The organism is Rheinheimera sp. KL1 (assembly GCF_001275035.1).
Taxonomy (GTDB): Bacteria; Pseudomonadota; Gammaproteobacteria; order Enterobacterales; family Alteromonadaceae; genus Pararheinheimera; species Pararheinheimera tangshanensis.
The window spans coordinates 1-57,671 of sequence record NZ_LAMX01000014.1 but is presented as its reverse complement, the minus strand read 5'-3'; the positions used below and the strand labels follow the sequence as shown (position 1 = coordinate 57,671).

The window sequence follows — 57,671 nt, the reverse complement described above, 5'->3', positions numbered from 1 at the left end:
ACAAAATAGCTTTGGGTAAACTTTCTAACCCGGTCAGTACTGTAGCCCCAGTGGTGGTTAAGCCAGAAAAAGACTCAAACATACTGGCGGCCAGATTCATGTCAGGTTGTTCCGCCAGCCAGAATGGTAAAGCCCCTACGGCACCTAATACAGTCCAGAACAATACGACAATTAAAAAGCCTTCCCGCACTTTGAGTTCAGACTTTTCATAACGATTCGGGTACCAGACAACAAACCCAATCAATAAGGACAGGAAAAAGGACAAGATAAAAGGCACACCAGCACCGTCCTGATACCAATAGGCAATAAAAGCCGGAGGAACCATGGTGATACTGAAGATTGCGATCAGCAGACCTAAAATCCGTATAATGGAACGGTATTGCATCAGGAGTCCTGCTCTGACGGGTTATGCCAAATCAAGGTGGCTTGAGGTTCTTTTAGTCTGAGTATGGTCTGCATAAACTGCTGTTCAAATTCCTGTTGGTCGCTTTGAGCTATACGTACAATTAACCGCACTTGCTGCTCAAACTCTTGCTGGTCTATCAGCCAGCGATGTTGCCATTGACGTTGTATGGCTTCAAAAACTGCATAAGGCACAGACAAACTGGCCCGCTGCCGTATGGGTATAAATTCGCGCTCTGCCAGCGTTAGCGCTTGCCGCACCGCATCACTATAAGCGCGAACCAATCCGCCAGTACCTAGCTGAATGCCACCATAATAGCGCACCACAGTAGCACAAAGCCCTACCATGCCAGAACCTTGCAACACCGCCAACATAGGTTTGCCAGCGGTACCTGAAGGCTCCCCATCATCACTGAAGGCTTGTGGCTGCCCCGTTGCTCTGGCTGGCAACAGCATAGCACTGCAGACATGAGCTGCTTGTGGATGTTGTTGTTTTTGCTGGCGAATAATCTGCTGGCCTTCAGCCAGACTCTGTATAGGCCATAAAGTACATAAAAAACGGCTGCGTTTGATTTCTTGTTCAAACAAAGCCGTTTTAGCCAATACCCAACAACCGGACATCAAAATACCTTAAGCCAGTTTCAGCTCTCGGGTCATATTTTCATTGCGGTCTTTGTGCACTATGACGTTATCTTCAATACGAATACCACCGTATTTACGGAATTCAGCGACTTTATCCCAGTTTACAGCTTTACCATAGGCAGTCGCTTTTAAATCCGCCAATAAGGAGTCAATAAAATACAAACCAGGTTCTATGGTAAAGACCATATTGGCTTCAACCAGACGCGTTGTGCGCAGGAATGGATGATCGGTTGGCGCTGCGACATGGGTGCCGCGTTCATCCGCCATAAAACCACCAACATCATGCACCTGCAACCCTAAGTGATGGCCTAAACCATGCGGGAAGAAAGTACGGCTGATACCGTTTTCAACTATGCCTTCAGCCGACATGTGCACAAAATTAAAGTCAGCGAGAATTTTCGCTATATGCTGATGAGCTTCGATATGTAAATCCGGGTATTTGATACCAGGTTTTAAGCCATCCACTAACTTCAGCTCAATATCCGTCATCGCATTGATCAGAACTGCGAATTCGTCATCTAAAAAGCTATAAGTGCGGGTAATATCAGCAGCATAACCATGGAAACTGGCACCAGCATCTATTAAAAACGAGTGGAATTGGTCTGGCTTTTTACGCTCTAACGCAGTGTAATGCAAAATAGCCGCATTTTGATTCAGTGCGATGATATTGCCATAAGGTACTTCGTTTTCGCCCTGACCCACTGCAGCCAGATACGCCAGCTGAATATCAAACTCTGAACCACCCGCCATAAAAGTGGCTTTGGCAGCATTGTGCCCTGCGACTGCAAGACTATTCGCCTGACGCATACAAGCAAGCTCATAGTCAGTTTTATAGGCGCGATGGTAATGCAGATAACTGATCACGCCCTCAGGGTTAATTTCGCTAAAACCTAAAGCAGTTGCGACTTCAATATGCTCACCCAGATAGGCCATGCGGCCTTTGTCATAAGGCAAAATACGTTCAACCTGATTGGCTTTTTCCAGAATCTGAATATCAAAAAAACCAGACCAGAATGAATCAGGAGCATCAGGTACTTTATGCCAAAAGTCTTTCGGCAGATAAAAAGCTAGTTTAGGTTTATTCACACCATCGACAATCAGCCAGCAATTCGGGTTGTCTACCACGGGGATCCAGGCTTTAAACAGCGGATTGACTTTAAAAGGGTAATCCATGTCATCGAGAAACTGACGCTTGGCCTGACCTGAGTGGATCACTAAAGCATCCAGATTCTCACGGGCCAACACGGCTTTAGTACGTTGCTGCAGAGTAAACAAATGAGCGGCGTAAAGTTCTTGATAAGCTGGACGCATAAATTCGGACCCCAATAAACAGTTATAAATTCAAACCAATAGTACCATGAGAACCTTAGCCCTCTATCCCCACCCGCATGTCTGCCAGAGGCTCGAAAACATGCTGATTCTGCTGCATTTTTAAACTGTAGATCTGGTAGTACATCATGACGTTTTTGACATAGTCACGGGTTTCTTTAAAAGGAATAGTTTCTACCCAGATATCCAGCGGCACTGAACCATCTTTCGGGATCCAGGACTTCACCCTACTAAAACCAGCATTGTAAGACGCCGTGGCGAACACCACATTATTGCCGGTATTTTTCATCAGATAATTCAGATAGTAAGTACCGTAGTTAATATTGGTGACCGGATTATACAACTGCTCAACCGGTACACGACGGCCGGTAATATGTTTAGCTGTTGCCGGCATAATTTGCATCAGGCCATGAGCGCCAACAGGAGACTTGGCCGTTGGAATAAAAGTACTTTCACGCCGTGCTATCGCCATAGCCCAGGCTGGATCGACCTTAGCTTTTTTAGAATAAGTCTGAATTTCTTTGTTAAAGGCCATAGGGAAACGTAAGTCGACATCATCCCAATAACCAGCTTTGGCCAGTGCCACTATAGCGTTGTCGTACCAACCCCACTCATACGCCAACTTAGCGGCACTGTATTTTTGTAAATCAGTCCCATATTGCTGCAAATGTGTCAGTTCACGTTTAGCCGCGTTAGGTCTTTTGATGGCTTGCCATTCTTTCATCCTGCGCACTGGTGCACTACTTTTAAAAGCTAAAAAATCAGTAGCCGATACTGGCACTGGTTTATGCGCCAGGCTGGGTGGCTGACCTAAATGAGCTGCTGCCAGATAACCGTAATAACTGCGCAGCTTGGCCAACTGCTGATAAATATGCACTGAAGATTCTTTTAAGTTTACCTGCTGATAAGCACGGGCTAGCCAGTACTGACTGGCGTCTTCTTTTGCCAATTTTTCAGGTAATGCTTTTACTGCTTCAATCACGCCATACCAGTCTTTTTTCCGCAGCAGACTGGCTAATTGCCATTGCACAAACAAGGTGTCTTTATATTGATTCGGCACTATGGCAATAAATTTATCAGCACGAGGGTCGTTTTTACTGGCTAAAGCTATAGCGATTTGACGAGCAGTCACAGCCCGGTTTTCATTACTGAAGGCCGGGTCGTGGGCAAATCTGTTCCAGACTTCAATGGCTTGATCTGGCTTTTTCCAGACCAGCTTTTGTATGCCATAAGCGGCTAAATCACGCTCCAGCGGGCTGCGTAATGAAAGAAAATTTTTGCGATACACCAGTGCAGGATTATCCATTACCTGAACCCACTTTTCGGCCAGATACTGTTGATTCTTCGGTAACAAGCTACGCAAATAAGGCAACATACGCTGATTATCAGCTTTTACTGCCGCTAATAATCTTTGCCAAACGGCTTCAGGCGTGCGCTGACCGGCTTTACGCCAACGATCAAACAGAGGGTCACATTCATCAGGACGGGTTTTACCAACAGCCCATAAGTCACGCACAGCAGGCCATACAGCAGCAGGCTTTTCCAGCACCAGCCGCATTTCCAGTGCCTTACAATCCAAGCTCACATCCGAGCCATATTGATAGTTTTTCAAAAAGAGCTGAGCTTGTTTGCGATCAGCCAGATAAATCAACCAGCGTTTGCGTAAAGTACGCTCCAATGGCGTGCCCTGATGCTCCTGCATAAAACGCACGACCGCATTGGTGTCATCCAGCGATTTACTGAGCCACTCCAGCTCCAGATAAGGCTGCAATGGATAAGCCGCCATCTCTTTTAATACTTTTTTCGCCTGAGCATCGGTCAGTTTATGAATATTTTTTTCAGCCAGCTCAAAACGCTTACGCATGCCCTCATTGATGGCATGAGCCGGGAACACAACGGATAAGGCGGCGGTTGTCAGCAACCAAAGCGATGGACGGAAAATAGAGGAGAAACGCCACATACAAATATTTACCACCTATAGTTACAGAGACATCTATCGCAAATTCAAACAAGTGTTTAAATAACGGTTGAAATTTTTACTGAACCGCGACACACTGAGTCTGCAATAGACTCATCTTACCAGTTGCAAATAAAAGCAACAGTCCACCCTATCGGACGAAGGAGAACATTCATGATCTACCAGAGTAACAGCATCACCGTCGCCTATCTGGCAGATGGTATTGCCGAGTTTACCTTTAATGCTGCCGGTTCAGTTAATAAATTTGACCAACAAACCTTAGCAGATTGTCGCGCCGCTTTGAATCTGCTGCATGCAGATAAAAGCCTCAAAGGCGTGATTTACACCTCAGGAAAAGACGCTTTTATCGTAGGCGCCGATATTACTGAGTTTTTAGGTACATTCCAGCAGCCTGAAGCTGAACTTATCCCCTGGATCAAATCTGCCTCTGACGTCTTTGACCTGGCGGAAGATTTACCAGTTCCAACCATTGCTGCTATTCGCGGTTTTGCCTTAGGTGGCGGTTTCGAATGGACCTTAACAGCAGACTACCGTGTGGCCGATACCACAGCCAAAGTAGGTTTACCTGAAGTGAAACTGGGCTTAATGCCAGGTTTCGGCGGTTCAGTGCGTTTACCTCGCATTATTGGTGCTGACGGTGGTATGGAATGGATCACTACAGGCAAAGAACGTGGCGCTGACGCTGCGTTAAAAGAAGGCGCTATTGACGCCGTAGTTGCACCGGAAAAATTAAAAGATGCTGCGCTTTCCATGCTCAAGGATGCCATAGCAGGCAAACTGAACTGGCAGAAAAAACGCGCCGCCAAATTACAGCCACTGAAGCTGAATAAAATTGAAGCCATGATGAGCTTCAACACCGCCAAAGGTATGGTATTTGCCAATGCAGGTAAACATTACCCAGCTCCTATGGTGGCAGTAGAAACTATTGAAGCCGCAGCCCGTTTAGACCGTGCTGGTGCTGTAGCTTTAGAAAACGCTGCTTTTGCCAAACTGGCAAAAACTACAGCAGCTGCTGCCCAAATTGGGTTATTCCTCAATGACCAGTTGATTAAAGGCAAAGCGAAAAAAGCCGCCAAAACAGCGACCAAAGAGATTAAAAAAGCAGCCGTTTTGGGCGCAGGCATTATGGGTGGCGGTATCGCTTACCAGTCTGCACTCAAAGGTGTGCCAGTGGTCATGAAAGACATAGCCGACAAAGCTTTAGAGCTGGGTATGGGCGAAGCCACTAAACTACTGAACAAACAGGTTGAACGCAAAAAGTTAGATGCTGTTGGCATGGCAAAAGTGATTGCCAGCATCCAGCCTACTCTGAGCATGGAACCGGTAAAAAGCGTTGATATAGTGGTTGAAGCTGTTGTTGAAAACCCAAAAATCAAAGGCGCTGTATTAAAAGAAGTGGAAGAGCTGGTAGCGGCCGACGCCATTATTACTTCCAATACTTCAACCATCTCTATTGATTCTTTAGCGTCCAACTTAAAAGACCCAAGCCGCTTCTGTGGCATGCACTTCTTTAACCCTGTGCACCAAATGCCATTGGTTGAAGTCATTCGTGGTAAAGACACCAGCGAAGAAACAGTAGCTGCAGTAGTGGCTTACGCCGCACGTATGGGTAAATCCCCTATTGTGGTCAACGACTGCCCTGGTTTTTATGTAAACCGCGTGTTGTTCCCGTACTTTGCAGGGTTTAGCAAACTGGTATTAGACGGTGCTGACTTTGCCAAAGTAGACAAAGTGATGGAAAAAACCTTCGGCTGGCCTATGGGTCCGGCCTATTTGCTGGACGTAGTAGGTTTAGATACCGCTTTCCACTGCACAGACGTGATGGCTGCTGGTTTCCCAAGCCGTATGGGTAAAGTAGAAAATGACCCTGTTGCTCTGATGTATCAGGCGCAGCGTTATGGTCAGAAAAACGGTGTGGGTTTTTATGCCTACAGCAAAGACGCGAAGGGCAAGCCGAAAAAAGACTCTGATGCCGTTGCTTATGAATTGCTGGCTAAAGCTGGTAGCACTGCTGTGGAATTCAGCGCGGACGACATTATTGCCCGTTGTATGGTGCCAATGATTAACGAAGTGATCCGCTGCTTAGAAGAAGGCATTGTCGCTACAGCTGCCGAAGCAGACATGGGCTTAATTTACGGTTTAGGTTTCCCTCCATTCCGTGGTGGTCCGCTGCGTTATGCCGACACCATTGGTCTGGCGAACTTTGTGGCTTTAGCCGACAAATACGCCCATTTAGGTGAAATCTATCAGGTAACAGACAAAACCCGCGCCATGGCAGCTTCTGGTGCCGTGTTCTACCCGGTTTAAGGCGGAGAGAAACAAATGAAACAAGCAGTGATCGTTGATTGTATCCGTACCCCTATGGGTCGCTCTAAAGCAGGTATCTTCCGCAACGTGCGTGCCGAAGAGTTATCCGCTTATGTAATGGCCGCTTTGGTTGAACGTAATCCGGCTTTAGATCCAGCCGAAATTGACGACGTGATCTGGGGTTGCGTGCAACAAACTCTGGAACAAGGTTTTAATGTCGCCCGTAATGCCGCTTTATTAGCAGGTATTCCGCATTCAGTACCGGCTGTGACGGTCAACCGCCTTTGTGGTTCATCTATGCAAGCCTTGCACGACGCAGTACGTGCCATTCAAACTGGTATGGGCGATGTGTATTTAATTGGCGGCGTGGAGCATATGGGCCATGTGCCTATGACGCACGGTGTGGATTTCCACCCTGGTTTAGGCAAAAACATCGCCAAAGCCTCAGGCATGATGGGCTTAACAGCTGAACTCTTAGGTAAACTGCATGGCATCAGCCGTCAGCAACAAGATGAGTTTGGCGCCCGCTCGCACCGTTTAGCCTATGAAGCCACGCTACAGGGTCGTTTCAAAAACGAAATTATCCCGGTGCAAGGCCATGACGCTGATGGCGTACTCAAAGTATTTGATACTGACGAAGTGATACGTCCGGAAACCACAGTAGAGGCTTTAGCCGCTTTACGTCCGGTGTTTGATCCGGCCAATGGTACTGTGACTGCTGGTACTTCTTCAGCTTTATCAGACGGTGCTTCTGGCATGCTGGTAATGAGCGAAGAAAAAGCCAAAGCTTTAGGCTTAAAAATCCGCGCCAAAGTCATTGGCATGGGCGTGGCTGGTTGCGACCCGTCTATTATGGGTTACGGCCCGGTTCCTGCCAGTAAAAAAGCCTTAAAAGCTGCTGGTATCACTATTGCTGATATCGACTACGCCGAGTTAAACGAAGCTTTCGCTGCTCAGGCTCTGCCTGTGATGAAAGACTTAGGTTTACTGGAAGTAATGGACACCAAAGTCAACTTAAACGGTGGCGCTATAGCCCTCGGTCACCCATTGGGCTGCTCAGGTTCACGCATCAGCACAACGCTGATTAACGTACTGGAAGACAAAGGCGGCAAATACGGCTTAGCCACTATGTGTATCGGTTTAGGCCAGGGTATAGCGACAGTGTTTGAGCGTGTAGAGTAATATCGTTTTTAGATGTTCGCTATTGAATAAGAGGGTTGGCTTCGGCCAGCCCTTTTTATTATATTCAGCCTAAGTTAGCATATGCGCCATTTCTCACGTGGAACCTGAACTATGTCGAACCCTGAACAGTTATTCGCAGCAGCCGATCAACAGCTGGATACTTTAGGTTTACGTTGCCCTGAGCCTGTGATGCTAACCCGCTTGGCGATTCGCAAAATGACGGCTGGCCAGACGCTACTCATTACCGCAGATGACCCAGCCACAACCCGTGATATTCCAGCTTTTTGCCGTTTTATGGAGCATGAACTGGTGGCAAGCGATACCAGTAGCGAGCCTTTCCGCTATTTAGTGAAAAAATCCGGCTAAACATTCAAAGCACCGCAAACACTTTTAACGACCTTTTTCCGCCCTTTATTGACCACTTTCTGCCCTTTATCGGTTCGCACTGTAAGGGCCAATGCCGCTACGCCACACTGCCTGCATCAAAACATTTAACCACTGATAAACAAGGTGAAACACGATGCAACAGACTCACAAAATTTTTAACCAGACCAACTTAAACCTGCTGCTCATCACAGCGCTGACGGCTTTAACCATTAAAACCCAATGGCTGCCCAGCGATAGCTCCACAGTACGCGAACTGAATGTGCAGCGTATTAATGTGATGGAGCCCAGTGGTCACCCACGTTTGGTGATAGCCAATACAGGCCATTCGCCTAAAGCCATTAAAGATGGCAAAGAGTTTTTTGATCCGGGTCCACGCCCAGGCATGATTTTTTACAATGACGAAGGCTCAGAAAACGGTGGTTTTGTATTCCGTGGTTTTGAAAAAGACGGCAAAGTCGAACATGGCCTGCATTTATCTTTTGATCGTTACAATCAGGATCAAAGCCTGGCACTGCAACACGTGGAACAGGACGGTATGCTGATCACAGGCCTGAACGTAATAGACAGACCTCAATACCCTGTAGACGATTATATGCAGCTTATGTTCGCCGCAGAAAAAGGTGATGCGGAGGCTGCAGCCAAAATCAAAGAATTGGAACAACTCCACCCAGATATTCATGGTAACAGACGAGCTTTTTATGGCACATTAAACAAAAAGGCGATGCTGCAACTGAATGATCCACAAGGAAATAAACGAATTGAAATGGCCGTGGGTACAGATGGTAAACCTCAACTGGTGTTTTATGCTGAAGATGGCAGCGAGCTGCTGCGTTTACCAGAAGCAGTGCAGGTGAGCCAATGAAACAGCTAAAAACCTTTGTACTGTTATTGGCCTTTTCCTATGGCTTGATGTTGTACCTGGCGCTGCTGCAAACCATGCCTGGGCAACCGCTGCAGTTCCATGCCGATGCCCCGCTGTGGCTTACCTTGCAGGCCGCTTTATCACTCTGGTTAAGCCGTAAGTTAGATACTGTGCTTTGGGCTAAACGTGCTGCGGCTTCACTGCTGCAGCGTTACATTCAAAGCTTTGGCCTGAGTTTACTGATTTTTGTTGGCCTGATGACCGGTATTCAGCTTTTGATAGATACCGCCACTAGTCAGCCCTTTTTGCTGCAGCAATATCTGCGGGTTGGCCTGATGTATCTGCTGGTGCATAGCTTAATAGCGGGTGCAGATTTGTTATGGCAGGCCTTAAAGCGCCAGCAACAACAGCAACTGGAGCTGATGCAAGCACAGCAGCATAACCAGCAGTCCAAGCTGCAATTACTACAACAACAGCTGGACCCACACTTTTTATTTAATAATTTGAATGTGTTATCGGTACTTATTCATAAAAACCCGGATCAGGCCGAGCAGTTTCTTGACCAGTTTGCCGATATTTACCGCTACCAGTTGCAACAAGGCAGTAAAAATCTGGTGTCTTTGGCTGACGAACTGACTTTTGCACAACAGTATATGACGCTATTGGCACAACGTTTTCCAGCCAGTTTTCAGCTACAGATCTCTGTAGAGCAAGAACAACAAAGCAATTATCAATTAGTGCCCTGCAGCTTGCAGTTACTGCTGGAAAACGCGGTAAAACATAACAGCGCATCAGCTGAACAACCTTTGGTTATTCAACTGGAACTGCAACAAAGTCAGTTAATAGTACGTCACCCACTACGGCCCAAGGCCTTTGCTCAGGCAGGTACAGGCACTGGTTTAACTAACTTATCAGACGTTGTTTGGCCTTGCTGGGTAAGCCGATAGAAATCATTCAAAACGACGAATTTATAGTGAAAGTGCCGCTGCAGCATGGCGCTTGAATTAGCAGCACAAGCAAGGATTCGCCATGAAAGTACTGATTATTGAAGACGAGCAATTAGCGGCAGAAAAACTAATGGGTTATCTGAAGCGGTATCAGCCCGACGCCGAAGTGGTCGCTCAGCTTAGCTCTGTAGCCCAGGTACTGGAGTTTTTCGGAGCAGATCCAAAAGCTTCACAGCTGGATTTAATTCTCTCTGATGTGGAGCTGATCGATGGTCAAGTATTTACTGCGTTAGAGCAGCTGGATTTGCCTTGCCCAGTGCTATTTACCACGGCTTACGATCAATACTGGATGCAGGTGTTTCAGTACCAGGCAGTGGATTATTTACTCAAACCCTTCTCCTACCCCAGATTCGCCGAAGCTATGCTGAACTTTGCCCAACTTAAACATAAGTTGCAGCAGCCTGCTCTTGCGACTATTGCAGCTCCGGTTTACAAAAAGCGGTTTTTATTACGCAAAGGTCAAAGCTTAGCTATTTTACCAGTCGCTGATATTCTGCTGATCCGCGCCGCCAATGGTGTATTACTGGCTACAGATAAACACAATAGCGTGCATATACTGACGGAAGCCAATTTAGGCGATATAGAAAACCAGCTCGACCCAGCCGAATTTTTCCGGCTAAACCGCAGCGATATCCTGCATATCAGTAGCATCTTGCAGGTAGAGCCATACAACAAAGAGTCAGTTGCTGTAGTGCTTAGCTGTGATAAAGAGCCTGCTATCAGCAGCAAAACCAGAACGGCGCTGTTTAGGAAGTGGTTAAATCAGTGATTAAAAATTTTCTATGGTAAACATATGAATTACGAAAATAAGGCAAGAAGAATTAGAGCCGATCTTTCAAAGTACACAACTGCTTCAGTAGTAAACGAACTGTTAAATTCTTTACACGATAAAACGCCGATTGAACATGAAGGCATGAGACGGGCATGGCTTTTGTGTTTAGCATTAGACTGGACTCTGGAATTACAGCCAACATAAGGAGCCATTAAGATAGATCGTGCTTCTATGGACAAGATATTAAACAAGATATGGAATCTTCAGTCTTACGCTTCCGATATATCAGCTGAATCTTACGAGTTGCCGTTAAGAGCGATGATGATCCAACAGCTAGAGTTTCAAAGACCTAAGAGTGAACATCTTCTTTTCATGTTTCGTCTACATAACATTCTATTTAGATCTGGTAAGACAGAAACCCTAGTACAAGATTTTGAGTCGATCACTGGGCTTAAACTTATCGATTACTTCGCACTTGCTATTTGGACTCACCATATTTTTATAAATAAGCAAACAAGTGTAATACCTTATGAAAGTATCATTGAAGAGCTTTATCCTGGGTATAGCATTGATCAATTATCTAAATTTTTTTTAGAACCTTGGCGGAACACTACCTGAGCTTAAGAGACTATATGAGAAACCGAGCGATAGAAAATTGTTTAAATACGAATACTTTTGCGAGCCGGCAAGCCTACAACGTCCTTTTTTATTTTTACCTAAAGGTCTATCTACGCCGCACTCTTACGTCCTGTCAAAGGGTGTATGTGAATTCGTTCTGAGGCGTTTAAAATCTTCGGATCCAGAAAGGTTTAAGAACAAATTTACCGTAGCTTTTGAAGAATACGTTAGTGACATACTAAAGAATCTAAATCCTTCGATGCTGAGAGAAACTGAAATTCAGGCAATCTATGCTTCAAAAAACGTCTCAGGAAAATGCGTTGACTTTCTACTTCACGAAGGTAATAACATCTTTCTGATAGATGCTAAGTGCGCTGAGCCACAACCCAATGTTCTTTCAAGTGATAATCCATTACACATAGCAGATCGTATAAAAGAAAATATGCTCAAAGGCGTTCAGCAAGTTGGTGAAACTATTAAAAACTTGGAAAAATTGGATTACGCCAACCTTCCTGATATTGACCATCGTTACTCTGTCATCGTTACTCATCAAGACTTCTACATTCGAAATCTAAGCAAACTCACAGCTTACTTAGGCGAAGATAAATCAAGGAAATACAATGACAGTACTTCTGGCTCTATCAAGCAAGAAAAGTTAATGTTCATCAGTATCGACCACTTTGAAGCCGTCGCAATAATCTGCAAAGCAGCGAATCGCAGTATTTCTGATTTTATTTCGTTTGTTGTCGATGCAGAAAAGAGTCATATAACTGAGTGTTTTGCAATGATTCAATACATTGAAAAATATGCTAAAAGTGTTGGAGTGAAGCGTTCTTTTCGTGAATCATCACATTTGCGGTCTAGCCTTGAATCAGGGCGAGAAAATCTTGGCCATGCCTTAAACACAAGTAAAAACTATTGGCGAAACAAAAATAGTGACGAAGGAATAAGAGCCTTCATAAGGGCGTATCACGAACTAAAGTCTGAGCTATTAAAGGCACAGCCAAATTTATTGGTTTAGTACCATTTTAAAGATAAGGCCAGCGTAAACCCTGGCCTTATCTGTCTTCTTAGTAAAAAATCACTGCAATACAGAAATATCCGCTACACGCAGGAATAACTCACGTAATTGCTGTAACAAGGCCTGACGGTTTAAGCGTACTGCGGCATCGTCGGCGTTGACCATCACTTTGTCGAAGAACTGGTCTACTACATCGCGCATGGCGGCCAGATGGCTTAAACCCTCGGCATAGCTGCTTGCCGTTGCCTGATAGGCTTGTTCAGCCACTATAGCCTTATACAGAGCTTGTTCGGCCTCTTCGCTTAGCAGAGCGCTATTGATGCTCTGTGGAATAGCTTCTGTCACTTTGGCCAGAATATTCGCAACCCTCTTATTGGCAGCAGCTAAAGCTAAAGCAGCGTCCAGTTTGCGGAATTCAGCAACAGCTTTGACACGGCGGTCGAAGTCGGCCGGATTGGTTGGACGGCGGGCTAATACAGCCTGAATCACGTCCACACCAAAACCTTCGCCTTCGTACCAGGCACGGAAACGGCCCAGCATAAAGTCCAGCACTTCATCTGACACAGTGGCTTGAGTTAACTTGTCGCCAAAAGTAGTTTTGCTGAATTCAATCAGTTCGATTAAATCCAGTGGTAACTGTTTTTCCACCATAATACGCAGCGCACCAATGGCAGCGCGGCGTAAGGCGAACGGGTCTTTATCGCCTTTTGGCGCCTGACCTATACCAAAGATACCCACCAGCGAATCCATTTTATCGGCAATGGCCACAGCACAAGCTTCGAGCTGGCTTGGCAGGCTGTCACCGGCAAAACGGGGTTTGTATTGCTCGTTCAGCGCTATAGCCACAGCTTCAGGCTCACCGTCCAGACGGGCATAATGCATACCCATCACGCCCTGCACTTCCGGGAACTCACCCACCATATTGGTCATTAAGTCAGTTTTGGATAACAAACCAGCACGTTCAGCGTGTTGGACATCTGCGCCTATTTTGCCCGCAATAAAAGCGGCTACTTTGGCGATTCGCTCTGATTTCTCTAATAAAGTACCCAGCTTTTGCTGGAACAATACAGTGCTTAATGCAGGCAGACGATCAACCAGTTTGGTTTTTGCGTCTGTAACAAAAAAGAACTGAGCGTCAGATAAACGTGGGCGTACCACTTTTTCGTTACCAGAGATAATCTGGCTTGGGTCTTTGCTATCAATATTAGCCACAAAGATGAATTTATTCAGTAACTTGCCATTGTTATCAACCAGCGGGAAATACTTCTGGTTGTCTTTCATGGTGGAAATTAACGGCTCAGCCGGCACCTGCAGGAAACGCTCCTCAAAAGAACCTACCAACACCACTGGCCATTCCACTAATGAGGCCACTTCTTCCAGCAACGCATCATCCATCAGCGCCACGCCGTTTAAGGCTTTGGCCTGAGCTGCCACGTTTTCAGCAATAATGGCTTTACGTTTGGCGAAGTCTGCAATGACATAAGACTGTTCCAGCGTGCTTAAATAGCTATCAGCGTTTTTGATTTCAACCAAAGCAGGTGCATGGAAACGGTGGCCATAGCTAACACGACCCGACTCTTTGCCCAAAATAGTGGCAGGCACTACCTCGTCACCTAATAACAAAGTGACAGTATGTACAGGACGGATAAATTCGGCGGTTGAATTGCCCCAGCGCATTGGCTTGGCAATAGGCAACTTAGCTAAAGCAGTGCTGATCACCGCTGGTAATAAAGAAGCTGTGCTTTCGCCTTTAATCAGCGCTTTATGGATCAGCCAGGCACCTTTGTCGGTTTCTAAACGTTCGGCCTGCTCAGCGGTAATACCGTTTGAAGCAGCCCAGGCTGCAGCCGCTTTAGTTGGCTTGCCATCGGCATCAAAAGCCGCAGCCAAAGCCGGACCACGTTTTTCCACTACTTTGTCTTGCTGTTGCAACGCCAGTTGATTGACACGAACAGCTAAACGACGTGGCGCCGCATACCAGTGGACCTCGCCATGGCTTAAGTTCTGCGTGGCCAGCTCTTCAGTGATATTGTCAGCAAAGGCAGTCGCCAGAGTTTTTAATGCTTTTGGTGGTAACTCTTCGGTACCAATTTCTACGAAAAAATCTTGCACAGACATTATGCCTCCTGCGTTGACTGGTTACGGCGCTTGCTATCACTACAGAGGGGAAAGCCTAACTTTTCCCGCGCAGCAAAATAGGCTTCAGCACAGGCTTTGGCCAGGGTGCGCACCCGCAGAATATAACGCTGACGTTCGGTCACAGAAATGGCGTGACGGGCATCCAGTAAGTTAAAAGCGTGCGAGGCTTTCATTACTTTTTCATAAGCCGGTAGAGCTAAACCTGCTTCAATCAGCTTTTGGCTTTCGGCTTCACACTGGTCAAAAGAAGCAAATAGCGCTTGTACGTCGGCATATTCAAAGTTGTAGGTGGATTGCTCTACTTCGTTCTGGTGGAATACATCACCATAAGTGACACGGCCTAAAGGACCGTCCGCCCAGACCAGGTCATAAATGCTGTCCACGCCCTGGATGTACATCGCCAAACGCTCTAAACCATAGGTAATTTCGCCTGTGACAGGACGGCACTCTAAGCCACCTACCTGCTGGAAATAAGTGAACTGAGTCACTTCCATGCCGTTTAACCACACTTCCCAACCCAGACCCCAGGCGCCTAGCGTTGGCGATTCCCAGTTGTCTTCAACAAAACGAATATCGTGCACTAGCGTATCAATACCCAGTTCACGTAAGGAACCTAAATACAGCTCCTGAATATTGGCTGGTGACGGCTTTAAGATCACCTGAAACTGATAGTAGTGCTGCAGACGGTTAGGGTTTTCACCGTAACGGCCATCGGTAGGACGGCGGCAAGGCTGCACATAAGCCACGTTGGTCGGCTCAGGGCCTAAAGAACGTAAGAATGTCATAGGATGGAAAGTACCGGCCCCTACTTCCATATCCAGCGGCTGAACAATAACGCAGCCCTGGCGTGCCCAATAATCTTGTAATGCCAGGATCAACCCCTGGAAGGTCTTCATATCGTACTTTTGCATTAGCCTGACCTTGCTGGTAAAAATGACTGAAAAGTATACCTATTTGCGGCGTCGAACTGTAGCGCTAAGCCGCGTTTTTTATGGGTTTTTTAAGCTTTATTAAATTAGAAAGGCTCCGTGAGGAGCCTTTTCTGTTTTCAAGCTTTACAGCTTACACGTCCAGGTTTGCAACCCGCAGCGCGTTTTCTTCGATAAAGTTACGGCGTGGTTCTACGTCGTCACCCATCAAGGTATTAAACAACTGGTCGGCACCTATGGCATCTTCAATAGTCACACGCAGCATGCGGCGGGTATTTGGATCCATAGTGGTTTCCCATAACTGTTCAGGGTTCATCTCACCCAAACCTTTATAACGCTGGATATATAAACCACGTTTCGACTCGGCCATTAACCATTCCAGTGCTTCAACAAAGCTTTCTACTGGTTTGATCTTTTCGCCACGGCGGACATAACCACCCTCTTCAATTAAGTCACGGATTGCAGTGCCTAATTCAACAATGCGGCCGTAATCGACTGACGTGATAAAGTCATAATGCAGCAGGTATTCATTGTCGATACCGTGCTGACGGATGATGACTTTTGGTATAAACAGCTGACGCTCACGGTCTTCTACAACCGCATAACCATAGCTTGAACCATCACCTTCACGTTCTTGTAAACGAGTAATGATGTTTTTGGCCCAAGTTTCGGCCAAAGCTGCGTCTTTGCACAGCTCAGGCGTAATGGCAGGCACATACACCAGTTCGTTTAATAAGTTCGATGGGATCTTACGGCTTAAACGAGTGATAGTGGCTGTGACCTTATGGTATAGCTGTACCAATGTTTCCAGCTGAGCACCGCCTATGCCTGGAGCATCGGCATTAACATGCAATGTCGCTTCATCCAGCGCCAAAGTCGTTAAGTACTCAGTTAAGGCCGGGTCATCTTTAATATATTGTTCTTGCTTACCTTTTTTCACTTTGTATAAAGGCGGCTGAGCAATATAGATGTAACCACGTTCAATCAACTCTGGCGTTTGACGATAGAAGAAGGTCAATAACAGAGTACGGATGTGAGAACCATCGACGTCAGCATCCGTCATCAGGATGATGCTGTGGTAACGGGTTTTATCCGGGTTGTATTCGTCACGACCTATACCACAACCTAAAGCTGTGATCAGGGTGCCTACTTCCTGCGAGGAAATCATCTTGTCGAAACGGGCTTTTTCTACGTTGAGGATTTTACCTTTCAGCGGCAGAATAGCCTGGTTTTTGCGGTTGCGCCCCTGCTTAGCAGAGCCACCCGCAGAGTCACCCTCTACCAGGTAAAGTTCTGATAAAGCTGGATCTTTTTCCTGACAGTCGGCCAGTTTACCCGGTAAACCAGCGATATCTAAGGCACCTTTACGGCGCGTCATTTCACGGGCTTTACGGGCCGCTTCACGGGCACGGGCAGCGTCTACAATTTTGCCGACGATAATTTTGGCTTCGCCCGGGTTTTCTAACAGATATTCGTTCAGTTTTTCATGCATTGCACTTTCAACTGCAGACTTCACTTCACTGGACACCAGCTTATCTTTGGTCTGAGAACTGAACTTAGGATCCGGCACTTTCACGCTGATAACAGCAGTTAAGCCTTCACGAGCGTCGTCGCCTGTGGCAGAGATTTTCATCTTCTTGGCGTAGCCTTCGTGCTCCATATAGGTGTTTAACACCCGAGTTAAAGCAGAACGGAAACCGGCTAAGTGAGTACCACCATCCCGTTGTGGAATGTTGTTGGTGAAACAATAAATACCTTCCTGGAAGGAATCGTTCCACTGCATCGCTACTTCTACAGAAATACCATCTTCTTCACGCTGAGAAGTGAAGTAAAAGGCTTTCTGGTGAACCGGAGTTTTAGTGCGGTTTAAGTACTGCACAAAAGCTTCGATACCACCTTCGTATTTGAAATGGTCGGTTTTGTCGTCACGTTCGTCGGTCAGAATAATACTGACACCAGAGTTCAGGAAAGATAGTTCGCGCAAGCGTTTGGCCAGAATATCGTAGTGGAAATTGATATCGCTGAAAATGGTTGGGCTTGGCCAGAAACGAATTGAAGTACCAGTGCCTTCAGTTTCACCTATCACGCCTAATGGCGCATCTGGCACACCTAAACGGTAGATTTGCGAATGCACTTTTTGCTTACGGCGAATGGTCAGCTCTAACTTGTCAGATAATGCGTTGACTACCGATACACCTACACCGTGCAAACCACCAGATACTTTGTAGGAGTTATCATCAAATTTACCACCGGCGTGTAATACCGTCATGATCACTTCAGCTGCAGATACACCCTCTTCATGCATATCTGTAGGAATACCACGACCATTGTCGCGCACTGATACTGAGTTATCGGTATGGATAGTTACCCATACATCAGTACAGTGGCCAGCTAAGGCTTCATCGATGGAGTTGTCGACAACTTCGAATACCATGTGGTGTAAGCCTGAACCGTCGTCCGTATCACCGATATACATACCGGGTCTTTTACGTACGGCATCCAGGCCTTTTAATACTTTGATACTCGACGAGTCGTAAATATGTTCTTCGGCCATCTTCATTCTGTCCGTATTGTTATCTGTCCGTGTTCCACGTGAAACAATGCTGGATTCACATCCGGTATTGCTGGCAGAACCTGATCAGTATTAATCGCTGAAATAAATACCTGCGAATTAATGGTGTTTAAAAAACTAAATATATGACGCTTGGAATTATCGTCTAATTCCGAGGCCAAATCATCAATTAATAACACTGGCTTTTTATGGCCATAGTTATAAATCACGTTACTTTGTGCCACTTTCAGCGCAAAGAGTAATACCTTGAGTTGTCCACGTGACAACACTTCTTCGACCGCCTGGCCCGCTACTTTCAGCTTTAAATCCGCCTTTTGTGGGCCAAACTGACAATGCCCTAAACGCAAATCTTGCAGAAAATTTTGCTGCAGTAACTGCTGTAATTGCTCTGGCGTTTCGATACGTTCTGGCCAGCCTGAATACAACTGCAGGGTTAAACCCGAAGCCCAGGGCGCATCAACCAATAGCGGCTGAACCGCTGTATCCAAAGCCGAAATATAACGCTGGCGCAACGCCTGTAATTCAAAAGCCAAACTGGCCAAGTTCTGGTCCCAGTAGGCATATTCATCGTTATAACGCTTTTGTGTTTTTAACAACGCATTGCGATGTTTCAACACTCGCTGCAATTTGCTCCACAAGGAATAGAAACTGTGTTCCACGTGAAACAATCCCATATCGAAAAACTGCCGTCTTTCTTTTGGACCTCCCAGTAAAAGCCTAAAGCTTTCTGGGGTAATTAATTGTACCGGCAACAATTGCGCTAGTTCAGATACGCGGTTCAGGTCTTCGCCGTTTAACCGCATCCGTAGCTCGCCTTCGCGTTCGCGCTGCAAGCCCAAATTTAATAACTGCTCTGCCATTTCAACTTTGGCATTCAGTAAAAATGCTGGTTGTTCGTAGCGGATCAGCTTTTCTGGCTTACTGCTGCGAAAAGAGCGGCCATGCGCCAAATAATAAATGGCCTCGAGCAAACTGGTTTTGCCGCTGCCATTTTCGCCATAAATCAGGTTTATCCCGGGACGAAACTCTAAATGAGCTTCGGCAATGTTGCGAAACTGCTGAATTCTAAGCGTATTTAATGCCATTCACTATAAACGCATTGGCATCACAACATACATGGCACCTGACTTAGCACCGACGCCTTCAATCAGCGCACTGGAGTTACCGTCACTTAAATGCAGCACCACCAGGTCGGTTGATAAGGTATTGAGTACGTCGAGCAAGTAGCCGACGTTAAAGCCGATTTCCAGCGTATCGCCCTGGTATTCCACTTCTATGCTTTCTTCCGCTTGTTCGTGTTCCGGGTTATTCGCCACAATCTGCAGCTCGCCTGAACTCAAAGTGAAACGCACGCCACGGTATTTTTCATTCGATAAAATAGAAGCGCGAACACAAGAGTCTTTTAACACATCGCGGTGTGCGGTCACCAGCTTAGTGCTGTTGCGCGGCAATACACGACGATAATCAGGGAAGCGGCCGTCAATCAATTTACAGCTGAAGCTGAACTGAGTGTCAGTTAAACGAATATGGTTTTGGCCTAAACTTAACGTCACCAGTTGATCATCAGCAATCAATAAACGCATGACTTCCAGCACGCCTTTGCGCGGAATAATGATTTGTTTTTGATGACCGGCCGTAGCAGCCAATTCAATAGAACTCATGGCCAGACGGTGACCGTCGGTTGCGACAGAACGTAAAGTGCCGTTATCTACTTCAAATAACAAACCGTTCAGGTAATAACGCACATCCTGGTTCGCCATAGAAAATGCAGTGTCATCTAATAAATGACGTAACTGACTGCGTGGCAACTGCAGCTCGACTTCACCTTGCCAGCTTTCTAAATTTGGATAATCGTTGGCACTTAAAGTCGATAAAGTAAATTTACTTTTGCCTGTGCTCACCACACAGTTATCGCCCTGCACTGTGACACTTAATAAAGAGGTGTCAGGCAAACTACGGCAAATATCCAGAATCTTTTTCGCCGGCACAGTTATACGGCCAGGGCTAATAAGTTGCTGGATAGGCGACATAGCCACCAATTCGATTTCTAAATCGGTACCGGTCAGGATCAGCTGGCCGTCTTCGCGCGCTTCAATCAACACATTGGACAAAATAGGTAAAGTATGGCGCCGTTCAATAGCACCTGACACCATTTGTAAGGGTTTGAGCAGAGCGTCGCGTTCAATAGTAAATTGCATCACCATTCCCTATTATGAAGACAATGTTCGAATTAAGTTTTGGAAATCTTCTTTAATTTCATGCGTCTCTTCTTTTAACGATTCGATTTTACGACACGCATGCAAGACTGTGGTGTGGTCACGGCCACCAAAAGCATCACCAATTTCTGGCAAGCTGTGGTTGGTCAGTTCCTTTGCCAAAGCCATCGCCATTTGACGAGGACGAGCGACTGAACGACTGCGGCGTTTCGACAATAAATCCGCCACCCGTATTTTGTAATACTCGGCCACAGTTTTCTGAATATTCTCAATAGTGACTAACTTGTCCTGCAAAGCCAGCATATCGCGTAATGCTTCGCGCACAAAGTCGATGGTAATAGGACGGCCAGTAAAATTGGCGTTGGCAGAAATACGGTTTAACGCCCCTTCTAATTCACGCACATTAGAGCGCAAACGTTTGGCGACAAAAAAAGCTACTTCTTCCGGCAAACGAATATTGATCTCCTGTGCTTTACGCATCAGGATCGCAACCCGAGTTTCCAATTCTGGTGGTTCGATGGCGATAGTTAACCCCCAACCGAAACGACTTTTTAAGCGCTCTTCCACGCCGTCTATTTCTTTTGGATAACGATCGCTGGTTAAAATGATCTGTTGGTTGCCTTCAAGCAAAGCATTAAAGGTATGAAAGAACTCTTCCTGGGAACGATCTTTTTTTGCGAAGAATTGAATATCATCGATAAGCAGCGCATCCACAGAGCGATAATAGCGTTTAAACTCTTCTATCGCATTGTTTTGTAAGGCTTTAACCATATCCTGGACAAAACGTTCTGAGTGCATATAAATCACTTTGGCATCAGGCTTTTTCGCCAGAATACCGTTACCTACCGCATGCAATAAGTGAGTTTTACCTAAACCAGTACCGCCATATAAAAATAGCGGATTATAAGCAGTGCCCGGATTGTCGGCCACTTGCTTGGCTGCAGCGCGCGCTAACTGGTTCGATTTACCTTCAACAAAGTTATCGAAGTTATGCTTCGCATTGACGTTGCTGTTCACTATAGTTTTTGGCGCTGGCTCAGGCATAGCGGCCACCGGAGCTGCAGCTGGAGCAACCCTTGGTAATTGATTCACAGGGCTAGCTAAAGGCTTTTGGGTTGAACCTACATCAAAGCGCAGCCGTGGCGCATGATCGCCACAATAGCCCTGGATCAGTTCATTGATCCGGTTCAGGTATTTGTCACGCACCCAATCCAGCACAAAGCGGTTAGGCGCATACAAAGTCAGTGCGTCATGCGAGCTGTCAGCTTGTAATGGACGGATCCAGGTTCCAAAATCACGAGCTGGTAGCTCGGCTTGGAGCGCTTCGAGGCAATTTTTCCAAACGGACTGATACACCATATCTCCAAAAGCCCCTAATAATTATTATTTAGTTAGGCAGGCGTAAGTGAAAAGAGCAGCATTATCATACGATCTTATCCACAAGTTCAATATTGACTTTTGCAAAAATGCGACGAGCGACAAAAACAATATGTAACCTATTGTTTTATATTGAAATAATCCTCTTATTCCATTTACTGATATGCAAGCGAAAGATCAGACCAAAGCGGTCCAAAAACCGCTGTTTTTTAAAACAACTCACATTTTATCCCAGTTAAGTGACCTGCCTTGTGGACAACTTTTAAAGATCAGTAAAAAATAATGATCAGATCAGCAGAAACAGAAGGATCTGCATTGACAACAGCTGCTGACCCGCTTAGAATTCGCGCTCTTTTTTAATCGCTGCGTTTTGGTTTTTACTAAAACACAGACCCTTAGTAAATATCGACCGGACGGACGAAGTTATGAAAAGAACATTTCAACCTAGCGTATTTAAACGTGCTCGCGTCCACGGCTTCCGTGCTCGCATGGCTACCAAAAATGGCCGTCAAGTGATTGCACGTCGCCGTGCTAAAGGCCGCAAGCGCTTAACAGTCTAGTCAGATTCGTAAGCGCTGCGTGGTCAGCTATACATTCAGCAGGGAGTTACGTCTGTTAACTCCCCGCGAATTCGACAACGTCTTCCAAAATCCTTTCCGGGTTTCTTCTCCTCTCTTTACTATCTTGTGCAAACCTAATCAGTCTGTTCATCCAAGACTTGGTCTGACTATTGCCAAAAAACGTGTTAAATTAGCCACGCATCGAAACCGCATCAAAAGATGTTCACGGGATAGCTTTCGGCTACACCAACATGAACTTCCACCTGTTGATTTAGTTTTGATGGTAAAAGGTGATATCAGCAATACGCCCAATGAAGAATTGCACAAGCAACTGGATAAGTTATGGGGCAAAATAGCTCGCCAATACAAAACACTGGTGCAAGACTGCTAATTTCCACCGTGCGTGGTTATCAGAAGTTGATCAGTCCGTTATTTGGACCCAGTTGCCGGTTTTATCCCACCTGTTCTCATTACGCCATTGAAGCCATAGAACGCTTTGGTGCTGTAAAAGGTGGTTGGTTAACTACAAAACGTTTATTAAAATGTCACCCCTTACATCCCGGTGGTGAAGACCCGGTTCCACAAAAGCAGAAAGAGACTAACTAACAGATGGATTCTCAACGCAGTTTATTAGTGATAGCCCTCGCCTTCGTGAGCTTATTGTTATGGCAGGCATGGCAAACCGATCACGCGCCTAAACCAGTCACTCCGGTCACTGAACAAAGCACAACCACTTCAGCAGGTTCAGCCGACTTACAATTAAGCAGTTCTGGTACTTCAGCTCAAGCTGCGGCGCCAGTAGCTACTCAACAAGTGATCACCGTCAGTACTGATGTATTAAAAGTACAAATCGACACTAAAGGTGGCGATATTGTTGATTTAACTTTACCAGCTTTTACTCTGACTAAAGACAGCGACCAGCCTTATCAGCTGATGCGTAAGTTGAACGGTTTTGAATACGTGGCACAATCTGGCTTATTGGCAGACGGTCCGGATGATAAACGTAATAGTGGTCGTCCTGTGTACAGCGTTGCACAAACCAACTACCAGTTAGCCAATGGCGAACAGCAAATAGTAGTACCTTTAACCTTTAACCATAACGGTTTAGAGATTGAAAAACGCTACATCTTTACCGCTGGAAAATATGATGTCCGGGTAGAATATTTGCTGAAAAATACCACTGCGCAAACGAAATTAGTGCAGTCTTACCAGCATCTGGTGCAAACCATTGATAACGGCAAAAGCAGCAGTATGATGATGCCTATTTATCGTGGTGGTGCTTTCTCTACTTCAGAAAAACGTTACGAAAAATATACGTTTGAAGATATGCAGGAAACTAACCTGGCTCAATCCACCAAAGGTGGTTGGGTGGCTATGCTGGAGCACTACTTTGTTGCCGCCTGGGTTCCGGAAAAAACTGCAGACAATCAGCTGTATAGCTTAGTGAATAACGGTAACGGCATTGTCGGCGTTAAAGGCCCTGAATTGACAATCCCGGCGGGAGAAAGCCTGACTATTGCTTCTACTTTTTATGCCGGTCCTAAGGATCAGGATAACTTAGCCGCTATTGCTGATGGTCTGGATTTGACTGTGGATTACGGCTTCTTATGGTTTATTTCTCAGACTTTATTCTGGTTACTGACCTTAATCCAAGGTTTTGTCAGCAACTGGGGTGTCGCCATTATTATCATCACCTTAATAGTCAAAGGTGTAATGTATCCGCTGACCAAAGTGCAGTATGAATCTATGGCTAAGATGCGTAATCTGAAACCAAAAATTGATGAGCTGCAGGCCCGTTACAAAGATGACCGTCAAAAGATGGGCCCAGCCATGATGGAGTTGTACCGCAAAGAAAAAGTAAACCCTATGGGTGGCTGCTTACCTATGCTGGTGCAAATGCCAATCTTCCTGGCTTTGTATTGGGTGTTTGTTGAGAGCGTGGAATTACGTCAGGCGCCCTTTATGTTATGGATCCAGGATTTATCCACCCAGGACCCGTACTACGTCTTACCAGTGCTGTTTGGTATCAGTATGTTTGTCATGCAAAAACTGACACCTATGACAGTGACGGATCCGATGCAGCAAAAAATTATGCTGTGGATGCCAGTAGTGTTCTCCGTATTCTTCCTGTGGTTCCCAAGTGGTCTGGTGCTGTACTGGTTAGTCAGCAACCTGATTTCTTTAGCCCAGATGCTGTATATCTACCGTGGTATGGAGAAAAAAGGTCTCTACACCAAAAGCTAAGGCTTAAGGTATACACTGTAAAGGCCTGTTTTCAGGCCTTTTTGTTTTTTTGAGTTTAAAAACGTTTGAGGTTTGATCAATGTACAGCACAGACACTATTGCCGCTCAGGCCACAGCCACAGGTCGTGCCGGCGTAGGAATTATCCGGGTATCAGGCCCTGCCGTATCCGCAGTGGCTTCTGCTATTCTGGGCAAAATACCAAAACCCCGTACTGCTGAATACCTGCCGTTTTTAGACGAACAAAAACAAACTCTGGATCAGGGCATAGCGCTGTATTTCCCTGGCCCAAATTCCTTTACAGGTGAAGATGTATTAGAACTGCAAGGCCACGGTGGCCCTGTGCTTTTAGATATGCTGTTGCGTCGTGTGCTGCAGATGAAAGATGTGCGGATAGCACGTCCTGGTGAGTTTTCCGAACGGGCCTTTTTAAACGACAAATTGGATTTAACTCAGGCCGAAGCGATTGCCGACTTAATTGACGCAAGCTCAGAACAGGCAGCCCGCTCCGCTATGCATTCGTTGCAGGGTGAGTTTTCTCGCAAAATCCACGACCTGGTGGAAAAAGTGATTTACCTGCGGATTTACGTCGAGGCTGCTATCGACTTTCCGGATGAAGAAATCGACTTTTTATCAGACGGCAAAGTAGCGGGTGATTTAGCGGAAATTATTGCTGATTTAGCAGGCATTCAGAAACAAGCCACTCAAGGCAGCATATTACGTGAAGGTATGCGCGTGGTAATTGCTGGTCGGCCTAATGCTGGTAAATCCAGCTTATTAAACGCTTTAGCAGGCCGTGAAGCCGCCATAGTGACTGAAATAGCGGGCACCACCCGAGATGTATTACGTGAGCATATTCATATCGACGGTATGCCTTTGCATATCATCGACACCGCTGGTTTACGTGAAGCCACAGACAAAGTGGAACAAATAGGCATAGAACGCGCCTGGCAGGAAATAGAACAAGCAGACCGCGTGCTCTTTATGGTTGATGGCACCACCACAAACGCCACCAGCCCGGCCGAAATCTGGCCAGATTTTATGTCACGTTTACCGAAAGATTTAGGCTTAACAGTGATACGCAATAAAGCCGACTTAACAGGCGAAACTACAGGTGCCAGTCAAGACGGTGACTATCCGGTTTTTCATATCTCGGCCAAAACCAATTCAGGTATTGAAGAGTTACGGGATCACCTCAAAGCCTGTATGGGCTTTGACGCCAATACCGAAGGTAGCTTTATCGCCCGACGCCGCCATTTAGACGCGCTGGAACGCGCTGCAGAGCATTTAGCCATAGGCGATGCTCAGTTACATAACCACTTAGCTGGCGAGCTGTTAGCAGAAGAACTGCGCCTGACTCAGCAACACCTGAATGAAATCACCGGCGAATTTAGTTCGGATGATTTATTGGGCAGGATATTCAGCTCGTTCTGTATCGGTAAATAACTGAATTTTAGCGGCCTCCCCGCATTGCCAGATGATCGCTGGCGGTGCGGCGGATAAGCAGCGTCAGTACTCCAGCCCCACATATCGTAATCCCACTTGCCAGTAGTAAACCTGAATCAAAACTGCCACTTTGTTTGGCCAGATAACCACTGATCGCAGGAGCTATCACTTGGGCTGTGCCATAACAAAGCGTCATCTTGCCCATCAACTGAGCGGGTTTTTCCGGTAATAAGCGCCCTGCCATAGTCAGCATTAAACTGACACAACCGACAAAACTGATGCCAAATAAAAAGGCACTGAACAATAACGCCAACGCCTGACTCCACAGCACAGGTAACACAATAGCCACAGCGTTCAAGAGCAAAGCCCAACGTAGACTGACTAAATAACCAGAACGTCGTGCAACCCTATCCCAGAAAATCGCTGCTGGTGCGGCACCTATACCTAAAGCAAAAAATGCCCAGTTACCAAAACCTGTTAGTTCTGCGTTTAAGCTCGCCATAGCGACAATAAAAGTGATAGTAACTACATAGCCATAACCGGCGCAGAAATACATTAAAAATAACGGCCAAAGGAAACTTCGGGGTAAAGCTAAGGGCGTTGCATCAGTGTTGTTGCCGGATAATGCCAGCTGTGGTGCGGGCAACCAGCGCCACGCCGGAATAATCAGCACCAATCCGAGTAAGCTAAGCGCCAGCCATTGCTGATCCCAACTCAAAGCCGCAGCGCTAAGCAGCTCTACGAATAAAGCCACTAAAGCTATGCCCAGACCCAAGCCTGCAAAATGTAAACCCAGTTCAGCTTTAGCGCCACGCGCAGCCAGCTGCTGTAAAATAAGACCTGAGGCCAATAACATTGAAGCTGCAGAACTTAAACCTGCCAGAAAGCGCCACAAGCCCCAAAATAGCGGGTCTGAACTATAAGCTGTGGCCAGTGTGCTAAGCACCGCAAAAACCAAACCTATACGATAGGCATAAAACTTCCACTGCCAGTCTTTTAACCGCACCGCCAACAATGCACCAGTAAAGTAACCTAGATAATTCACAGCAGCTAAATAGCCAGCCAAAGCTTCAGTAAGGCCTGCGCCGGACATTAAAGGAATAAGCGGGGTGTAGGCAAAACGCGCTATACCCAAACACAACAGCTGACTAAAAAAACCAGCCAACAGGAAGCGGCGCGCCACTGGATCAGACATACATTCCATTCTTTTAGCACTCGCACATTTTCATCAGATTGACAGCCCACCCAACGCAAAGCTATAGGCGAATAGTCGCAGAGATAAGCTGTTCGCCCACTTAACTTAAAAAGACAACAGCATCCTGAAGGCTATCAAGAGTAATACGCAGGCAAACAACTTCTTCAATAAGGCCGCAGGCACTATTGTGGCGAGCCGCACACCAAGTGGAGCTGCGACTACAGAGCCAATACTCATTCCAAGCACTGCAGGCCAATACACAGCACCAATCAGATCTGGATGAGAGAAAGGCGCAGTTTGCAGCATATAGGAGATGGCACCAAACACAGTCACAGGAAAACCGACGGCCACTGAACTGGCTACGGCTTTGGGCATTGCCATAAAACGATTTAAAAAAGGTACCATCAACACTCCACCGCCAGCACCAATAAAACTACCAGTGAAACCAACTAAAGCCGGAAACCAACGTAACCATTGAGCTGAGGGTGTTTTTTGCAACTGAGCAGTATTTGCTGATGGCTTTAACATAGAGAAAGCCACATAAAACAAAAAAGCGGCAAAAATGCACTGCAGCCATAAAGCTGGCAAACGTGTCACCTGCAAGGAACCAAGCACAACGCCAAATAAACTGGCCGGTAACATCAACCTGATCACCCCCCAGTTAATAGTGCCCTTTTGCTGATGCACCCGCAGTGAAGACACAGAACCTATAGCGGCTATCATCATGGAGCTCGCCAGAGCTATTACAGGGGAAACTTCTGCACTAAAACCTAAAGATGGCAACATAAAAGTTAAAAAAGGCACTGTCACCAAGGCCATGCCTACGCCTATCAGGCCCAACAATAAGCCACCAGCTACACCTGCCAGAATAAATAACGTCAGCACCCACAGATCCATAAATTCCTGCCTGAACTAAAAAGGCCAGCTGGTGCTGGCCTTGTCAAAATCTATATTCTATCTGGCATAAGTTGCGGTTAAGGTTGCTTTGCCCAGAGCTGTCGCATTGAGCATAAAACCTACGACGGCAGCGCTGGCACCATCTGGTACCCCTAAAGTAGCTTCAGGTAAAGCCCAGACGGTAAACTGATAACGATGCATGCCATGGCCTTCTGGTGGGCAGGCACCACCAAATTCTTTGATGCCATAGTCGTTGCAAAAACTGCGGCTGCCTGCAGGCAACTGGCCATTGCCTGCGCCTTGCGGCAATGAAGTGACAGTGGCAGGAATATCCAGAACTAACCAATGCCAAAAGCCTGAGCCTGTGGGCGCATCCGGATCAAACACAGTAATAGCAAAACTCTGAGTACCAGCTGGAGGGTTTTTCCAGCTTAACTCAGGTGATAAATTTGGGCCGTCACAACCAAAGCCATTAAATTCAAAGGTCTTCGCCATGAAATGGCCTTCTCGGATATCAGGGCTAGTCAGTTGAAATAAGGTAGATGTCATGCTTTTTCCTTAACTATGGATCAAAACAAAGAATTAGATTGTCAGTCTGAACTTTGCAGACAGTCAAATCCAGATTTTTGCGACTAACATAGTTCGCGGTGCTTTAGCTATGTTGCTGTAACCACTGATAAAACATCTGTTTTGGCATAGCACCTGATTGCTGCGCAACCAGCTTACCCGCTTTAAACAACATCAAGGTTGGAATGGAGCGAATCTGAAACTGCGCAGCCAACTGTTGTTGCTGTTCAGTATTTACTTTGGCAAACCGAAATTGTGGCTCTAATTCAGCAGCAGCCTGATTAAACACTGGTGCAAAGTTCAGGCAAGGCCCACACCAGCTGGCCCAAAAATCCACCACCACAGGCAATTCTGACTTTTGGATCTGATTGACAAAATTCTGTTGGGTGAGCTCTATGGGTTTTCCGGCAAACAGCGCGTCTTTGCACTGACCGCACTTAGGCTGATCGGCAAACTTTTCCGGCTGAACCCGGTTTAAAGTAGAACAATGAGGACAGGCAATAATCATGACTAGCTCCGGATTTAACTATTTAAACTACATATGGCCCTAGTATGGTTTTTTATAGAGCTATAGCTATAAAAAAACCGGCTTTCGCCGGTCTTATGTCTAAGGATGGACGGTACGTCGCAACTGTCTGGAAAGGTGTTGCGACGAATCCATACTTGTACGATTAATCTCTTGGTTTACGCGGTGCACGTGGAGCAGCACCTGGACGCGGACCTGGGCCGCCATCAGAGCGCTCAGTACGCTCACGACGTGGTGCCGAACTTGTGGCTGGTGAGCCAGTGTCCACACTGATATTCAGTTTCTGCTTACGCACATAAACTTTTTTCAGATGCTGCATAGTTTCAGCCGGGATATTGGCTGGTAATTCTACAGTACTGAAATGATCAAACAGCTTGATGTTACCGATAAACTGGCTATCGATGTTGGCTTCGTTGGCGATAGCACCAACGATGTCACCGGCGCGTACGCCATGTTCCTTACCCACTTCAATGCGATAATTGGTGTAATCACCTTTTAACTCACGACGTGGACGTGGTGGACGATCGCCGCGTTCAGCACGATCACCAGAACGTTCTGGTCTGTCACCACGGGCAAATCTATCGCGACCTGAAGACGGAGCACGATCATCACGGTCACGGCTATGCGGTTCACGGATTTCCGGGAACTGGTTAGCTACGTTTAACGGTTGATCTTTCTGCGCCATATACAACAGGGCAGCAGCCATATCTACATCGGTCGTTTCTAACTTTTCACGCCAATCGTTCACCAGATCCTGGAAGAAGCTTAAGTTTTTCGCTTCAATGGTCTGAGCTAACTGAGCACGGAAAGACTCGATACGACGTTGTTCAATCACCTGACCTGTCGGAAGCGACATTTTTTCAATCGGCTGACGGGTTGCATGTTCGATAGTACGCAATAAACGACGTTCACGTGGTGATACGAAAAGTATCGCTTTACCTTCACGACCAGCACGGCCAGTACGACCAATACGGTGTACGTAAGCTTCGCTATCGTATGGAATGTCATAGTTAATAACCAGACTGATACGTTCCACGTCCAGACCACGGGCTGCAACGTCTGTTGCCACTATCACGTCCAGCTGATCGGCTTTTAAACGACGGATGGTTTGCTCGCGGTGAGCCTGGTTCATATCACCGTTTAAGCAGGCCACTGCATATCCACGGGCGCCCAGCTTTTCTGCAATTTCTTCAGTCGCACTTTTGGTACGAACGAAAATGATGCTTGCATCATATTCTTCGCCTTCCAGAATACGGGTTAACGCATCCAGCTTCTGGTTATTGTCCAGCATCACATAACGCTGTTGAATACGTTCAACAGTAGAAGTCTTGGACTCAATTTTCACTTCAGACGCATTTTTTAAGTGCTTCTGAGCAATAGCGCGGATCTGGTTTGGCATAGTTGCAGAGAACATAGCCACCTGGCGGCCTGGCGGAGTCGCATCCATGATAGTTTGCACATCATCGATAAAACCCATACGCAACATTTCGTCGGCTTCGTCCAGTACTATGGCACGCAGTTTATCCAGCACTAAAGTGCCACGATCCAGGTGATCCATGATACGACCTGGCGTACCCACAATAACCTGAGAGCCACGTTTCAGTGCTTTTAACTGAGTGGTGTAGTTTTGACCGCCGTATAAAGGCAAAACATGGAAAGCCGGCATATAGCGGGCATAAGCCTGGAACGCTTCAGCAACCTGAATAGCCAGTTCGCGGGTTGGTGCCAACACTAAAATTTGTGGATCATTTTGGGCCGGATCTAAACGGGCTAATAAAGGCAGTGCAAACGCAGCTGTTTTACCAGTACCTGTTTGGGCTTGGCCTAGCAAGTCTTCACCAGCTAGTAACTTAGGAATAGCCGCTTCCTGAATTGGAGACGGATGTTCATAACCAAGTTCTAAAACTGCACGAAGAATAGGTTCCGGCAGCGCTAGCTGGGAAAAAGACATGGACTCGGACATATATTGTATAAACCTCAATAACACGCAGGCGAACGGTTTGTGCTATCGTAGATTTACTGAGCCTGCTTTGCAGTAAAAATACCCAAAAAGGTGCAAGAAGCATTCGCTTTGCACGTTTTAATTCCAGTAGTATAGCCAATCATTTCACTGACAATAGGATGCAGTATGATTGAGATCCTTGTGGGCAGCCAAATGGGCGCTGCGGAATATGCAGCAGAACAAGTAGCTGAAACTTTGGAAAAAGCGGGTTATGAAGTAAAACTTCACCTCACCCCTGATTTAACACTGTTAACCAGACATAGTATCTGGTTAGTCGTCACTTCGACGTATGGCGCAGGGGATCTGCCCGATAATATCCAACCTTTTGTGGATCAATTAGCACAAGATCAAACAGATCTTACCACAGTTTCCTACGCAGTGATCACTTTAGGTGATTCCAGCTACGATACTTTTTGTCTGGCCGGTAAAAAAATCTCTGACCTTTTTGCCTCTTTAGGTGCAAGTTTATTGTTACCAGGACTAGATATTGATGTTTTAACAGCTGAACTACCTGAAGATCAGGCTTTAGCTTGGCTGCCTGAATTTATCAAAACTCTGCCTTAAACTCTTCTTAGTTATACAGAACAGGATCTTTTACCCTTCATCACTCAAAGGCCCATAAACAAAGGGCCTTTCTTCTTTATAACCCGATCATGATCCACTTCTATATAATGAGGATCATACTTATGATCCAGTTACACATAGATATCCACAGTTTTCACTTATTTTTAGGTCTAATGTGTATAAGTGTAGTTATAACTTATGTAAAAGCTGGAGTTATCCTCTGTGTAACAAATCAGGTTTTAGGCCCTGTGTATAAAAGTGCTAGTTAAACACCGCTTGTTCGACTCAGGATCTTGTGTTGATCACAGGATCTGATCCTTTCTAACTGATTGATCTTCAAAACAGATCAAGGGTTACCCACAGAAAAGGCTCTGTATAGTAGTAAACATAATAAAAAGATCTCTTTAAAGATCCTTATATATTATTAGTGATCTTTCGAGGATCGTGATCGAATTTTATTCATTCCACAACGCCTCAGATCCAGTTACAATACGCGCCCTTTTTACAGAACTGGTTTTGAGTTCGAGGCCTATATGCTTTATCAGGAAACATTTGATGTCATCGTTGTTGGTGGTGGTCACGCCGGCACAGAGGCTGCACTTGCTGCGGCCCGCATGGGAATGCAAACATTATTGCTGACTCACAACGTTGAGACTTTAGGTCAGATGTCCTGTAATCCGGCCATTGGTGGCATTGGTAAAGGCCATCTGGTGAAAGAGATTGATGCTCTGGGTGGTGTGATGGCGAAAGCTACGGATCGTGCCGGGATCCAGTTCAGAACTTTAAACAGTTCGAAAGGCCCTGCTGTGCGTGCAACCCGTGCGCAGGCAGATCGTCAGCTCTATCGTGCAGCTGTACGTTTGGTGCTTGAAAACCAACCAAATCTGAAGATCTTTCAACAGGCCTGTGATGATTTGATCGTTGAAAACGATCAGGTTTGTGGCGTAGTGACCCAAATGGGGTTGAAGTTTAAAGCGAGATCAGTGGTGCTGACCGTAGGTACTTTCCTAGGTGGCCAGATCCATATTGGTTTAGAAAATTACAGTGGTGGCCGTGCTGGTGATCCGCCATCCATAGCTCTGGCTAGACGTTTACGTGAATTGCCTTTCCGTGTTGGCCGTTTAAAAACTGGTACTCCACCCCGTATTGATGCCAGAACTGTTGATTTTTCAGTGATGCAGGCGCAGCCAGGTGATAACCCGACTCCGGTGTTTTCGTTTATGGGATCCCACAAGGATCAACCCACTCAGATCCCTTGTCATATCACCTACACCAACGAGCAAACCCACGATATTATTCGTAACGGTTTAGACCGATCGCCTATGTACACTGGTGTGATTGAAGGCATAGGCCCACGCTATTGCCCTTCGATTGAAGATAAGATCACCCGTTTTGCTGACAAAGATAAACACCAGATCTTTATTGAACCTGAAGGTTTAACCACACACGAGCTGTATCCAAACGGGATATCTACCAGTTTGCCTTTTGATGTGCAGTTAAACCTGGTCCGTTCCATCAAAGGTATGGAAAACGCCCATATTACCCGCCCTGGTTATGCCATTGAATATGACTTTTTTGATCCACGGGATTTAAAAACCTCATTGGAAACTAAGTTTATCAAGGGCTTATTTTTTGCCGGTCAAATCAACGGCACTACAGGCTACGAAGAAGCCGGTGCTCAGGGCTTAATGGCCGGCATGAACGCAGCGCTTTTTGCTCAAGACAAAGATTCATGGACACCAAGCCGTGATCAAGCCTATGTCGGTGTGTTGATTGACGATCTGACGACTATGGGTACTAAAGAGCCCTATCGTATGTTCACCAGCCGCGCTGAATACCGTCTAATGTTACGTGAAGACAACGCCGATATTCGTTTAACTGCCAAAGGCCGTGAATTAGGTTTGGTTGACGATGCACGTTGGGCCGCATTTAACCTAAAAATTGAACAAATTGAATTGGAACGTCAGCGCTTAAAACAGCAGTGGATCCATCCTCAGCACGCGGCTTTGGCTGAAGTGAACCTGTTGGTGAAAACACCGCTGAGCAAAGAGGCCAGCCTTGAAGATCTGATCCGTCGCCCTGAAGTGAATTATCAGGATCTGATGAAAATTGATTTAATTGGCCCTGGCTTAGCTGACCCTGCAGCAGCTGAACAAGTTGAAATTCAAATCAAATACGAAGGTTATATCAATCGCCAGCAGGACGAGATCTCCAAGCAGGAGCGCAACGAAAACACCCGTTTGCCTGCAAACTTTGATTACAAAGCGGTGAAAGGTTTATCCAACGAAGTGATACTGAAGCTGAATCAGGTGCAACCTGAAACTATGGGTCAGGCGTCGCGTATTTCAGGCATCACGCCTGCCGCTATTTCGTTATTGCTGGTCTACCTGAAAAAACAGGGTTTATTGCGCAAATCTGCTTAAGCATTGGGATCATCATGCTGGAAATATTAAAAAAGCTGGTCGCACAGACCAGCTTAGTTTTATCTGAACACCAATTGCAACAACTGGTGGCTTATGTTCAACTGCTGGACAAGTGGAACAGTGCTTACAATCTGACCTCAGTGCGTGATCCGGAAGAAATGCTGGTGAAACATATTATGGACAGCCTGGCCGTGGCACCTTTTGTGACCGGACAGCGTATTATCGATGTCGGCACTGGCCCTGGTTTACCTGGTATACCACTGGCGATCGCTTTACCTGACAAGCAATTTTACCTGCTCGACAGCCTTGGTAAACGTATTCGCTTTTTAAATCATGTCAAATTACAGCTGAAACTACAGAACTTTGAAGCTATTCAGAGTCGGGTGGAAGATCATCAACCTGAAACAGGGTATGATGCGGTTTTAAGTCGTGCTTTTGCGTCAATGACTGATATGGCGAACTGGTGTCAGCATTTGCCAGCCGTTGATGGCCAGTTTTTAGCCATGAAAGGTGCTTTGGCTCAAGAAGAAATTGCAGCTTTGCCGAATTTTGTTAAAGTTGTCGGCAGTCATCCGTTACAGGTGCCAACACTGAACGCCGAACGTTATCTGGTGGTGTTGGAGAAAGTCTAATTTAATCAATTACGTATTGGGGTCCTTGTGGGAAAAGTCATAGCTATTGCAAACCAGAAAGGTGGTGTGGGCAAAACAACCACAGCGGTCAATCTGGCTGCCTCTATGGCCGCAACCAAACGTAAGGTGCTGCTGATTGATTTAGACCCTCAAGGCAATGCCACTATGGGCAGCGGTGTCGACAAATACGCCGTACCTGCCAGTGCCTATGAATTACTGGTCGAAGAAAAACCTTTTGCTGAAGTGGTGGTGAAAGAAACCGCTGGTGGTTATCACCTGGTTGCTGCTAATTCTGATGTGACAGCGGCTGAAGTGCGTTTATTGAATGTGTTTGCCCGGGAATTACGTCTACGAAATGCGCTCAAAGATGCCCGCCAACAGTACGATTTTATTTTTATTGATTGTCCGCCCGCACTAAACATGCTGACGGTGAATGCGATGGCAGCCGCCGACTCAGTGCTGGTGCCTATGCAATGTGAATACTACGCCTTGGAAGGCCTGACAGCCCTGATGGATACCATCAATCAGCTGACCTCAGTGGTCAATGCTGACCTTAAAATCGAAGGTATATTGCGGACCATGTACGACCCGCGCAATCGTCTGGCCAATGATGTGTCTGAGCAGCTGAAGCAACATTTTGGCGATAAAGTTTACCGCGCCGTGATCCCGCGTAATGTGCGATTAGCCGAAGCGCCGAGCTTTGGTACTCCGGTGATGTATTACGACAAAGGTTCAACAGGTGCTAAGGCCTATCTGGCGCTTGCTGGCGAAATTTTACGCCGCGCCGATAAAAAAACTGTAAAAACCTCCACTCCTGCCTAATTGACAAGGAATACAACTGAAGATGTCGGTAAAAAAACGTGGCTTAGGCCGGGGCTTAGACGCTTTACTCACCACTAAACCTGTGTCTGATCAACAGAATGGCGCCAACTTATCTTCAGCGCAGCAAAGTGAATTGCAAAAGCTGCCTATTGAATGGCTCAAGCCTGGTAAATACCAACCACGTAAAGATATGTCTCAGGATGCGCTGGACGATTTAGCCAGTTCTATTCGTTCTCAAGGCGTAATTCAGCCCATTGTCGTGCGTCAAATCGGCGAACAGTCCTACGAAATCATCGCGGGTGAGCGGCGCTGGCGTGCCAGCCAGTTGGCACAACTTGATGTTATTCCTTGTATTATCAAAGATGTGCCTGACGAAGCCGCTGTTGCTATCGCTCTGATTGAAAACATTCAGCGCGAAGATCTGAATGCAATGGAAGAAGCTATAGCTCTGCAGCGTTTGTTATCCGAATTTGAACTCACTCATCAGCAAGTCGCTGATGCTGTGGGTAAATCGCGCGCCAGTGTGACTAATTTGTTACGTCTGAATCAACTGAATGACGATGTGAAGTTATTGCTGGAACATGGTGATATTGAAATGGGTCATGCCCGTGCTTTATTGGCATTGGATTCTTTTCAGCAATCCGATACCGCCCGTATAGTTGCAGCAAAACAGATGACGGTGCGTGATACTGAAAATCTGGTGCGCCGTCTGCTTGAACCTGCGCCTGAAGCCACTCCAAAAGTAAAAGACCCGGATGTCAGTTCGCTCGAGCAACGCTTAAGTGAACGTTTTGCCGCTCCTGTTGAGATTAATTACAACAAAAAAGGCAAAGGCAATCTGGTGATTTCCTACAGCAGCTTAGATGAGCTGGAAGGCATACTGAACAAATTACAGTCAGAGTATTCTGAATCCTAGCTTGTAATTTTTCACTATCTCAGACAAAAGTTGCAGTAAGCCCGCTTTTTCTTGCAAAAAAAAGGCAGATAAGTATACTTGCGACGGCATTTTAACTGCGGTTTACAGATGGTTCAGACTGAGCAAATTACAGTGGCCTCACACCAAGAAAATAAAAAACAGGCCTATAAATTTGTTGTTTTTCAACTGGCTCTGACGTTTTTGATTGCCGCTGGTTTCTTATATTTTGGTCAGCCAGAAGCAAAATCAGCCCTAAAAGGCGGACTTATTGCTGTAATTGCTAATGTAGTATTTGTTTTTTTATCGTTTAAAGTGGATGCATCACAAAATCAAGAAGTGGCCAGGCAGATGATGCAAAAAGCCGTATCCCTGAAAACGATGATCAGTATTTTATTATTTGCAGCTGTTTTAAGTGGTTCGGCCATTGAAGCCGCCCCTTTTTTGTTGACCTACGCTATCGTAGTGATGCTGCAATTTTGTACAGGTTTCTTTTTTAAACATTAACTATTGGGACTAAAAATGGCAGCAGGCGAAGAGATTACTCTCACCGGTCATATTCAGCACCACCTTACCAATGCAAAAATGTGTACTGTCGATGGCAGTGTCGCGTTTAACAAAGCATGTAGTGAGGCTGGCTTCTGGACATGGCACATTGATACCTTGGCATGGTCTATTGGTTTAGGTTTGCTTTTTTTGTTTTTATTCAAAAGAGCAGCCACTAAAGCCACTGTGGGCGTACCTGGTAAATTCCAGTGTTTTATCGAAATGGTTGTTGAATTTGTAGCCAACAACGTGAAAGACACTTTCCATGGTAAAAGCAAACTTATTGCTCCGTTAGCCCTGACGATTTTCGTTTGGGTGTTCTTAATGAACCTGATGGATCTAATCCCTGTTGATTTCCTTCCAGCATTTGCCGGTTATGTCGGCGAAGTTGGTTTTGGTGTTGACTCTCATGACGTCTACATGAAAATCGTACCAACCACAGATATCAATATGACGGCAGCTCTGGCTATCGGTGTATTTATGCTGATGATTGGTTACTCCATTAAAATTAAAGGTGTAACAGGTTTTATTAAAGAACTAACTCTGCACCCTTTTAGCGCTTCAAACGGTTTTGTTCAGGCGTTATTAGTACCGTTCAACCTGTTATTAGAATTGATCGCATTAGTTGCTAAGCCTTTCTCGCTGGCACTGCGTCTGTTCGGTAACCTGTATGCCGGCGAGCTGATCTTTATCCTGATCGGTGCTGTTGGTCTGATGCAGTTACCACTGCACTTTATCTGGGCTGTATTCCACATCCTGGTTATCGTGTTACAAGCTTTCGTATTTATGATGCTGACCATTGTTTATCTGAGCATGGCCAGTGCTGATAATCACTAGAAGATTTCGCTTTAACTTTAACAATTGAAACTTTGGAGAAAAAAATGGAACTAGTATTAGGTTTAAAATATATCGCTGTTGCTCTGTTGATCGGTTTCGGTGCTATCGGCACTGCAATTGGCTTCGGTAACATGGGTGGTAAGTTCTTAGAAGCTTGTGCCCGTCAGCCAGAGTTAGCGCCTTCACTGCAAGTTAAAATGTTTATCCTTGCAGGTCTGATCGATGCGGTAGCGATGATCGGTGTTGGTATTGCGATGGTGTTGTTGTTCGTTCTGTAATTCAAAACACTCGTTTTTTAATGAACAACAACTTTAATAGGAGGAGGGGTCGTGAATCTTAACGCCACTCTACTCGGAGAGTTAATAGCTTTCGCAGTGTTCGTGCTGTTCTGCATGAAGTTTGTGTGGCCACCATTGATTGGTGCCATAGAAGCTCGTCAGCAAAAAATTGCTGACGGTTTAGCAGCCTCTGACCGTGCTGAACAAGACTTACGTCTGGTTCAGGAGAAGGTCAAGCAGCAATTAGCTGAAGCCAAAACACAGGCTTCTGCATTAATTGATCAGGCTAAAAAGCGTGAACAACAAATTATTGATGAAGCTTCTGTTAAAGCTCAATCTGAGCGCGAGAAAATTCTTGCTCAGGCTAAAGCCGAAATCGACGCTGAACGTATTAAAGCCAGAGAAGAATTACGCAAGCAGGTTGCAGTATTAGCTGTAGCTGGCGCCGAAAAAATTCTTCAGCGTTCTATTGATGCTGCTGCACACAGTGACATCCTGGAAAAACTGGTCGCAGAACTTTAATGAGGGTGAGCCATGTCTAAACTGACTATCGTTGCTCGTCCTTATGCTAAAGCAGCCTTTGACGTTGCTGTAGAACAAAAAGCATTAGATTCGTGGGCTACCATGTTGTTTTTTGCAGCTGAAGTTGCAAAAACTACAGAAGTAGCTTCACGCTTACACGCTTTGGGTTCTTCAGAAAAGCAAGCTGACTTTTTTATCAAAGTATGCGCAGAACAGCTGAATAGTTCGGGCCAAAACCTGATCCGGATCATGGCTGAAAACCACCGTTTGGCCGCTTTGCCTGAAGTCTTCGACGCCTTTATTCAGTTAAAAGCTGAATATGAAAAAGAAGCCACTGTAGAAGTGGTTTCCGCGACCGAATTAGACGCAGCTCAGCAAGCCAAACTGGTTGACGCTTTATCGCAACGTTTAGCACGTAAAGTAAAATTGAACTGCAGTGTAGATCCGGCCGTCGTTGGCGGTATGGTTGTCAAATCCGGTGATATGGTTATTGATGGCTCGGTTCGTGGCAAATTACATCGTTTAGCTACTGCACTGCAGTCATAATTGGGGATTAGAGCATGCAACTGAATTCCACTGAAATTTCTGAACTGATCAAAAAACGTATTGAGCAGTTTGAGGTTGTCAGTGAAGCTCGCAACGAAGGTACTATCGTCGCTGTTACAGACGGTATTATTCGTATCAATGGCCTTGCTGATTGTATGCAGGGTGAGATGATTGAGCTTCCAGGCAACCGTTACGCTATCGCATTAAACCTTGAGCGCGACTCAGTAGGTGCTGTAGTTATGGGTCCATATGCGGACCTGCGTGAAGGTACAAAAGTTAAATCTACTGGCCGTATCCTTGAAGTACCAGTTGGCCCAGGTCTGTTAGGCCGTGTGGTTAACACTTTAGGTGAGCCAATCGACGGTAAAGGTCCAATCGATGCTGCTGGTTTCGCACCAGTAGAAAAAATCGCTCCGGGCGTTATCGATCGTCGTTCAGTAGACCAACCTCTGCAAACTGGTTACAAGTCAGTTGACTCCATGATCCCAATCGGTCGTGGTCAGCGTGAATTGTTAATCGGTGACCGTCAGACGGGTAAAACGGCTTTAGCTATCGATGCCATCATCAACCAGAAAACTTCTGGCGTGAAATGTATCTATGTCGCTATCGGCCAAAAAGCTTCTACTATCGCTAACGTAGTACGTAAACTGGAAGAGCATAACGCTCTGGCCCACACTATTGTGGTTGTAGCTTCTGCTTCTGAAGCCGCTGCACTGCAATTCCTGGCGCCATACTCTGGTTGTACTATGGGTGAATACTTCCGTGACCGTGGTGAAGATGCACTGATCGTATACGATGACTTGTCTAAACAAGCCGTTGCTTACCGTCAAATCTCTCTGTTGTTACGTCGTCCACCAGGCCGTGAAGCTTACCCAGGTGACGTATTCTATCTCCACAGCCGTCTGTTAGAGCGCGCATCTCGTGTAAACGAGCATTATGTTGAGCGTTTAACCAACGGTGAAGTGAAAGGCAAAACCGGTTCATTAACTGCACTGCCAATTATCGAAACTCAGGCTGGCGACGTTTCTGCGTTCGTTCCAACCAACGTAATTTCGATCACTGACGGTCAGATCTTCTTAGAATCTGGTTTATTCAACGCCGGTATCCGTCCAGCAGTAAACGCTGGTATTTCGGTATCCCGTGTTGGTGGTGCTGCTCAAACCAAAATCATCAAGAAGCTGGGTGGCGGTATCCGTTTAGCCTTAGCTCAGTACTCTGAACTGGCGGCATTCGCTCAGTTCGCTTCTGACCTGGATGACGCGACTCGTGCGCAGTTAGACCACGGCCAGAAAGTTACTGAACTGATGAAACAGTTACAATACGCGCCAATGGGCGTGGCTGACATGGGTGTGTCTATTTTCGCGATTGAAAAAGGCTACATGAAAGACATCGAAGTTGCCAAAATCCTTGATTTTGAAGCCGCTTTAATTGCTTACATGCACTCAGAGCACGCAGCGTTTATGGCTGATCTGAACAAAACCGGTAACTACAACGACCAAATCGAAGCGACATTAAAAGGCGCTATTGAGAAGTTTAAAGCAACTCAGACTTGGTAAACATATCGGGTGTGGGCAACCGCACCCGGTCGTTGAAACTTTCGGAGATTAGTCATGGCCGGCGCAAAAGAGATAAAAAGTAAGATCGGGAGTATTAATAATACTCGTAAGATCACCAGCGCAATGGAAAAGGTAGCAGTCAGCAAAATGCGCAGAGCGCAGGAGCGGGTTGCACATAGCCGTCCATACGCTGAAGGTATGCGCAAAGTGATCGGCAATATCGCAAATGGCAGCATTGAATACCGTCACCCGTTTTTAACGGAACGTCCGGTAAAAAATGTCGGCTACATTGTGATATCGACAGACCGTGGCCTTTGCGGCGGCTTAAATACCAATGAGTTCAAACGTATTGCTCTGGATATGAAAAACTGGAAAGAGCAGGGAGCTCAGGCTCAGATTGCGGTGATCGGCAATAAAGCTACAGCGTTTTTCAAACGTTTTGGCGGTAAGGTGCTGGCACAACAAACTGGCCCGGGCGATAACCCACGTTTAGCTGATGTGATTGGTTCGGTTCAGGTGATGCTCAAAGCATACGAAGAAGGCCGTATCGACCGCTTGTTCCTGGTGTTCAACAAATTCGTCAACACCATGAAACAAGAGCCAGTGATCGAACAACTCTTACCTTTGCCAAAAGCAGACGTAACAGCGAAAAGCCATAGCTGGGATTATATTTACGAACCGGATCCAAAAGTGATTTTAGATAAATTACTGAGCCGTTACGTAGAGTCTCAGGTGTATCAGGGTGTAGTTGAAAACGCGGCCAGCGAACAGGCAGCCCGTATGGTGGCGATGAAAGCCGCCACAGACAACGCTGGTAGCTTAATGGATGACCTGAAGTTGGTTTACAACAAAGCGCGTCAAGCAGCTATTACCCAGGAACTGAGCGAGATCGTCGCCGGTGCCGCTGCTGTTTAAGGCTTAGGTTACAGAAATTAGAGGATTAAACATGAGTCAAGGTAAGGTAGTCCAAATCATTGGCGCCGTTGTGGATATCGACTTTCCACAAGAATCGGTACCTGGTATCTATGACGCGTTAAACGTAACAAGCGGCGACCTGGCTGGTTTAGTACTTGAAGTACAACAGCAATTAGGCGGCGGTACTGTACGTGCTATCGCGTTAGGTTCAACCGACGGTTTACGTCGTGGTGCTGAAGTGTCTAACACTGGCAAAGCCATCCACGTACCAGTAGGTAAAGCGACTTTAGGTCGTATCATGAACGTATTAGGCGAGCCAATCGACGAAGCGGGTCCTATCGGTGAAGATGAGCGTATGCCAATCCACCGTGCTGCACCAAGCTACGAAGATCAAGCCGCTTCAAACGCTCTGTTAGAAACAGGCATCAAGGTTATCGACCTGGTATGTCCGTTTGCTAAAGGCGGTAAAGTGGGTCTGTTCGGTGGTGCCGGTGTGGGTAAAACCGTAAACATGATGGAACTGATCCGTAACATCGCGATCGAGCACAGTGGTTACTCTGTATTCGCCGGTGTAGGTGAGCGTACTCGTGAAGGTAACGATTTCTATCACGAAATGAACGATTCAAACGTACTGGACAAAGTATCACTGGTGTATGGCCAGATGAACGAGCCGCCAGGCAACCGTTTACGTGTAGCTCTGACCGGTCTGACTATGGCCGAGAAGTTCCGTGACGAAGGCCGTGACGTTCTGTTCTTCGTGGACAACATCTACCGTTACACACTGGCCGGTACTGAAGTATCAGCTCTGTTAGGCCGTATGCCATCTGCAGTAGGTTACCAGCCAACGCTGGCCGAAGAGATGGGTGTACTGCAAGAGCGTATTACTTCAACCAAAACTGGTTCTATCACATCTGTACAAGCGGTTTACGTACCAGCGGACGACTTAACTGACCCGTCACCAGCGACTACGTTCTCTCACTTAGATGCGACTGTTGTATTGTCTCGTAACATCGCTTCACTGGGTATTTACCCTGCGATCGATCCACTGGACTCTACTTCACGTCAGCTGGACCCGTTAGTGATCGGCAAAGAACACTACGATACAGCCCGTGGTGTTCAGTCAGTGCTGCAACGTTACAAAGAATTAAAAGACATCATCGCCATCTTAGGTATGGACGAATTGTCTGATGAAGACAGAACTGTGGTTTACCGTGCACGTAAAATCCAACGTTTCCTGTCTCAGCCATTCTTCGTAGCCGAAGTATTCACTGGCTCTCCAGGCAAATACGTTCCGCTGAAAGAAACTATCCGTGGTTTCAAAGGCATTCTGGACGGTGAATTCGATCACATGCCAGAACAAGCCTTCTACATGGTTGGTTCTATCGACGAAGCGATCGAAAAAGCGAAGAAGCTGTAATCAACTACAGCTTTAGGAGAGCGAAATGGCAATGACAGTACAACTGGATGTGGTAAGCGCCGAAGAGCGGATTTTTTCTGGTCTGGTGGAATCCATTCAGGTAACAGGTAGTGAAGGTGAATTAGGTATTTTACCTGGTCACATTCCGCTTCTTACTGGAATCAAGCCTGGTATGGTTCGTATCGTCAAACAGTTTGGCGAAGAGCATCTGATTTATGTCGCTGGTGGTGTACTTGAAGTACAGCCGCACAGCGTCACAGTGCTGGCCGATGTCGCGGTACGAGCTGAAGATCTGGATGAGCAAGCTGCTTTAGCTGCTCAGAAACGTGCAGAAGAAGCGATGCAACATGCAGGCGCTGACTTCAACTATGCAGAAGCTGCAGCTCAATTGGCTGAAGCTATCGCCCAGTTACGTTTAATCCAGAAACTTCGCAAAAAATAAGCGGATTACTGCATGCTAAAAAGCCACCTTCGGGTGGCTTTTTTTATGAAAAAAATGAACTGAGCAGGCAAAAATTAAAAGCATTCAAAACTACATATTGTTTTCATTTTTGCGTTAATATGGGGACTAAGGTAAAAGTTGTTATTGTATTTGTTTACAATTATGTGTGCGGCCTTTTCGCTGTAAAGGGCAGTAATCCGTAGCACTTGGTGTAATCTGAGTTTTGACACCAAATGATAAACAGCTGTACCCAAGTGGCCCGAATGAACTTGCTCTGCCTTTATTAATGCGCAAAAAACACACTTAGAGAATTAAAGTAACCAACATGGTAAGGTAAAAGAGCCTTGTTAACTACTTTATGACACACAAGCAAGAGCATCGAGAACATTAAAACTCAGATTATGTTATTGATTAATAATCAGAATATTTGCAAAACCGGAAAAACACTTCTAACAGAGTGATCAGAATACAGGTCTCTACTTAAGAGCGGCAGACCTGTTTGCAACAACACGAATTAGTATAAATAATAAGTGCGCTGAAAAGCTGATTTGTCTTTAGGTGAGTGGTTTACATTATGGATTTAGTAAATATCGGCGATTTTGATGTTGATGTGAAAGAAAAACGCATTTATAACAGCGAAGGTGAGCTACCGGTTGAGCCTAAAGTCATAGATGTGTTGTGTTATCTGATCCAGCATTCTTCGCGGTATGTTAGTTTACAGGAGCTGCATACAGAGGTTTGGGCTGGCAGAGTTGTCACTGATACAGCTGTCAGGCGTACTATCAGCAAATTGAGAACTTTGTTAGGTGATACGGAGCCTGAAAGTCCACGTTATATCCGATCGCAAATGAAGCGTGGCTACCAATTTATTTATCAGCAAGAGTCTGGACGAGCTGTGGAGTCGGATAAACTCCTGAGCAATGAAACGCCCGTTAGCTCGATAAGTTCTTTGGAAAAAGAGAGAGAAACCTCTGTTACACCATCAAGACATTTCAGTATATCCAGGTATGTTACTGCATTTTCGTTGCTCCTGCTTACTGTCCTTGCGCTCGTTGTTTTGACGAACACCATTAGCGAAAAAATTGTAGTCAATAATAAACCCCTCGTTGATATAGCGGGTGAAAAGAGATTTTTATCTGTTTCGGAAGACGGTCGATTCCATACTTTTACTGGTCGACTCAATCAAAGTGGGCCTTGGCAGCCCTACCTGTATGATTTCAAATTAGGACAACTACAAAGAATTTCTGTTCCAAATGATGCTGCTTATCACATAGTTTCTATGTTGAATAATGACGTGGTGGCTATCTCTTCGCAGGAGAATGGGTTAGCTAAGCTGTATTTGTATTCGGCATTAAATTTAAATCTTCCTGCAAAACCACTCCTGCTGGAGGAATTTTCGGACATTGGCCAGGCTGTATCCTATAAAGACAATATTATTCTTATTAATGGTAAAAAAAAGCAGGAAATCAATGGTCTGTATTATTTCTTTGACCTTGAAAAAAGAAGCTTAGAGCAGTTCACCTATAGCTCGAAACAAGGATCTGTTGATTTTGGAGCTGTACTATCTCCAGATAAGAAGCATCTTGCTTTGATCCGCAGGGATTCTGTGTACCATATTCAAATTTATCGGATAGCAGATAAAAAGTTATTAATTGAAGAGTCTTTTTCACAAAATGCTTTAGGGGCAGATGAGCTCAATCTGATGTGGATTAATCAAGAGGAACTCTTGGTCAACTATGGTCATAAACTTAAGCAATTGAATATTGAAACTGGTGCTTCGACATTACTACCTTTGTCTGAACGTTTTACCGGTTTTGGTCGTGATGTTGCAGGCAATATGTTTGGTTTGTTGTTAAAGCCGCAAGGTAAAGATTTTTATCAGATCCAATTGCCCGATCTTGACACTGTCCAGCGCTATTTTTCATTTGAAGAACAAGTGGTTAGTTTAACCTATAGCGATGAAGTTAGCAGGTTATGGCTGGTGGAGGAAAATAAAGATAGCTTTAGTTTGTATAGCTTTTTTCCTGCTACGGGTGAAAAAAAGCTAATTTGCAAAGCGAGGAAGTGTTCACCTTGATTGCCGAAGAACCGGACTATGTATTGCTGCTGCAAAAAAATCAACTCAGACTTTTGGAGCTGCAAAGCGGAGAACTGAATCATATTTCGTATGAAAATCAGCAGGTATGGACGGCTGCGCCCAGCTCAGACAAGTCGAAAGTCATCTTTACAGAAAAAATTGGGAACGAATGGTTAGTTAATTTGTTTGACAGGCAAACGAAAACACAAATCCGGATACTTAAAGGCTATCGGCTACTGTTACCCTGGCGTGATAGCTACATTGCCGCAGACCCGAAGGGACAGTTTTATCTATTAGATCCTGATTTCCATTTGGTCAAATCGCTACCGCTAAAGGTAAATTTTGAGCTAAGGCATCAGGTCAACTTATTAGGGGACAAGCTGGTAAGCGCCAATCTGAAGACTGATTCAAACTGGTCTCTGATGACCTTAGAGCTGCTGACAGGAAACAGTGAGTCGCAATTCAGTACTTCTTTGCCTATAAAATCCAGTTTTTCTTTTAATAATGACGGCACAAAATCCATTGTGACTATAGAGAATGAGCATATAAATCAATTGGTTAAGATAGGTTATAACTTTAGTTATAACTAAGTGTCAGTAAAGTCACTTGAAGGTAACTCCTCGGTTATTGTGATGGGATGAATGCATGGATAGTCTGAAACTGTTCTGAAATTCAACACCAACACTAGGAGCTACAAAATGACAAAAACATATGTTCAAATACTTTTCACCTTATTACTGGCTTTGTTCATAGCGGGCGGTGCGGTAGCCAGTGAGACAAAAGATGATGACCTGAAAAAGGCAAAGCCAATGCAATGTATTTGGTTCCTGCAAAATTGTGCACCACCACCACCACACGATTATGCTGAGGCGAGTGGCGTGACAGCAAAACAAGATTAACTACTTTTTGTAAAAGAGGTTGTTATGAGTCAACTGGAACCTATGGTGAAAAAACTGCAGGCTATGACATCTTTTGACGAGCTTGCAGATTTTTTTAATACCATGCAAATGCAATATAAATATAAGTTTTGTGGCTTGGTCCTTTGGCATGCTGACGATAAACGAGATATTGTTGCTGCCAGTCAGACAGACGACTTTAAGGCTGTAGCCAGTCAAACTGCACTCAGACAAATTTGTCTGAAGCGGTTTACTCCAGCATTAAGTTCGGAGTTAGAGCCTGCTCTTGACTTAGTTTCCGATGCGCTGGTAGTTCCCCTCAGGGGGAATGGATTGGAGGCTGCTGCGTTAATCATTGGCTTACAGCCTGAGCAGGCCACTATGGCACAACAAATCGCCTGGTATTGGTCTATTGTGGCAAATTATTTGTATGAAGCCATACATCGTTTCATGAGAGTCAGTGAGCAGACTGAACACTTTATGCTGACTTGCCGTGAGCATGCTTGCCTTGTTTGGGCAGCGAAAGGCAAAACGTCATGGGAGATTAGTCAAATTCTGTCGATTTCGGAACGCACAGTTAACTTTCATCTGGGTAACTGTATTCGAAAAACAAATAGCTGTAATCGACAGCAGGCGATAAGTAAATGCGTAGCTGGCGGTCACATTTATGTTTAACCAAGACAGAATCACTGTCTCTTTACTAAGTTAGTGGAGATGAATATGAACATAAGTCAAACAGGGATTACACACTCTGTAAACAATATAGAAGCGTCTGCTTTGTATATGCTTGTCAGTGAAGTAGAAAACACGACAGTTAGCTACATGCAGCTTCAGCAACCTCCACAGGAATACTATAAACAAACATCGCAAGACTCCGCTTAATGCTTATAAAGCAGAAAATCCGCCTGAGCGCTTCAGCCGGATTTTCTGCTGCATTGTTTATACTGATTTTTTGGGGAGGTTGATTAAATGAAAACGGAGTGCTCATTCCCCAAAATTTAAAACCACCTGCAGAATGAATTGAGGATCGCTGTGACAGGTCCTTTTTAAACCTTTACCGCCCTACTTCTAGCTTTTTTTCACAAAGACTACCTGCCAGAATTAACAGCTTTCATCATGAATCATGTCTCTGTACATTTAAGTTATCGGTAGCTTGCTGGCTCCGGTAAACCGTAAAAATTAATGGAGATTAAAATGCATATTTTAGATAACGAAAACCTGGAAAGTGTTCATGGTGGAGTTGAAGTTCCACTTCCTAGCTTAGGCGATGCTCTTGTAGCTATTGCTCTCGAACTTTATAACGCTTTTAAATAAGGAGAATGAGCATGACTACATTATCAGTTGAAGATTTAAATGCTGTAAACGGTGCTGCATTATGGATGATCCCTGTTGGCGTCGCTTTGTGGTATGAGTTTGGTGGCGGGAAAGAGTTTATCCACAACCTGTAAATTTAAAAAAGGGTGTCCAATCCCTTTGTTTCACTGCCTGCTGCAGTCATAGCGCAGGCAGTGATGTATAGCTTCATGACTGAGCTAACCAGTTTCATAGCCATCAATTCCAGTACATTCAAATGTCTGCAGTTTCAGTATTGCCCAATCCGGTGAGCCGCATTTCTTTAAACATTTCACCAGTCGCTGGGCATCTGCTTTTCAATTGATTTTTTCACATCAAACTTTAGGTGGCTGATGAGGTTCATGGTTGTGTCGTCAATATAAGCGCTACTATTCATAATCTTCCGCAAGGCTAATATTTTTCTAACCCAGGTCGCGTTACTACCTATATAAAAATACTGATTCATTCCGTTCTATATTTCCATTAATTTTCTATTTTCCTCCAGGTCATCATTCAAAACCTGTCATAACTACCAGCTTTTTTATATTCAAATAACAAGCTACATTTTGTTCATCGGCAGCTTGCTGGCTCCGATAAACAATCAACTTAATGGAGAAATAAAATGAACGAACTTACTTTTCAACAAGTACAAGATGTAAATGGTGGGATTGGTCCTTTTGCGGCAGCTGCTGCAGTAGCTGGTGCAATAGTTTTGGCTGGCATTGTTTCTGGCTATCTAGATCATATCAGCCAGCACTAATAATTTTATAAGTAATTATTTAATAATTAAAACAAACTTATAGAAAAATAAATTAATCGAGGTGAAAAATGAAAGAGTTAACTATTGTACAAATTGAAGATGTGAATGGCGGTGTGCTGGGTTTAGGTGAAGTTGTCGATGTTTTATATGAAACTGGCAAGTCGATCGGTAATGCGTTAGCACATTGGATCCATTGCTAATAAAAAAGGTGTAGCCATTTTGGTGGCTACACCTTTTACTAATCAATCTCTGTTTTTCCACAACATCCAGGTATCTTGTTATCTTTGCAATACATTTTATCTTTTTGACACTCACGTATAATTCATGCCATGAAATCAATATTTATTCTATTTCAGATTGGGCTTATTTTTTTATGCAGCAGATGTTATTTAATAGAATATAGAGATTGCCTGTAACATTTATCAGCTTTGTTTTTTTGATGTTGGATATATTATTTATTTGTCATCTATGGATTGTTGGTTCAAATAGATGTGGGCGAGGTTGTTTTTAATGACATTTAATCAATTTTAAACTCGATAAGGAGTTGATGGTTATGAAAGAAATTAAATCGAACGACATAGAGATGGTATCCGGTGGGTCTATAAAAGATGCAGTATATGCGACTCTGGATTCTATACAACGAATCATTGACATGATTTTGGAACCTTGAGTTAGCAAGTTTAACCTGGAGTTTTTATGTTAATTTTAGATCCTGAATCATGTAATAAGATATCAGCCGGTACTACTTTTACACCTCACGACAGTGAGTTAAGGCTCATTGATATCATCAGAAATCTTTTAAATTGAGGAGGGTATGGTGAAAACGTTGAATAGTTCTGAATGCAATGCTGTGAATGGTGGCTCAATTGCCGATCATATCCGGGATGTTCTGGAAGATTGGTTAGATTATCTAAATCCCTAATAGTCTGGATATCTTAATCCTAATGGAGATTATAAAATGAAAATAATGCAGATAGCTGATTGCACTCTTGTTGCTGCAGGTGTGTGGGAAGGCGAAAATGGTGAAGGATGTATCCCTAATCCAATTAAAATAGTCGTGAAATTAGCTCTTTAATGGCGGTACACAATGAAAGAGCTGAATAAAAGTCAATTGACCCATGTGTTTGGTGGGGCTTTTCTGGCCTACACCCCTGGAATGGATTATCAGGAGTGGCTGGAGTATTACAACGGTGGATATTTATATCCTTAAGTCTCAAGACCGCAGCTTCGCTGCGGTTTTTCTTTGCCTGTCAGATATACCAGCTTATGTAGCCTGCGGTTTTCTATCACAATCTCACTAGGTTTGATGTTCTGGGGACGCCTTGGCTGCCAGAAGTAACTTTGAGGGATATCAGGTGCAACTTATTTATCAATCTGAAGCCGCTGAATGTGGTTTGGCCTGTGTGGCGATGATTGCGAATCATCATGGCCATCAGCTGGATTTAAGTACTCTGCGAAACAGATACGCGGTGTCACTTAAAGGAGCCAATCTGCAACATTTAATGCAGTTGGGTGATCAATTGGGTTTGGCTGGGCGTGCGCTCCGCCTTGACTTAGAGCACTTAAGCCAGTTACAGCTCCCCTGCATTTTACATTGGAATATGAACCACTTCGTGGTGCTGAAGAAGGTATCAGCCAAACATATTGTGATTCTTGACCCAGGTGCCGGTGAAAGAAAGGTTGCTATGGACGAGGTTTCCACCTCATTCAGCGGTGTTGCGTTGGAGATGAAACCTACTCAGGAATTTAAAAAAGTTGATGAAAGGGTCAAACTTGGCTTAACCGCTTTTTGGAGTCGGGTTGAAGGTCTGGTCCCCTCGTTGTTGAAGATTTTCGCGCTGTCATTGATGTTGCAATTGTTTTTGCTGGCGTCTCCTTACTATATGCAACTGGTTGTTGATGACGTATTAATCAGTATGGACCAACCATTATTGACTGTTCTTGCGCTGGGTTTTGGTTTGATGATGTTACTCAAAGTGATCACTCAAGCGTTACGAGGCTGGGTTATTTTGCATTTGGGGTCTGTGATGAATTTACAGATGGCAACCAATTTGTTCAGGCATCTATTGCATCTGCCACTCAGTTACTTCGAAAAACGTCATATCGGCGATATTGTATCGCGTTTCGGTTCTTTGGCTCAGGTAAGAGAGCTGATGACAACAAGCCTGGTTGAGGGCGTCATTGATGGCATTATGGCCATTACGGTACTGGTTATGATGTTTATCTACAGCCCGCAATTGGCTGTGGTAGTGATTGTCGCTGTGCTGCTTTATGCTCTGCTACGTTGGGCTCTTTACAAACCCCTGCGTGAACGGACCGAGGCCAGTATTATTGCCAGCGCTAAAGAGCAATCCAACTTCATGGAAACAGTGCGGGGCATGCAGAGTATCAAACTATTTGGTCAGCAAAGTCAGCGTTTGAATCTGTGGCAAAATCGTTTTGCCGACACGATCAACGAAAACTTCCGACTAGGTAAATGGCAGATCTCTTATCAGACGATTAACCAGTTACTATTTGGTATTGAAAATACGCTGGTGATTTTTCTGGCAGCTTATGCAGTGATGGACGGCATGATGAGTGTTGGGATGATGTTTGCCTTTATCACCTATAAAACCCAGTTTACCGAGCGAACTGCAGCCTTAATTGAGAAGGTAGTGCAATTGTATATGGCCAGATTGCATTTAAACCGGCTGGCGGATATCGCTTTGACGGAAAAAGAAAATGAAGGTGGGGTTGGTCAGCAACGAGAAATTACAGGAGCTATTAAAGTTAGTGGTTTATGTTATCGCTATTCAGCAACGGACCCCTTGTTATTTAATGATCTGAATTTTGAAGTGAAAGCGGGTGAAAGTATCGCTATCATCGGCCCTTCCGGTGCAGGTAAAACGACATTAGCTAAACTGATGCTTGGATTATTGTCGGCAGAAAACGGTAAAATTGAAGTTGATGGTACAGATATCCGTCATTTGGGTCTGCGTCAGTATCGCCAGCAGGTGGCGGCTGTTATGCAGGATGATCAGTTGATGACAGGCTCTCTGGCTGAGAATATTGCCTTCTTTGACCCACAAATGGATATGGAAAAGGTTGTCGCCTGTGCGCAACTGGCAGGTATACACCAAGATGTAGCTGCTATGCCTATGGGATACAACGCATTAATTGGAGATATGGGCAGTTCACTCTCCGGTGGTCAGCGCCAACGGATCCTGCTAGCCAGAGCGTTGTACCGACGTCCTAAAATCCTGTTTCTTGATGAAGCAACCAGTAACCTGGATGTACAACTGGAACACCATGTAAACAGCGCTATCAAACAACTGAACATGACCAGGATTATTATCGCTCATCGTCCAGAGACGATTCGTAGCGCTGATCGCATAGTGCAGTTGCATCAGGGAAAAATTCTGGATATCACTGAACAGTATCATGCGGCACTCGCGGCTAAATGCGCCTGATAGCTCTCACTTAAAATAGCAAACCTTGTTGCAGACGTCGGGTTGATAGCTGCGATGAAAGGTGCAGGCTACTGGTGATTCAATAGTTAGGGGAGGGTATCCTCCCCATTCAACATGCAGGAATACCTGAACTATGGAGAAAATGAAATTAGCCGCATTAACATTAATTATTGTTGGTGTGTTTTTAATTGTCTTGATGATTTATTACTCTGGACGCCCTTTTTCTGATGTTTTATTGGTGTCTATAGTTGGAGTTATCTGTTTTTGTCTAGGTTACTTTATTAGAGGTATGTTTATTAAATCTAAATAAGAGAAATTACTGAGTTGTAAAGTGCTGCGCTTATTAAATAAATGAACCTAATTCTGATGCATCGTATTCAGCCCATGTTTTCCATCCGGAAACTGGGCTGCCGTTTTTATAGAGAGTATCTATCTACTTCAATGATTGATTCATGCTATGACGTCGATGATTGCGAATAATCGTTTTATGTAATGTAGACAGAGCTTTGTTAATTTATTATTCCGTAGGCTTTAGAACAGTAAAAAACAGCTTGAAATTCTACTCTCCTGTCATCCACTTTTGCGGTTTCTTACTCTTGTGAAAGATGTAATGCTCCCGGGCCAATCTGACGTTTTTGGTCCGGTTTTGCTTTTCAACTACTCTGCCTGAGAGTGTTTCTTACTTTTCCTAAAAGTCGTTACTTGATGTTGTTGATTTTTGAAACTCTATGGTTGTTTAGCATCTTTGTCCCTGCTATGCACAGCTCGTCTTTGTGGGTCTACAACTGCCAACTTTTGTGAACAGATATATTCGTTGTTACCTGTCAAAGCTGACAGTTTCGCCAGCCATAAACTACGGGCACTATGAACTCATCAGATGAACACAGAGGAAATGAAAAATGATTTTATTGATGGGTGCTAAAGACGACGCACAAATCCTTAGTGTGGCAACACAACTGGATGCAATGCAACAAGAGTATTCCGTATTTGATAGCTCAGCTTTTCCTCAAATAGACACTATTGGTTATCAGCCACAAAGTGGAAACATGGTGTTGAAGATCGGTGGTCAAACATTGGCGTTAGCCGATGTGAAGTCTATGTACTGGCGGAATTATCTGGCACCAAACCATGGCAGTGATAATCCTATAGCCCACAAAGACAGCGTCAGCTTGTTAAAATCGGTACTAAACGAGTTAGGCGCGAGAGCTAAAAACAGTGCTGCAGCCGTGCATTTCCATCAGGAGAAACCACGTCAATTGGCAGCTGTTGCAAAGTTAGGCGTCAAAATTCCTGCCACCTATGTGGGTAATGATCCACTGGCTGTGCGTGAATTTTGCCAGCAACATTCCGAAGTCATTTTTAAACCCGTTACAGGTGGTGATTATGCTCACTTGTTAACCGAAGAACATTTGTCTGTTGAGCATTTAAACAAGAGCTTGCGCCAGGCTCCGGTCACATTACAGCGCTTTATCAAAGGAACTAACATCCGTACCTATGTTATTGGTGACGAGGTATTTAGCGCGGAAATTCGCTCCCAACACACAGATTTCAGAACTGACGGTGAGATTGAATTAACCGTCATTGAGCTACCTGAGCATGTAAGGCAACAAGCCTTAGCTATAAAAACGACACTGGGATTAGCCTGGACTGGTATCGATTGGCGCCGGGATATGCAGGGCGATTATTACTTTCTTGAGGCAAACCCAAGTCCTATGTTTGCTAATTTCGAAACTTACACAGGCCTACCCGTTGCGAGACATCTCGCACAACTTTTAGTAGCAGCCTGATCGAAGAATTTGTCAGCTCATGTTGCTGCATGGGCTGCAAATACATCGCAGTAGCGGTGTTTGAATTAACCTAAGTAACTTACCAGGCATAGCCTGAAACAAAATCAATGGAGATTACAATGATGAATACTAAATTACCAGTTCACCCTTTTGCCCAAATCACGACAACAGACATCGAGCAAGTAAACGGCGGTTTGATCTCTGGCGATTTTAAATTCGTGACCATGAAACAGCCTGAAGATGGCGTTGGCTCAGTGTCAAAGTTGAGTGATGAAACTGGTACTGGCCCAATCTTCACAACTTTGGCTGTAGGCGAAGAAGGTGGCGGTCTGCCTGAGTTGTTCTAATACGAACAGGCAATAAAAAGCCGGGACTGTTGCTGCAGAACCCGGCGGTCACAATCTTAATGGAGATTTAGATTATGTGTCCAAAAGATATAACCATATTTACCACCTGTCAACGTGAAGCCTGTCATTTTTAACAGCTTTTGTAAGATCTAAATCTGAATACACTTATTGGACAGATTTCAATTTCGAGGACATTTGCAATGAGTTCTGAGAGCTTGTTCCGGCCAGAAGCCGTAAAACAACAAGGTGTAAAGCTAGATGGCGATGTCATTATTGCGCAACCAATAAAAGCTACAGTTTTGGTTGCAGCCCTTGTCAGTACAGTGATTCTTGCGCTGATTTTTTTGAGTCAGTCCTCTTTTAACCGCAAAGAAACAGTGAATGGTTACTTAAAACCAGATTTGGGAGTGGCCAGAATAGCTCCTCAACGCAATGGAACTATAGTGACTTTGTATGTTGAAGACGGACAAACAGTACAAGCCGGGCAAAAACTGGCATTGATTTCTTCAGATGAATATCTGGAACAGGGCAATAATCTTAGCTCCCAACTGCTTGCTGCCCTTGAACAACAACGCACTAATCTGATGTTCAGATTAAGTGAGTACGAAGTGAGTTATCGCCAGCAAAAAGAAGCTCTGGAGGGGCGTCTGGTGAACATCAAGTCTCAGTTAAGCGAAATCAAATCACAACAGTCCGTTATGGCTGAGCGCCTCAGACTGAATGAGCAAAAACTTAAAGACTTCAAACATTTACGTGAGCAGGGGCATATCTCAAATACCGAATTGAATAACTTGCGGGAATCTGTGCTGACTATGCAACAGCAACAAAAAGATCTGCAAATTAATTATCAGGCACAGCAGGGGCAATTAATTCAACTCGAAGCTCAGTACCAGGCATTGCCTAACGATTATGAGCAACAAAAAGTCCAGGTTTCTACAGAACTTGCGCAATTGTCCCAACAACAAACTGAAATGACGGCCAGAAGCGAAGTGCTGCTAACAGCCCCTGTTGCTGGCAGGGTCACTAATCTGGTTGCTGAACTGGGCAGCATGGCATTGGCTGGAAAGTCTATTCTGACCATAGTTCCGGAGAATAGCACTTTGTATGCCGTACTCTTAGTTCCAACCCGTGCTTTTGGCTTTATTCAGCCAGGACAAGAGACCCGGATGCGCTATGAAGCCTTCCCTTACCAACGTTTTGGTTTGTACAAAGGCGAGATAGTGCAGTATTCCAAGTCTGTTTTGTTACCCAACGAAGTCAGCATGCCTGTTCCTGTAAATGAACCTATGTACCAGGTGCATGTGAAGTTAGAATCGCAGGCTGTAAATGCCTACGGTGCAGAAGTGATGTTGCAGTCAGGTATGTTACTCAGCGCCGATATTGTGTTGGAGCAACGCAGCCTTTTGAGCTGGTTGTTTGAACCTATTATCAGTTTACGTGGCAGGCTATAAGGGATTGTGATGATTAAAGTTATGGTTGCAGCGCTGATGGTGCTTTGTGGTTGGTTTATGTACCAGTATGCGCTGGCACCTGTTTATGTGACTTTTAGCAATGAGCAGCAAGGCAGAAGTGCAAGTGAGACGACGCTTTATTTCTGGGCTTCAGATCGTGACAGAGACTTCTTTCAGGTTGGTCAAACTTATGAGTTAAGTGCTGCACAACAAAAGACACAGCTGATACTTTTTTCTGTGGCTCACGCTGAAGTCAAACCCGAAGCGTTGAAATTAGGTTTTCGGTTCGTCCAGCCGGAACCATTTATGCCTGAACATGAAAAATATCAGGTGATACTGTTACCTTAAAACCTTCAACGTCTTTTTGGCATACCTGAGGGCAATACGGTTTTTTTGTAATGCGCTACAGCTCAGGAAAATTTCATACTGAACCTGTATTCTGTAAAGTTATCTATTAGAATAACCACAAAATTATTACAAGGGTTATTTTATGGCTTTAAATGTTGTGATCCTGGCTGCCGGTAAAGGCACGCGGATGAAATCTGCTTTACCTAAAGTGCTGCACAAAGTTGCCGAACGCCCTATGGTGCAGCATGTGATCGATACAGCCCGCTCTCTGGGGGCACAATCTATTAATCTGGTGTATGGCTATGGCGCCGACCAGCTGAAAGCTGCATTAGGTGAACAGGATTTACATTGGGTATTGCAAGCCGAACAGTTAGGTACCGGCCATGCAGTGCAACAGGCCGTGCCTCATATCGCAGATAACGATACAGTGCTGGTGCTTTACGGTGATGTGCCTTTAACCCGCAAAGAAACTTTAGAGCAACTGCTGGCTGCCCGATCTGCCGATGGTTTAGCTGTGCTGACGGTGCATCTGGCTAACCCTATGGGGTATGGCCGCATGGTGCGAGAAAATGGCAAAGTAGTGGGTATTGTTGAGCAAAAAGATGCCAACGCCGAACAGCTGAAAATCACTGAAGTAAACAGCGGCATTATGGCGGTTCCGGGTAAGCAACTGAAAAAATGGTTAAGCCAGTTACAGAACAACAATGCGCAGGGTGAATTCTATCTGACCGACATTATCGCTATGGCGCACAAAGAAGGGGTAGACATCACGACAGCTCATCCTGCTACAGCCATTGAAACTGAAGGCGCGAATAACCGCGTGCAACTAGCGCAGTTAGAGCGGGCTTATCAGGCGCGTAAAGCTGAAGAGTTAATGCTCAACGGTGCTAACCTGCGCGACCCGGCTCGTATTGATATACGGGGGGACGTCACCGTTGGCAACGATGTGATGATTGACATCAACGTGATTTTTGAAGGCAAAGTAGTGCTGGGCAATGGCGTGGTGATTGGCCCCAACTGCGTTATTAAAGATGCAGTGATTGGTGACAACACTGAAGTGAAAGCCAACACTATGATTGAGAAATCTACCATTGGCATTGGCTGTTCTGTCGGCCCTTATGCCCGTATTCGTCCTGATTCTGTATTGGCTGACGACAGTCATGTCGGCAACTTTGTTGAGCTGAAAAAAACCACTTTAGGTGTAGGTTCTAAGGCCAACCATTTAACCTATTTAGGTGATGCGGTGATTGGCAGTAAAGTGAACGTAGGTGCCGGCACTATCACCTGTAACTACGATGGTGCCAATAAGTTTGTCACCACTATTGAAGACGGTGTGTTTGTCGGTTCCAACAGCTCTTTAGTAGCTCCTGTCACTTTAGGCCAAAACTCTACCGTAGGTGCTGGTTCTGTAGTGACAGCCAGTGTCGCGGCGGATGAACTGGTGGTTGCTCGCTCTAAGCAGCGTCATATCAGTGGCTGGAAAAGACCGGTGAAAATTAAGAAATAATGATCGGCTGATCAGACTAGAAACCCGTCCTTGTTGGCGGGTTTTTGTTATGTGCATGGAAGGACTGTATGTCGCCTGAGGAATCCCCACAAATGGAGTAGGTAAAACAAATAGTTAGGCGAGATGGGA

Annotated in this window: 57 protein-coding genes (1 of these 57 running past the window's edge); 42 read left to right on the top strand and 15 right to left on the bottom strand. The window is 45.2% G+C overall.

Annotated elements, in window-relative coordinates; translation table 11 throughout:
- The 4 genes in view from WH43_RS07310 to WH43_RS07295 are tightly spaced (at most 55 nt apart) and all read right to left on the bottom strand, a layout consistent with a single transcriptional unit that may run on beyond the window.
- On the bottom strand, nt 1-385 hold the beginning of the coding sequence (locus WH43_RS07310) for a TrkH family potassium uptake protein (protein WP_053423983.1). 1,067 nt of this gene lie to the left of the window's left edge; 385 of the gene's 1,452 nt are visible here — the first part of the coding sequence; its start codon is at nt 383-385; its stop codon lies beyond the left edge, outside the window.
- Nucleotides 385-1,023, bottom strand: coding sequence for an IMPACT family protein (locus tag WH43_RS07305; protein WP_053423982.1), 639 nt, complete (start codon nt 1,021-1,023; stop codon nt 385-387). The genes WH43_RS07310 and WH43_RS07305 overlap by 1 nt, the downstream gene beginning before the upstream one ends.
- Before the next feature lie 9 nt (nt 1,024-1,032).
- Nucleotides 1,033-2,355, bottom strand: coding sequence for a Xaa-Pro dipeptidase (pepQ, locus tag WH43_RS07300; protein ID WP_053423981.1), 1,323 nt, complete (start codon nt 2,353-2,355; stop codon nt 1,033-1,035).
- A 55-nt stretch (nt 2,356-2,410) separates the two neighbouring features.
- Complete coding sequence (locus tag WH43_RS07295; protein WP_053423980.1) at nt 2,411-4,333, bottom strand: transglycosylase SLT domain-containing protein; 1,923 nt, start codon at nt 4,331-4,333, stop codon at nt 2,411-2,413.
- Nucleotides 4,334-4,504: 171 nt separating this feature from the next.
- Here WH43_RS07295 and fadB point away from each other — a divergent pair, with 171 nt between their 5' ends.
- From fadB to WH43_RS07255, 8 genes are all read left to right on the top strand, one after another.
- Nucleotides 4,505-6,658 (top strand): fatty acid oxidation complex subunit alpha FadB, encoded by a 2,154-nt coding sequence (gene fadB / locus WH43_RS07290; RefSeq protein WP_053423979.1) that lies wholly within the window; start codon nt 4,505-4,507, stop codon nt 6,656-6,658.
- Nucleotides 6,659-6,673: 15 nt separating this feature from the next.
- A complete protein-coding gene (gene fadA, locus WH43_RS07285) occupies nt 6,674-7,840 on the top strand; it encodes an acetyl-CoA C-acyltransferase FadA (protein WP_053423978.1) in 1,167 nt (388 codons plus the stop codon).
- Between the two features lie 111 nt (nt 7,841-7,951).
- A complete protein-coding gene (gene tusA, locus WH43_RS07280; protein ID WP_053423977.1) occupies nt 7,952-8,206 on the top strand; it encodes a sulfurtransferase TusA in 255 nt (84 codons plus the stop codon).
- A 154-nt stretch (nt 8,207-8,360) separates the two neighbouring features.
- A complete protein-coding gene (locus WH43_RS07275; protein ID WP_053423976.1) occupies nt 8,361-9,089 on the top strand; it encodes a hypothetical protein in 729 nt (242 codons plus the stop codon).
- Nucleotides 9,086-10,036: a sensor histidine kinase gene (locus WH43_RS07270; RefSeq protein ID WP_053423975.1), complete on the top strand. Its 951-nt coding sequence runs from the start codon at nt 9,086-9,088 to the stop codon at nt 10,034-10,036. Before WH43_RS07275 ends, WH43_RS07270 begins: the two co-directional genes overlap by 4 nt.
- 82 nt (nt 10,037-10,118) lie before the next feature.
- Nucleotides 10,119-10,865 carry a LytR/AlgR family response regulator transcription factor gene (locus tag WH43_RS07265; RefSeq protein ID WP_053423974.1) on the top strand — a complete coding sequence of 249 codons (747 nt, stop codon included), beginning with the start codon at nt 10,119-10,121 and terminating at the stop codon, nt 10,863-10,865.
- A 234-nt stretch (nt 10,866-11,099) separates the two neighbouring features.
- The gene (locus WH43_RS07260) at nt 11,100-11,486 is read left to right on the top strand and encodes a hypothetical protein (RefSeq protein ID WP_053423973.1); all 387 of its coding nucleotides are present in this window, start codon (nt 11,100-11,102) and stop codon (nt 11,484-11,486) included.
- Nucleotides 11,487-11,523: 37 nt separating this feature from the next.
- The gene (locus WH43_RS07255; protein ID WP_152342802.1) at nt 11,524-12,507 is read left to right on the top strand and encodes a hypothetical protein; all 984 of its coding nucleotides are present in this window, start codon (nt 11,524-11,526) and stop codon (nt 12,505-12,507) included.
- Between the two features lie 60 nt (nt 12,508-12,567).
- Here WH43_RS07255 and glyS read toward each other — a convergent pair whose 3' ends face one another.
- From glyS to dnaA, 6 genes are all read right to left on the bottom strand, one after another.
- On the bottom strand, nt 12,568-14,625 hold the full coding sequence (glyS, locus tag WH43_RS07250) for a glycine--tRNA ligase subunit beta (RefSeq protein WP_053423971.1): 2,058 nt from the start codon (nt 14,623-14,625) through the stop codon (nt 12,568-12,570).
- A complete protein-coding gene (gene glyQ / locus WH43_RS07245) occupies nt 14,625-15,557 on the bottom strand; it encodes a glycine--tRNA ligase subunit alpha (protein WP_053423970.1) in 933 nt (310 codons plus the stop codon). Before glyQ ends, glyS begins: the two co-directional genes overlap by 1 nt.
- A 151-nt stretch (nt 15,558-15,708) precedes the next feature.
- Complete coding sequence (gene gyrB / locus WH43_RS07240) at nt 15,709-18,129, bottom strand: DNA topoisomerase (ATP-hydrolyzing) subunit B (RefSeq protein ID WP_053423969.1); 2,421 nt, start codon at nt 18,127-18,129, stop codon at nt 15,709-15,711.
- Nucleotides 18,130-18,131: 2 nt separating this feature from the next.
- The gene (recF, locus tag WH43_RS07235; protein ID WP_053423968.1) at nt 18,132-19,232 is read right to left on the bottom strand and encodes a DNA replication/repair protein RecF; all 1,101 of its coding nucleotides are present in this window, start codon (nt 19,230-19,232) and stop codon (nt 18,132-18,134) included.
- Between the two features lie 3 nt (nt 19,233-19,235).
- Nucleotides 19,236-20,345, bottom strand: coding sequence for a DNA polymerase III subunit beta (dnaN, locus tag WH43_RS07230; RefSeq protein ID WP_053423967.1), 1,110 nt, complete (start codon nt 20,343-20,345; stop codon nt 19,236-19,238).
- Between the two features lie 12 nt (nt 20,346-20,357).
- Complete coding sequence (gene dnaA, locus WH43_RS07225) at nt 20,358-21,719, bottom strand: chromosomal replication initiator protein DnaA (protein ID WP_147904610.1); 1,362 nt, start codon at nt 21,717-21,719, stop codon at nt 20,358-20,360.
- A 446-nt stretch (nt 21,720-22,165) separates the two neighbouring features.
- Between dnaA and rpmH the strand changes: the two genes are divergently transcribed.
- From rpmH to mnmE, 5 genes are all read left to right on the top strand, one after another.
- A complete protein-coding gene (rpmH, locus tag WH43_RS07220; protein WP_053423965.1) occupies nt 22,166-22,300 on the top strand; it encodes a 50S ribosomal protein L34 in 135 nt (44 codons plus the stop codon).
- Nucleotides 22,301-22,319: 19 nt separating this feature from the next.
- Nucleotides 22,320-22,691, top strand: coding sequence for a ribonuclease P protein component (gene rnpA, locus WH43_RS19780; RefSeq protein WP_082101823.1), 372 nt, complete (start codon nt 22,320-22,322; stop codon nt 22,689-22,691).
- Nucleotides 22,643-22,906, top strand: a complete 264-nt coding sequence (yidD, locus tag WH43_RS07215; protein WP_008897166.1) for a membrane protein insertion efficiency factor YidD — start codon at nt 22,643-22,645, stop codon at nt 22,904-22,906. Before rnpA ends, yidD begins: the two co-directional genes overlap by 49 nt.
- A 3-nt stretch (nt 22,907-22,909) precedes the next feature.
- Nucleotides 22,910-24,544: a membrane protein insertase YidC gene (gene yidC, locus WH43_RS07210; RefSeq protein ID WP_053423964.1), complete on the top strand. Its 1,635-nt coding sequence runs from the start codon at nt 22,910-22,912 to the stop codon at nt 24,542-24,544.
- A gap of 79 nt (nt 24,545-24,623) precedes the next feature.
- Nucleotides 24,624-25,988 carry a tRNA uridine-5-carboxymethylaminomethyl(34) synthesis GTPase MnmE gene (mnmE, locus tag WH43_RS07205; protein WP_053423963.1) on the top strand — a complete coding sequence of 455 codons (1,365 nt, stop codon included), beginning with the start codon at nt 24,624-24,626 and terminating at the stop codon, nt 25,986-25,988.
- 7 nt (nt 25,989-25,995) lie between these two features.
- Here the strand turns inward: mnmE and WH43_RS07200 are convergent, their stop codons facing one another.
- The 5 genes from WH43_RS07200 to WH43_RS07180 all read right to left on the bottom strand — a co-directional run bounded on the left by WH43_RS07200 (nt 25,996) and on the right by WH43_RS07180 (nt 31,136).
- Nucleotides 25,996-27,183 (bottom strand): YbfB/YjiJ family MFS transporter, encoded by a 1,188-nt coding sequence (locus WH43_RS07200; protein ID WP_053423962.1) that lies wholly within the window; start codon nt 27,181-27,183, stop codon nt 25,996-25,998.
- Between the two features lie 105 nt (nt 27,184-27,288).
- Complete coding sequence (locus WH43_RS07195) at nt 27,289-28,080, bottom strand: sulfite exporter TauE/SafE family protein (RefSeq protein WP_053423961.1); 792 nt, start codon at nt 28,078-28,080, stop codon at nt 27,289-27,291.
- Between the two features lie 57 nt (nt 28,081-28,137).
- Complete coding sequence (locus WH43_RS07190) at nt 28,138-28,629, bottom strand: YbhB/YbcL family Raf kinase inhibitor-like protein (protein ID WP_053423960.1); 492 nt, start codon at nt 28,627-28,629, stop codon at nt 28,138-28,140.
- Nucleotides 28,630-28,732: 103 nt separating this feature from the next.
- A complete protein-coding gene (gene trxC, locus WH43_RS07185) occupies nt 28,733-29,155 on the bottom strand; it encodes a thioredoxin TrxC (RefSeq protein WP_053423959.1) in 423 nt (140 codons plus the stop codon).
- A 163-nt stretch (nt 29,156-29,318) separates the two neighbouring features.
- Entirely contained in the window at nt 29,319-31,136 is a 1,818-nt protein-coding gene (locus tag WH43_RS07180) for a DEAD/DEAH box helicase (RefSeq protein ID WP_286049558.1), read from the bottom strand.
- A 165-nt stretch (nt 31,137-31,301) separates the two neighbouring features.
- Between WH43_RS07180 and mioC the strand changes: the two genes are divergently transcribed.
- The 29 genes from mioC (at nt 31,302) to glmU (ending at nt 57,542) form a co-directional block, all read left to right on the top strand.
- Nucleotides 31,302-31,739 (top strand): FMN-binding protein MioC, encoded by a 438-nt coding sequence (mioC, locus tag WH43_RS07175; protein WP_053423957.1) that lies wholly within the window; start codon nt 31,302-31,304, stop codon nt 31,737-31,739.
- Nucleotides 31,740-32,272: 533 nt separating this feature from the next.
- A complete protein-coding gene (mnmG, locus tag WH43_RS07170) occupies nt 32,273-34,162 on the top strand; it encodes a tRNA uridine-5-carboxymethylaminomethyl(34) synthesis enzyme MnmG (RefSeq protein WP_053423956.1) in 1,890 nt (629 codons plus the stop codon).
- Nucleotides 34,163-34,176: 14 nt separating this feature from the next.
- Nucleotides 34,177-34,794, top strand: a complete 618-nt coding sequence (gene rsmG, locus WH43_RS07165) for a 16S rRNA (guanine(527)-N(7))-methyltransferase RsmG (protein WP_053423955.1) — start codon at nt 34,177-34,179, stop codon at nt 34,792-34,794.
- Nucleotides 34,795-34,821: 27 nt separating this feature from the next.
- Nucleotides 34,822-35,616, top strand: coding sequence for a ParA family protein (locus tag WH43_RS07160; RefSeq protein WP_053423954.1), 795 nt, complete (start codon nt 34,822-34,824; stop codon nt 35,614-35,616).
- A gap of 22 nt (nt 35,617-35,638) precedes the next feature.
- Nucleotides 35,639-36,532, top strand: a complete 894-nt coding sequence (locus WH43_RS07155; protein WP_053423953.1) for a ParB/RepB/Spo0J family partition protein — start codon at nt 35,639-35,641, stop codon at nt 36,530-36,532.
- 108 nt (nt 36,533-36,640) lie between these two features.
- Nucleotides 36,641-37,036 (top strand): ATP synthase subunit I, encoded by a 396-nt coding sequence (locus WH43_RS07150; protein WP_053423952.1) that lies wholly within the window; start codon nt 36,641-36,643, stop codon nt 37,034-37,036.
- 15 nt (nt 37,037-37,051) lie between these two features.
- Entirely contained in the window at nt 37,052-37,912 is an 861-nt protein-coding gene (gene atpB, locus WH43_RS07145) for a F0F1 ATP synthase subunit A (RefSeq protein WP_053423951.1), read from the top strand.
- A gap of 44 nt (nt 37,913-37,956) precedes the next feature.
- A complete protein-coding gene (gene atpE / locus WH43_RS07140) occupies nt 37,957-38,190 on the top strand; it encodes a F0F1 ATP synthase subunit C (RefSeq protein WP_004335261.1) in 234 nt (77 codons plus the stop codon).
- 51 nt (nt 38,191-38,241) lie between these two features.
- Nucleotides 38,242-38,712 (top strand): F0F1 ATP synthase subunit B, encoded by a 471-nt coding sequence (gene atpF, locus WH43_RS07135; protein WP_053423950.1) that lies wholly within the window; start codon nt 38,242-38,244, stop codon nt 38,710-38,712.
- A 12-nt stretch (nt 38,713-38,724) separates the two neighbouring features.
- Nucleotides 38,725-39,258 carry a F0F1 ATP synthase subunit delta gene (atpH, locus tag WH43_RS07130; RefSeq protein ID WP_053423949.1) on the top strand — a complete coding sequence of 178 codons (534 nt, stop codon included), beginning with the start codon at nt 38,725-38,727 and terminating at the stop codon, nt 39,256-39,258.
- Nucleotides 39,259-39,272: 14 nt separating this feature from the next.
- Nucleotides 39,273-40,814: a F0F1 ATP synthase subunit alpha gene (gene atpA, locus WH43_RS07125; protein WP_053423948.1), complete on the top strand. Its 1,542-nt coding sequence runs from the start codon at nt 39,273-39,275 to the stop codon at nt 40,812-40,814.
- Between the two features lie 54 nt (nt 40,815-40,868).
- Nucleotides 40,869-41,729: a F0F1 ATP synthase subunit gamma gene (gene atpG, locus WH43_RS07120; RefSeq protein ID WP_053423947.1), complete on the top strand. Its 861-nt coding sequence runs from the start codon at nt 40,869-40,871 to the stop codon at nt 41,727-41,729.
- Nucleotides 41,730-41,760: 31 nt separating this feature from the next.
- A complete protein-coding gene (gene atpD, locus WH43_RS07115; RefSeq protein WP_053423946.1) occupies nt 41,761-43,146 on the top strand; it encodes a F0F1 ATP synthase subunit beta in 1,386 nt (461 codons plus the stop codon).
- Nucleotides 43,147-43,171: 25 nt separating this feature from the next.
- On the top strand, nt 43,172-43,588 hold the full coding sequence (locus tag WH43_RS07110; protein WP_053423945.1) for a F0F1 ATP synthase subunit epsilon: 417 nt from the start codon (nt 43,172-43,174) through the stop codon (nt 43,586-43,588).
- 574 nt (nt 43,589-44,162) lie between these two features.
- Nucleotides 44,163-45,665, top strand: coding sequence for a winged helix-turn-helix domain-containing protein (locus WH43_RS07105; RefSeq protein WP_053423944.1), 1,503 nt, complete (start codon nt 44,163-44,165; stop codon nt 45,663-45,665).
- The gene (locus WH43_RS07100) at nt 45,662-46,255 is read left to right on the top strand and encodes a hypothetical protein (RefSeq protein ID WP_152342801.1); all 594 of its coding nucleotides are present in this window, start codon (nt 45,662-45,664) and stop codon (nt 46,253-46,255) included. Before WH43_RS07105 ends, WH43_RS07100 begins: the two co-directional genes overlap by 4 nt.
- 108 nt (nt 46,256-46,363) lie before the next feature.
- Complete coding sequence (locus WH43_RS07095) at nt 46,364-46,564, top strand: hypothetical protein (protein WP_053423942.1); 201 nt, start codon at nt 46,364-46,366, stop codon at nt 46,562-46,564.
- Between the two features lie 24 nt (nt 46,565-46,588).
- Nucleotides 46,589-47,236: a helix-turn-helix transcriptional regulator gene (locus WH43_RS07090; protein ID WP_053423941.1), complete on the top strand. Its 648-nt coding sequence runs from the start codon at nt 46,589-46,591 to the stop codon at nt 47,234-47,236.
- A 650-nt stretch (nt 47,237-47,886) separates the two neighbouring features.
- On the top strand, nt 47,887-48,009 hold the full coding sequence (locus tag WH43_RS20450) for a hypothetical protein (protein WP_260394373.1): 123 nt from the start codon (nt 47,887-47,889) through the stop codon (nt 48,007-48,009).
- Nucleotides 48,010-48,515: 506 nt separating this feature from the next.
- The gene (locus WH43_RS19775) at nt 48,516-48,653 is read left to right on the top strand and encodes a class IIb bacteriocin, lactobin A/cerein 7B family (RefSeq protein WP_082335710.1); all 138 of its coding nucleotides are present in this window, start codon (nt 48,516-48,518) and stop codon (nt 48,651-48,653) included.
- A 68-nt stretch (nt 48,654-48,721) separates the two neighbouring features.
- Nucleotides 48,722-48,853, top strand: a complete 132-nt coding sequence (locus WH43_RS20445; protein WP_260394374.1) for a hypothetical protein — start codon at nt 48,722-48,724, stop codon at nt 48,851-48,853.
- Between the two features lie 887 nt (nt 48,854-49,740).
- The gene (locus tag WH43_RS20440; protein WP_260394375.1) at nt 49,741-49,863 is read left to right on the top strand and encodes a hypothetical protein; all 123 of its coding nucleotides are present in this window, start codon (nt 49,741-49,743) and stop codon (nt 49,861-49,863) included.
- 145 nt (nt 49,864-50,008) lie between these two features.
- On the top strand, nt 50,009-52,102 hold the full coding sequence (locus tag WH43_RS07085; RefSeq protein WP_082335712.1) for a peptidase domain-containing ABC transporter: 2,094 nt from the start codon (nt 50,009-50,011) through the stop codon (nt 52,100-52,102).
- Between the two features lie 142 nt (nt 52,103-52,244).
- Nucleotides 52,245-52,412, top strand: a complete 168-nt coding sequence (locus WH43_RS20435) for a hypothetical protein (RefSeq protein ID WP_286049555.1) — start codon at nt 52,245-52,247, stop codon at nt 52,410-52,412.
- A gap of 589 nt (nt 52,413-53,001) precedes the next feature.
- Nucleotides 53,002-53,889 (top strand): ATP-grasp domain-containing protein, encoded by an 888-nt coding sequence (locus WH43_RS07080; RefSeq protein WP_053423940.1) that lies wholly within the window; start codon nt 53,002-53,004, stop codon nt 53,887-53,889.
- A gap of 119 nt (nt 53,890-54,008) precedes the next feature.
- Nucleotides 54,009-54,236 (top strand): hypothetical protein, encoded by a 228-nt coding sequence (locus tag WH43_RS07075; protein WP_053423939.1) that lies wholly within the window; start codon nt 54,009-54,011, stop codon nt 54,234-54,236.
- A 200-nt stretch (nt 54,237-54,436) separates the two neighbouring features.
- The gene (locus tag WH43_RS07070) at nt 54,437-55,687 is read left to right on the top strand and encodes an HlyD family secretion protein (RefSeq protein ID WP_053423938.1); all 1,251 of its coding nucleotides are present in this window, start codon (nt 54,437-54,439) and stop codon (nt 55,685-55,687) included.
- Nucleotides 55,688-55,696: 9 nt separating this feature from the next.
- Nucleotides 55,697-56,035: a hypothetical protein gene (locus WH43_RS07065; protein ID WP_053423937.1), complete on the top strand. Its 339-nt coding sequence runs from the start codon at nt 55,697-55,699 to the stop codon at nt 56,033-56,035.
- 142 nt (nt 56,036-56,177) lie between these two features.
- On the top strand, nt 56,178-57,542 hold the full coding sequence (glmU, locus tag WH43_RS07060) for a bifunctional UDP-N-acetylglucosamine diphosphorylase/glucosamine-1-phosphate N-acetyltransferase GlmU (protein WP_053423936.1): 1,365 nt from the start codon (nt 56,178-56,180) through the stop codon (nt 57,540-57,542).
- Nucleotides 57,543-57,671: the final 129 nt, after the last annotated feature.

What these genes read in the sequence shown, in the direction of transcription:
- WH43_RS07305 (WP_053423982.1), bottom strand. Translation starts at nt 1,023, where the DNA reads ATGTCCGGTTGTTGGGTATTGGCTAAAACGGCTTTGTTTGAACAAGAA.
- pepQ (WP_053423981.1), bottom strand. Translation starts at nt 2,355, where the DNA reads ATGCGTCCAGCTTATCAAGAACTTTACGCCGCTCATTTGTTTACTCTG.
- WH43_RS07295 (WP_053423980.1), bottom strand. Translation starts at nt 4,333, where the DNA reads ATGTGGCGTTTCTCCTCTATTTTCCGTCCATCGCTTTGGTTGCTGACA.
- fadB (WP_053423979.1), top strand. Translation starts at nt 4,505, where the DNA reads ATGATCTACCAGAGTAACAGCATCACCGTCGCCTATCTGGCAGATGGT.
- fadA (WP_053423978.1), top strand. Translation starts at nt 6,674, where the DNA reads ATGAAACAAGCAGTGATCGTTGATTGTATCCGTACCCCTATGGGTCGC.
- tusA (WP_053423977.1), top strand. Translation starts at nt 7,952, where the DNA reads ATGTCGAACCCTGAACAGTTATTCGCAGCAGCCGATCAACAGCTGGAT.
- WH43_RS07275 (WP_053423976.1), top strand. Translation starts at nt 8,361, where the DNA reads ATGCAACAGACTCACAAAATTTTTAACCAGACCAACTTAAACCTGCTG.
- WH43_RS07270 (WP_053423975.1), top strand. Translation starts at nt 9,086, where the DNA reads ATGAAACAGCTAAAAACCTTTGTACTGTTATTGGCCTTTTCCTATGGC.
- WH43_RS07265 (WP_053423974.1), top strand. Translation starts at nt 10,119, where the DNA reads ATGAAAGTACTGATTATTGAAGACGAGCAATTAGCGGCAGAAAAACTA.
- WH43_RS07260 (WP_053423973.1), top strand. Translation starts at nt 11,100, where the DNA reads ATGGACAAGATATTAAACAAGATATGGAATCTTCAGTCTTACGCTTCC.
- glyS (WP_053423971.1), bottom strand. Translation starts at nt 14,625, where the DNA reads ATGTCTGTGCAAGATTTTTTCGTAGAAATTGGTACCGAAGAGTTACCA.
- glyQ (WP_053423970.1), bottom strand. Translation starts at nt 15,557, where the DNA reads ATGCAAAAGTACGATATGAAGACCTTCCAGGGGTTGATCCTGGCATTA.
- gyrB (WP_053423969.1), bottom strand. Translation starts at nt 18,129, where the DNA reads ATGGCCGAAGAACATATTTACGACTCGTCGAGTATCAAAGTATTAAAA.
- recF (WP_053423968.1), bottom strand. Translation starts at nt 19,232, where the DNA reads ATGGCATTAAATACGCTTAGAATTCAGCAGTTTCGCAACATTGCCGAA.
- dnaN (WP_053423967.1), bottom strand. Translation starts at nt 20,345, where the DNA reads ATGCAATTTACTATTGAACGCGACGCTCTGCTCAAACCCTTACAAATG.
- rpmH (WP_053423965.1), top strand. Translation starts at nt 22,166, where the DNA reads ATGAAAAGAACATTTCAACCTAGCGTATTTAAACGTGCTCGCGTCCAC.
- yidD (WP_008897166.1), top strand. Translation starts at nt 22,643, where the DNA reads ATGGGGCAAAATAGCTCGCCAATACAAAACACTGGTGCAAGACTGCTA.
- yidC (WP_053423964.1), top strand. Translation starts at nt 22,910, where the DNA reads ATGGATTCTCAACGCAGTTTATTAGTGATAGCCCTCGCCTTCGTGAGC.
- mnmE (WP_053423963.1), top strand. Translation starts at nt 24,624, where the DNA reads ATGTACAGCACAGACACTATTGCCGCTCAGGCCACAGCCACAGGTCGT.
- WH43_RS07200 (WP_053423962.1), bottom strand. Translation starts at nt 27,183, where the DNA reads ATGTCTGATCCAGTGGCGCGCCGCTTCCTGTTGGCTGGTTTTTTTAGT.
- WH43_RS07195 (WP_053423961.1), bottom strand. Translation starts at nt 28,080, where the DNA reads ATGGATCTGTGGGTGCTGACGTTATTTATTCTGGCAGGTGTAGCTGGT.
- WH43_RS07190 (WP_053423960.1), bottom strand. Translation starts at nt 28,629, where the DNA reads ATGACATCTACCTTATTTCAACTGACTAGCCCTGATATCCGAGAAGGC.
- trxC (WP_053423959.1), bottom strand. Translation starts at nt 29,155, where the DNA reads ATGATTATTGCCTGTCCTCATTGTTCTACTTTAAACCGGGTTCAGCCG.
- WH43_RS07180 (WP_286049558.1), bottom strand. Translation starts at nt 31,136, where the DNA reads ATGTCCGAGTCCATGTCTTTTTCCCAGCTAGCGCTGCCGGAACCTATT.
- mioC (WP_053423957.1), top strand. Translation starts at nt 31,302, where the DNA reads ATGATTGAGATCCTTGTGGGCAGCCAAATGGGCGCTGCGGAATATGCA.
- mnmG (WP_053423956.1), top strand. Translation starts at nt 32,273, where the DNA reads ATGCTTTATCAGGAAACATTTGATGTCATCGTTGTTGGTGGTGGTCAC.
- rsmG (WP_053423955.1), top strand. Translation starts at nt 34,177, where the DNA reads ATGCTGGAAATATTAAAAAAGCTGGTCGCACAGACCAGCTTAGTTTTA.
- WH43_RS07155 (WP_053423953.1), top strand. Translation starts at nt 35,639, where the DNA reads ATGTCGGTAAAAAAACGTGGCTTAGGCCGGGGCTTAGACGCTTTACTC.
- WH43_RS07150 (WP_053423952.1), top strand. Translation starts at nt 36,641, where the DNA reads ATGGTTCAGACTGAGCAAATTACAGTGGCCTCACACCAAGAAAATAAA.
- atpB (WP_053423951.1), top strand. Translation starts at nt 37,052, where the DNA reads ATGGCAGCAGGCGAAGAGATTACTCTCACCGGTCATATTCAGCACCAC.
- atpE (WP_004335261.1), top strand. Translation starts at nt 37,957, where the DNA reads ATGGAACTAGTATTAGGTTTAAAATATATCGCTGTTGCTCTGTTGATC.
- atpH (WP_053423949.1), top strand. Translation starts at nt 38,725, where the DNA reads ATGTCTAAACTGACTATCGTTGCTCGTCCTTATGCTAAAGCAGCCTTT.
- atpA (WP_053423948.1), top strand. Translation starts at nt 39,273, where the DNA reads ATGCAACTGAATTCCACTGAAATTTCTGAACTGATCAAAAAACGTATT.
- atpG (WP_053423947.1), top strand. Translation starts at nt 40,869, where the DNA reads ATGGCCGGCGCAAAAGAGATAAAAAGTAAGATCGGGAGTATTAATAAT.
- atpD (WP_053423946.1), top strand. Translation starts at nt 41,761, where the DNA reads ATGAGTCAAGGTAAGGTAGTCCAAATCATTGGCGCCGTTGTGGATATC.
- WH43_RS07110 (WP_053423945.1), top strand. Translation starts at nt 43,172, where the DNA reads ATGGCAATGACAGTACAACTGGATGTGGTAAGCGCCGAAGAGCGGATT.
- WH43_RS07105 (WP_053423944.1), top strand. Translation starts at nt 44,163, where the DNA reads ATGGATTTAGTAAATATCGGCGATTTTGATGTTGATGTGAAAGAAAAA.
- WH43_RS07095 (WP_053423942.1), top strand. Translation starts at nt 46,364, where the DNA reads ATGACAAAAACATATGTTCAAATACTTTTCACCTTATTACTGGCTTTG.
- WH43_RS07090 (WP_053423941.1), top strand. Translation starts at nt 46,589, where the DNA reads ATGAGTCAACTGGAACCTATGGTGAAAAAACTGCAGGCTATGACATCT.
- WH43_RS20450 (WP_260394373.1), top strand. Translation starts at nt 47,887, where the DNA reads ATGACTACATTATCAGTTGAAGATTTAAATGCTGTAAACGGTGCTGCA.
- WH43_RS19775 (WP_082335710.1), top strand. Translation starts at nt 48,516, where the DNA reads ATGAACGAACTTACTTTTCAACAAGTACAAGATGTAAATGGTGGGATT.
- WH43_RS20445 (WP_260394374.1), top strand. Translation starts at nt 48,722, where the DNA reads ATGAAAGAGTTAACTATTGTACAAATTGAAGATGTGAATGGCGGTGTG.
- WH43_RS20440 (WP_260394375.1), top strand. Translation starts at nt 49,741, where the DNA reads ATGAAAGAGCTGAATAAAAGTCAATTGACCCATGTGTTTGGTGGGGCT.
- WH43_RS20435 (WP_286049555.1), top strand. Translation starts at nt 52,245, where the DNA reads ATGAAATTAGCCGCATTAACATTAATTATTGTTGGTGTGTTTTTAATT.
- WH43_RS07080 (WP_053423940.1), top strand. Translation starts at nt 53,002, where the DNA reads ATGATTTTATTGATGGGTGCTAAAGACGACGCACAAATCCTTAGTGTG.
- WH43_RS07075 (WP_053423939.1), top strand. Translation starts at nt 54,009, where the DNA reads ATGATGAATACTAAATTACCAGTTCACCCTTTTGCCCAAATCACGACA.
- WH43_RS07070 (WP_053423938.1), top strand. Translation starts at nt 54,437, where the DNA reads ATGAGTTCTGAGAGCTTGTTCCGGCCAGAAGCCGTAAAACAACAAGGT.
- WH43_RS07065 (WP_053423937.1), top strand. Translation starts at nt 55,697, where the DNA reads ATGATTAAAGTTATGGTTGCAGCGCTGATGGTGCTTTGTGGTTGGTTT.
- glmU (WP_053423936.1), top strand. Translation starts at nt 56,178, where the DNA reads ATGGCTTTAAATGTTGTGATCCTGGCTGCCGGTAAAGGCACGCGGATG.